Here is a 52881-nt window from a genome sequence, read left to right as displayed (position 1 = left end):
CCGGTCCGGCCTGGTACGTGTGAGGTAGAGGGGGAAGCGGCGAGGGCTTGTCGGCCGGTACCGGCAAGTCCTCGCTGGGCTTCGTCAGCCCGACCGGCCCACCAACGGGCGCTCAGGCCCTGCCGGCCGCCTGCAGCGGCCAGTGCAGCACCACCGCCGTGCCGCCCTCCACGCCCGGCTCCACACGCAACAGCGCCCCGATGCTGGTCGCACGCGATTGCATGTTGGACACCCCATGACCGGCCCCTTCGCGCTGCTCCGGCAGGCCCACGCCGTTGTCGGTCAGCGAGAGCTCGATCGCGGCGCCCTCCTCGGCCTCGACTAATTGCGCCTGCACCGCCACCTCGGTGGCGCGCGCATGCTTCAGCACATTCGTGAACCCTTCGAGCAGGATGCGCTGCACCTGCAGCACCGACTGCGGTGACAGCTGCGGCAGGGTCGGCAGTTGCGACACGTCCCAGCGCACCTGCACGCCCGCAGCGGCCAGGCGCGGTTGGAGGCGATAGCGCAAGGTCGCCAGCACCGCCACCAGGTCCCCATGCACCGGCTGGAGGGAGTCGACGGCCATGCGCATCTCGTCGAGCGCCTGCTTCACGTGCTCTTCCAGCACCTGCGGGTCGGTGTTTCGCTGGCCGACCATGCTCAAGAGGCCCACCAGCTGCGAGCCCACGCCATCGTGGATCTCGCGCATGATGCGCTGGCGCTCGGTGAGCACGGCTTGCTCCTGCTGCTGCTTCTGCAGGTCGCCGAAGGCCTGGTGCAGTTGCTGCTCGCGCTCGGCGACACGCTGCGCGAGGTTGGCATTGAGTGCACGGTAATCGGCCACCGAGCGGCTGTAGCGCTCGGCCACCAGCCCCGCCATGATCAGCACGAAGAGGAAGATCGCGTGCGGGGTGAGGTTGTTGCGCAGGCCGGTCGAGTGGCTGAAGCGCACGAAGCTCAGGTCGTAGATGCCGGCGCCCACCGCGATGACCGCCGCCACCACGAGCAGCCAGCCGAAGCGACCCCGCCCTTGGAAGGCCGCACGCACGATGATTGCGAGCGTGGTCAGGCCCACCGGCACCAGCAGGGCCAGCCCGGCGGTGTAGAGCATCGGCTTCGCGAGCGCAAACGAGGCGATCGACAGCACCGAGGCAAGCCCCATCACGAAGTAGATGGCACGCCCTGTCCACGCCGGCGCAGCGCCAAGCGCCAGCAGCGCGAAGCGGCAGATCAGCGCCAGGTGGCAGATGTACGCCACCCCCGCGATGCCCCCCCAGAGCGGCCACCACACCGGCACGTCGGGCCAGACCTGGTCGAGGTTGCGCACGACGCCGAGGAAGGCCGCCGCACTGAAGCAGCCATACAGCGGGTCACGCTGGCGCCACCACAGCACGCCGGCCAGCCCGCCCATCACGGTGAGGCTCACCGCAAAGATCACCGCCGAAAAATGGCGCCAGCGCCGCTGCTGGTCGTAGAGCGGTTCCACCGCCGCCTGCGTGCCGTAGAGCACCAGCGACAGGCCGCCCCAGCGCTGGCGCTGGATGGTCACGTCGACCCGCAACTCGTTGGGTCGGTCGGCGTGCAGCAGCGATGCGGGCACGCTGACGAGGTAGGGCGTCTTCGCCGCATTGAAGAGCGGATCGCCCAGCGTGCCCAGGCGCTGCACCGTCACCCCGTTGACCTGCACCAGCACCTGGTTGCCCACGCGCGAGAAGAGCAGCGCCATCGGCTCCTCGTGCGCGCGGGGCGGCAAGGCCAGCCGATAGGTGGCGCGGCCGTCGCGGCCCGGGAAGTCGATGTCCCAGCGGCGCGCGAGGTCGACCTCGCCATCGCGCGGCTTCAGGCCGTCGGGGTGCAGGCTGGCCTGGGCGCGGTCGAGCGTGATCACGGTGTCGGCCGCGGCAGCAGGTGCGGCGCACAGCGCCAGGCAGAGGCCCAGCCACACGAACAGGGCGCGCATCATCCCTTGCGCACCATCAACCGCGAAGAAGCCCCAGCTGCCGCGCCTCGAACACGGCCTCGGTCTTGTTGTGCACGTCGAGCTTGCCGTAGATGTTGCGCACGTGGGTCTGGATGGTGCTGACCGACAGGCCCATCTGCTGGGCGATCTCGGGGTAGATGAAGCCGCGGGCGATAAGGTCGAGCACTTCCGATTCGCGCTTCGACAGCGCCACCGGCACGCCCACGCGGGGCGCCGTCGGTGGTGCGCTGGCCTGCCAGCGCACGAGCAGCTGGCGGGCGATGATGGGCGACATCGGCGAGCCGCCGCCATGCAGGCTCAGCACGTGCGCCGCAAGGTCGGCCTCGGTACCGTCTTTCAGCAGGTAGCCACCGGCGCCGGCCTCGAAGGCCTGCAGCATGTTGGCCTCGTCGGCAAACATCGTGATCACCATCACCGCACAGGCCGGCTGCATGCGCCGCGCCTGGCGGATCACCTCCAGGCCGGGCGTGTCGGGCAGGCCCAGGTCGACGAGCAGCACGTCGACCGCGTTTTCGGCAAACCAGGTCAGCAGCTCCTGCGCGGTGCCGGCGGCATGCAGCAGGCGCAAGGTGGGCTCCGCGGCGATGACGCGCTGGAAGCGCTCGCGCACGCGGGCATCGTCTTCGACCAGGGCGACGGTGATGGGCTCCATGAGGCTCGGATGTTCTCATGGCGCCTCGTGCGGGAGCGCTCTTTCACCTCCTTAGAACAAGGGAGGATGGATCACTCACCCTCGGGAAAGCGCGCAGCACCGGCCTCGAGCGGCAGGCGCAGCGCGTTGGTCAGGTAGGCGACCGTGCGGTAGAAGCCACACAGCATCAAGAGCTCCAGGCACGCCGGCTCGCTGAACCGGGCGCGCAGCGAGGCCCACAGCGCATCGTCGACCTCGCAGCCGTGGTGCAGTGCGTCGCACAGGCGGATCAGCACGCGGTCCTCGTCGCTCCAGCAGGCGTCGTCGGCACTGCCATGCACGGTCGAGGCGAGCTGCGCACCGTCGAGCCCGGCCTTGGCGGCGAAGCCGCGCACGTGCACGCCCCACTCGTACTCCGAGCCGCACAGCGCCGTGGTGCGATGGATCACAAGCTCGCGCTGGCGCAGCGTGAGGTGGCCACGGTCGAGCAAGCCGCCGGCGAAGAACTTGCCGAAGAGCCGCGGATCGCGTGCCAGCGTGGTGAAGAGCACCAGCGGCGGCATGCCGGGCGGCATGATGCGGTCGATGGCGGCCTGGACCTCGGGCGGGAAGGGTGGCGCCGCGGGGGCGATGCGTGCTGTGGCGACCGTCATTGGAAGCTCCTTGCTTCTGTTTTCATAGCAGCCACTCTAGTGGCGCCGCTACGAAAAGTAAAGCAAGAAGTCCGGCCGCCCCAAACCTCAACTGCGGTTGATCGACACCCCACCGTCGGCCAGCAGCGCGGTGCCGGTGACGAACGACGATGCATCGCTCGCCAGGAACAGCGCCGCCTGCGCGATCTCCTCCGGCGCCGCGATGCGCTTGAGCGCGAAGAGGCTCGACAGTGCCGCGCGCGCCTCAGGCGTGCCGACGAGCGGTGCGGCCATGGGCGTGTCGGTGCCGCCGGGCAGCAACGCGTTGGCACGGATGCGCTGCGCGCCGAACTCGGCTGCCGTCACCTGCGCGAGCGCGATCAAGCCCGCCTTGGCCGCCGCATACGCCGCCAGGCCCGGGAAGCCGACGGTGTGGCCGACAAAGCTCGAGGTGAAGATCAGCGAGCCGCCGCCCCGCTTCACCATCGCCGGGACCTGGTGCCGCGCGCCGAGGAAGGCGCTCGTGAGGTTCGCTTCGAGCGTGTGCTGCCAGGCCTCGCGTGTGAGCTGCGGCATCGGCGCCACTTCACCCAAGGTGCCGGCATTGTTGAACGCGATGTCGAGGCCGCCGTAGCGCTGGGTCGCGAGCTCGACGAGCGCCTGCGCGTACGCCTCGTCTCGCACATCCCCCGCCAGTGCGACGGCGTCGCCACCCTCGGTGACGATGCGGTCGACCAGCGCGTTCAACTGCGCCTGCCGCCGCGCCGCCACCACCAGCTTCGCGCCTTCGCGTGCGAAGAGCCGCGCCGTCGCGAGCCCGATGCCCGAGCTCGCGCCGGTCACCAATGCCACCTTGTCTTGCAATGCCTTCATGTGTGCTCCCACGTGTGTTGAGGAGTCCGCAGTGTCGAAAGCTGCAAGCCTGCTGACATGCCATTTCCGGACCTGTACATCCGCACCCCGCCCACCACAGAATCGACGCATGCCCGCCACCCTCACCGTCGACGACCTTCGCCGCTACGCCGTCGCACGCACGCTCTTCACACCCACCACGCTCGCGCGTGCGATCCAGAAGCTGGGCTTCGTGCAGGCCGACCCGATCCGTGCGCCAGCACGCGCACAAGACCTCACCCTGCGCCACCGCGTGAAGGGCTACCTTGCCGGCGACCTCGAGCGCCGCTACGCACGCCTGCCGGTCGAGGAAGACTGCTTCGTCAACTACGGCTTCCTGCCGCGCGAGCACCTCGCCCTGATGCACCCCCGCGTGGCGGCGCACCCCTGGAAGCCCACCACCAAACGCCAGGCCAACGAGGTGCTCGCCTTCGTGCGCGAGCGCGGCCAGGTGCACCCGCGCGAGGTCGACGAACACTTCGCGCACGGGCGCGTCACCAACTACTGGGGCGGCTCGTCCAGCGCGAGCACCAAGCTGCTCGACGGCATGCACTACCGCGGCCTGCTGCGCGTGGCGCGGCGCGAGAACGGTACGCGCATCTACGAAGTGGCCGCGCATCCGCAAGGCGACGACAGCCCGGCCGGCCGCACGCTGCGTGCCGCCGCGCTGATCGAACTCATCGTCCGCAAATACGCGCCCTTGCCTGCATCGAGCCTCGTGTACCTCACGCGGTTGCTCGGCTACGGCGCACCGCACCTGAAGACGCAGACCCAGGCGGCGATGCGTCTCGCGCGCGAGCACCTCGCGAGCCTGCAGCTCGACGGCACCACCTGGTACTGGCCGGCCGACGAGAACCCGCGCGCCGCACGACACGCACCCGCCGAAGAAGTGCGCCTGCTCGCCCCCTTCGACCCCATCGTCTGGGACCGCCGCCGCTTCGAGCTGCTGTGGGGCTGGACGTACAAGTTCGAGGCCTACACACCCGCCGCGCAGCGCAAGCTCGGCTACTACGCGCTGCCGCTGCTGTGGCGCGACCAGGTGATCGGCTGGGCCAATCTCTCGACGGGCACCGGCACCCTCACGCGCGAGCTCGGCTTCGCCAGCGGCCGCGCGCCGCGAGACACGCTCTTTCGCCGCGAGCTCGACGCGGACCTCGCACGCCTGGCGACGTTTCTGGCGCTCGATTGAGGCTCAACCGGCCAGCAGCCGCTCGCCGTCCCAGCGCGCCGCACCACTGGCGACCAGCTCGCGCGCCAGCGCTTCGCCCCAGTCGGCCGGTGACGGGGCTTCGCCCTGCCCGGCACGCGTCCAGACGCTCGCAAAGTAGCGCGTGCGGGCCACCCACTCGCGCAGCTGCGCCAGCGTCTCGCCCTGCACTTCCATCAGGTGGTAGCTCACCAGCACCTTGGCCGCATAGCGCGAGTGGCGCTGCGGATCGTTGACGAACGCCGCCAGCCGCGCACGCGCGCGGGCGAGTGCCGCGGTGACGTCGGTGAACGGCCCGCCGTGGCCCGGCACGACCAGGCGCACGGGCAGGCGCTCGATCACGTCGAGCACACGGCCCACGTCGGCGAACGCGGCCTCGCCTTCGAGCTCGGGGAAGACGACACCGAAGCCGTTCTCCCACAGCGCATCGGCCGAGATCAAGAGGCCATTCGCCGCGTCGAAGAGGATGACCGATTCGGGGTCGTGCCCCGGCGCGGCCATCACCTCGAAGCGCCGCCCACCGGCCTGCAGCACCTCGCCGGGCGACAGCGTGCCGTGCAATGTGAAGCGTTCGCAGCGCTGGCCGGTCGGCGCATAGCTCAGCGCCTCTTCGTCCCAGCGCCGCACCGCCTCGGCCTGGCCGGGGGGCGTGATCACCCGCGCACCGAAGGCCCGCTGCAGCGTGGCATTGCCGCCGCAGTGGTCGGAGTGCAGGTGCGTGTTGACGATGCGCGCAAGCGGCCGGCCCTGCAGCGCGTGGCGCAGCAGCGCTTCGGTCTGCGCCGCGTGTGAGACGTGGCCGCTGTCGACGAGCACGGCGCCGGGCTCGTCGCCCTGCGCGTGGATCAGCACGTTGTTCGACGACAGCCAGCCGCGCTCGAAGACGGTGAGGCCGGACAAGGCGGGATCGTCACGCAGGTTGATGCTCATGGAGTCTGCTCCGTCATCGGCAAGGCACGCTGGCAGGAGGCCAGAAGTGCACCCAGGGCCAGCACCCCGGCCGACACGGCGAGGCCTGCGCGCAGGCCGCCCGCCCCGTCGGCCAGCCAGCCGACGAGGCTCGGGCCCACGATCTGCCCCGCCGCAAACACGATGGTGAACGCGGCGATGCCGGCCGGCCAGGCCGCCGCCGCGAGGTTGTGCCGCACCAGGGCCGTGGTCGACGCCACGACCGACAGGAACACGCCGCCGAAGAGCACGCCCGAGGCCAGCACGGCCAGCGGGTGCGTGCTCAGCACCGGCAGCACGGTCGCGACGGTGAGCACGCCGTTGAGCACCGCCATCGGCCGACCGCTGCGGTGCCGTTGCAGGAGCCCGGCCCAGACGAACGACGACGCGATCACGCCCGCCCCCAGCGCGCCGTAGAAGACGGTGATGAAGCCATGGCTCATCTGCTGCTCGCGCAGCAGCGTCACCACGAAGGTCATGTAGCCGATGTAGCCCAGGCCGAAGAGGAAGTACGACGCCAGGCCGAAGCCGAGGCGCGTCCACCCCGAGGGGCCGTGCGCCGCCGAAGCCGCCGCCGCAGCGCTGCCCACCCCGCGGGTCGCACGCGCCGCGACCAGCGTGGCCAGCAGCGCGACGGCACCGAGCGCGGCCCACGCCCAGCGCCAGCCGTGCCCATCGGGCAAGGCCACCAGCGGCGGCACGAGCAGAGCCGAGGCGATGATGCCGGCGCCCGTGCCGCCGTAGTAGATGCCGAGCACGAGGCCCGAGGGTGCGCCGGTGAGGCGCGCTGCAAGCAGGCCACCTGACACGAAGGTCGCGGCACTCGCCACGCCGGTGAGCAGTCGCAGCGCATAGAGCGTGTTGTCGGCGCGCGCCAGGCCGTGCGCCGCGAGCAGGCCCGCCGCCGAGACGCTGCCGGCGATCAGCAGGGGCCGCGCTCCCCAGTGCGCGAGCGCACGCGGCATCAGCAGCGCACCCAGCAGGTAGCCGGCGGCATTGGCGGTGTTCATCGCCCCGGCGGTGAGGTAGCTCCAGGCGAGGTCGGCCCGCATCGGCGGCAGCAGCAGCGCATACGAGAAACGTGCGAGCCCGAGCGACACCGCGGCGCCGAGCGCCAGCGCGGTGGCGATGGCAAGTGGTGGCAAGGGTCGTGTGCTGCCCATGCCTTCAGCGCGCGGCCAGCAGCGCCTGCGCCACCTGCGCGAAGCCCTGCCCGCGTTCGCCCACCGTGAGGTAGGTCGGCCAGGTGTGCAACTGCTCGCGGAAGTGCACGAGGTTGGCCACGCCCACGCTCAGGGGGAAGTGCCCGAACATCAGCTGGTCGTTGGTGGAGTCGCCCACGTAGACCCAGCGCTCGTGTTCGGCATCGAGCTCGCGCTTGAGGAGCCGCTGCACGATCCAGCGTGCGCCCGAGAGCTTGGTGTGGTCGCCGAACCAGCCGTTGATGTGGATCGAGCTGACGGTGGCCGTCATGCCCTCTTCACGCATCACCGCCACCACCTGGTCGATGCGGGCCTGGTCGAGCTGCACGAATTCGCTGTGGTCGACGGCGATGTCGGTGGCGCGGCCGGCGCTGTCTTGCGCGAGCGTCGCACCGGGCACTTCGCGCACCACCCGTGCCGCCACCTCGCGCAGGCGGCGCGCGTTGTGCTCGCGGGTGTGTGCGTCCTGCGCGTATTCGATGCGCAGCTCGCCACCTTCGCGAAAGAGTGCCACCGAGCCGTTCTCGGCCACGATGGCGGCGATCGGCCACTGGCGCGCGAAGGGCTCGCTCCAGCCCATCGGCCGGCCGGTGATCGCGATGACGGGGATGCCAGCCGCCTGCAGGTCGTGCAGGGCTTTCAGTGCGTCACCGGTGATCGCGCCGGTGGTGGTGAGCGTGTCGTCGATGTCGGTCAAGACGCCCAGCACCGAGCGCGCGTGTTCGATGGGCAGCTCGGGCCAGGGGCGGGAGGGAATGGGATTCATCGGGCCGAGTCTCGCGCATCGCGGCCGAGGGCAACGCCGGCATGGCGCAACAGCACGCAGGCCGCCTCGCGTGCCGACGCGGCCACCTGCGGGTCGCCGCCGCGCACCATCGACACCGCCACCGCCCCTTCGAACAGCACCATCAGCTGTTCGGCCAGCAGCGCCGGCTCCTCGACCTTCAGCTGCTGCAGCAAGGCCTGCACGTGCGCCAGCCGCCGCGCCTTGTGCTCCGACGCCACGCCCACCGCCGGGTGCTGCCGCTCGCCGCTCAGCTCGGCCACCGCGTTGACGAAGGCGCAGCCGCGAAAGCGCTTGCTGCCGAACCACTTCGCCAGGCCGTCGAAGAGCCCGAGGATCTGCTCGACCGGCGGGCCCTCGAAGGGAATCGCCTGGCCGGTGCGGCGCGCGAGGTAGGCCGCCACCAGCTCGTCCTTGCTCGGGTAGTGCTTGTAGAGCGTGCGTTTGCTGATGCCGGCCTGGGCCGCCACTGCATCCACCCCCACGGCCTGGATGCCCTGGCCATAGAAGAGCGCGTCGGCAGCTTCGAGGATGCGGTCCTTCATCGGCACCGCGGAGACGGCGCTCTTCATGCAGGCACCGGCACCGGCGTGCGGGGACCGGGCGGCTTCGCGACCGCCGCGGCGCACTGCACGAGGCCCGCGACCAGGCCCACGCCCACGCCGATCTGCCACGCGAGCGTGTACGAGCCGAGTGCGTCGTAGATGAGCCCGCCGCCATACGCGCCGACGAAGCTGCCGACCTGGTGGCTCATGAAGGCCACGCCGCCAAGCATGGCCTGCCAGCGCACGCCGAAGGTCTCGCTGATTGAGCCGGCCACGAGCGGCCCGACGCCCAGCCACAGGAATCCCATGATGGCGGCGAAGAGCAGCGTGCTGCCCGGCGTGGGGGCGGTGACGAAGTACCAGGCGATGCCGATCGAGCGCAGCACGTAGATGCCACCGAGCAGCAGGAGCTTGTTCCAGCGCCCGCCGGCCCAGCCGAAGAAGAGGCTGCCCAGCACGTTGAACCCTCCGATCACGCCGAGCGCCTGGGCCGAGAGCATGGGGTCCATGCCACACAGCGCCAGGTACGAGGGCAGGTGCGTGGTGAGGAAGATGAGCTGCATGCCGCAGACGAAATACGCCGCGGTCATCACGACGAAGGGCGCATGGCGCAGCGCCCCTTTCACCACGTCGCCGGCGCTCTTGTCATCGCCGCCCGGCGAGGGCGGCACGGGCATCGCGTCGGCCTTGCCCGCGTACCAGGCGGCCGGCAGGATGACGAGCGACAGCACGATGAAGCCATAGAGCCCGACACGCCAGCCCGAGGTCTGCGCGAGCGCCTGCCCGAGCGGCGCGGCCATCAGCGCGCCCAGCGAGCCGGCGGCCGACACGATGCCCAGCACCGAGCTGCGCACCGCCGCCGACACCGCCCGCGAGGCCACCGCCATCGCGAACGCCGGCCCGGTCAACGCCATCGAGGCACCGATCGCCACGCCCGCGCCGAGCAGCACGCTGATGAAACCCTGAGCCGTGGCCAGCAGCACCAGGCCCACGATGTAGAGCAGCGAGCCGGCGAGCATCAGCCGCTTGTAGCCCAGCCGCACCGCCACCGCGCCGGCCCACGGCTGCAGGAAGCCCCAGGCGAGGTTCTGCACCGCCACCGCGAGGGTGAAGTCGGAGACCGAGATGCCCACGTCCTTGGTGAGCGGCGGCATGAAGATGCCCAGGCTCTGCCGCAGGCCCATGCTGAGGCTGAGCATCAGCGAAGCGCCGATGAGGATGGGCAGGGCGGGCCCCAGGCCGCGCAGTTTCGACATCGGCGTCTCCTCGTGATGCGACCGGAAGGTACACCGATCGGTTTACCTCATCGTGCGCCCGCCGGAAAATCCCGTCAGTCTCTGGGGTGACAGTCGCGACTGCCAAAAACGACATGGCGCCGCGAAAAGCGCTGCACTACAATCCGCCCCACTTTCCGAGGAGCGTTGCAAGGCACCACCTCGTGCCCCAGGCTCGGAAATCGAATTGCAACCGCGCTCACCCGCACGATGGTTCCTCGTGGGTGAGTGGACAGATCCCTCTCTCATCGTCAGCCGTCTGCGGGTTCCTTGATCGACATGGAGCCCCACATGAACGCAGCCGTCCTCAAACCCACCACCGACCACGCCATCCGCGACCTCTCGCTTGCCGACTGGGGCCGCAAGGAAATCAAGATCGCCGAAGGCGAGATGCCGGCCCTGATGGCCATCCGCGCCGAGTACGCCAAGACCCAGCCGCTCAAGGGCGCGCGCGTCACCGGCTCGCTGCACATGACCATTCAGACCGCCGTGCTGGTCGAGACGCTGCAGGCGCTGGGTGCCGAAGTGCGCTGGGCCTCGTGCAACATCTTCTCGACGCAAGACCACGCCGCCGCCGCGCTGGTGGCCGCCGGCACCCCGGTGTTCGCGCACAAGGGCGAGACGCTCGCCGAGTACTGGGACTTCACCCACCGCATCTTCGAGTTCGGCCCCAAGGGCTCGGCCACCGAAGGCCCGAACATGATCCTCGACGACGGCGGTGACGCCACCTTGCTGATGATCCTCGGCAAGAAGGCCGAGAAGGACCCGTCGGTCATCGCCAACCCGACGAGCGAAGAAGAGACCTGCCTCTTCGCCTCGATCAAGGCCAAGCTGAAGGAAGACCCGAGCTGGTACACCCGCAAGTCGGCCCAGATCATCGGCGTGACCGAAGAGACCACCACCGGCGTGCACCGCCTGAAGGAAATGAGTGCCAAGGGCACGCTGCCCTTCCGCGCCATCAACGTCAACGACAGCGTCACCAAGAGCAAGTTCGACAACCTCTACGGCTGCCGCGAGTCGCTGGTCGACGGCATCAAGCGCGCGACCGACGTGATGATCGCCGGCAAGATCGCCGTGGTCGCCGGCTACGGCGACGTGGGCAAGGGCTCGGCGCAGGCGCTGCGCTCGCTGTCGGCGCAGGTGTGGGTGACCGAGATCGACCCGATCAACGCCCTGCAGGCCGCGATGGAAGGCTACCGCGTGGTCACGATGGACTGGGCTGCCGACAAGGCCGACATCTTCGTCACCACCACCGGCAACAAGGACGTCATCACGCACGACCACATGAAGGCGATGAAGAACAACGCCATCGTGTGCAACATCGGCCACTTCGACAACGAGATCCAGGTCGCGTCGCTCGAGAAGTACGAGTGGGAAGAGATCAAGCCGCAGGTGGACCATGTGATCTTCCCTGACGGCAAGCGCATCATCCTGCTCGCCAAGGGCCGCCTGGTGAACCTCGGCTGCGGCACGGGCCACCCCAGCTACGTGATGTCGTCGAGCTTCGCCAACCAGACCATCGCGCAGATCGAGCTCTTCACGCACCCCGACTCGTACGACATCGGCAAGGTCTACGTGCTGCCGAAGCACCTCGACGAGAAGGTCGCCCGCCTGCAGCTCACCACGCTGAACGCGCAGCTCACCGAGCTGACCGACGAGCAGGCCGCCTACATCGGCGTGCCGAAGCAGGGCCCGTACAAGCCCGACACGTACCGCTACTGATCCCGATGCGCGCCGACCAGTTGATCCTTCAACGGGGCCTCGTGCCCACCCGGTCGGCCGCGCAACGGTTGATCGAGCGCAACGCCGTGCGCTGGCTCGGCCCCAAGGGCTGGGCCGTGGTGAACAAGGCGGGCCTCGACGTGCCCGAAGACTGCGAGATGGAGATCACCGACGACGCGGAGCTGCGCTTCGTGTCGCGCGGCGGGCTCAAGCTCGAAGGGGCCTTGAAACACTGCAGCATCGATGTGACCGGCATGAGCTGCCTCGACCTCGGCCAGAGCACCGGTGGCTTCACCGATGCGCTGCTGCAGAGCGGTGCAGCGAAGGTAGTCGGCCTCGACGTGGGCCACGGGCAACTGCACCCGAAGCTCGCGGGCGATGCCCGCGTGACGAGCTACGAAGGCATCAATGCACGCGATGTCGCGGGCAGTGCCTTTGCAGCAGCGCATGCCGAGCACAGCTTCGACTTCGTGACCGCCGACCTGTCGTTCATCACCTCCACGCACGTGCTGCCGACGATGGTGACCTACCTGAAGCCGGGCGGCCACCTGCTGCTGCTGGTCAAGCCGCAGTTCGAGCTGCAGCCGGCGCAGATCGGCAAGGGCGGCATTGTGAAGGACCCGGCGCACTTCGTCGAAGTCGAGAACCGCCTGTGGCAGGCCTGCAAGGCGCAGGGCCTGAAGGTGCAGCAGTATTTCCAGAGCCCCATCCAGGGCGGCAACGGCAACACCGAATTCTTCGTGTGGGCGAAGCAGCCCGCCTGAGCAAGGACAGACGATGAAGAGACTTCCGATCAGCCTGGAATTCTTCCCTCCCAAGACACCCGAGGGCGTCGAGAAGCTGGCCGTCGTGCGCCAGAAGCTCTACGCGCTCAAGCCGGAGTTCTGCTCGGTGACCTACGGCGCCGGCGGCTCCACGCAAGACGGCACGCTGGCGGCCGTGCAGGCCATCCTCGCCGAGGGCGTGGACGCGGCCTCGCACTTCACCTGCATCGGTGCCAACCGCGAGTCGGTGCTGGCCAAGATCGAGCAGTTCAAGGCCGCCGGCATCAAGCGCATCGTCGCGCTGCGCGGCGACCTGCCGAGCGGCTACGGCGGCTTCGGTGAGTTCCGTTATGCCAGCGACCTGATCGCGTTCATCCGCGAAGCGACCGGCCACCACTTCCACATCGAAGTGGCCTCGTACCCCGAGATGCACCCGCAGGCACGTTCGCCGCAGGACGACCTCAACGCCTACCTCGCCAAGGTGCGCGCGGGCGCCAACTCGTCGATCACGCAGTTCTTCTTCAACGCCGACGCCTACTTCCGCTTCGTCGACGAGGCCCGCAAGGTTGGCGCCGACATCCCGGTCGTGCCCGGCATCATGCCGATCACCAACTCCGCCGGCATCATCCGCTTCGCCGACAACTCCGGCGCCGAGATCCCGCGCTGGATCCGGCTGCGCCTGCAGTCGTATGGCGACGACGTCGATTCCATCAAGGCCTTTGGCCTCGACGTGGTCACCGCGCTGTGCGAGAAGCTGATCGCCGGCGGTGTGCCGGCGCTGCACCTGTACACGATGAACCAGTCGGTGGCGCCGCTCGAGATCTGCCGCCGGCTCGGCCTGCACGCCTGAAGTCGAACGCCTCAGGACAGCCCGGCCTTGTCGAGCCCGAACGCCTTGTCGTGCGAGCCCGGCACGCCGCGGAAGCCAACGTTGAGCCGGTTCCAGCCGTTGATCGCCATCACGAGGAAGCTCAGGTCCGACAGCTCCTTCTCCGACAGCTGCGTGCGCACCTTGTCGTAGACGTCATCGCCGACACCGTGCGCACCCAGCGTGGTGAGTGCTTCGGTCCAGGCCAGCGCCGTCCGCTCGCGCGGCGAGAAGAGCGTCGACTCGCGCCAGATCGCGAGGTGGTGCAGGCGTAGCGGGCGCTCGCCGTGGATCGTGGCCTGCTTGACGTGCATGTCGACGCAGAAGCCGCAGCCGTTGATCTGCGAGGCGCGGATCTCGATCAGGTGCTGGATCGTCGCGTCGATCGCGCCGCCCTTGGCCGCGGTGCTGAACTCGAGGTACTTCTTGAAGAGCTCGGGCGATTGCTGCATGTAGTTGATGCGCTGGGTCATGTCGTTCACTCCTGTGGGTTGATGGAAACGGCTTCCATGCCCAACAAGACGTGCGAGCCCTTCAACCTGTGACAGCAGCGGCGATGCGGGCCAATTTGTCGGGATTGCGCTGCACGCGGATGCGCAGGATGCGCTCGCCATCGGTCTCGAAGGTCTGCGCCGATTCGAGTGCGCCATCGATGAAGCGCAGCAGGCCCCACTCGCCGTTGAGCCGCACAAGCTGCACGCGCTGGCGCTCGTGCAGCTTGCGGTGTGCCGCGTAGAAGAGCTGGGCGATGCGCTGCCCGCCCTGCAGGGGCTTCGGGAAGGCGAGCACCTTGCCGCCGCCATCGCCGATCAGCTCGGCCTCCTCGCTCAGCATGGCGCGCAGGGCGCCGAAGTCGCCTTGCGTCATCGCCTGTGCGAACTGGCTGAGCAGCCGATGGTGCGTGTCGGGCGTCACGCGGTAGCGCGGCCGCTCGTCGGCGAGCTGCTTCTTCGCGCGGCTGACGAGTTGCCGGCACGCCGGCTCGGCCTTGCCGACCATGCGGGCGACCTCGGGGTAGTCGACGTCGAACACCTCGCGCAGCAGGAAGGCCGCACGCGCCTCTGGCGAGAGCCGCTCCAAGAGCATCAGGAACGCGACCGAGAGGTCGTCGGCACGCTCCAGCAGGTCCTGCGGGCTGTCGGCCGACTCGGTCAGCACCGGTTCCGGCAACCACATGCCGGTGTAGTGCTCGCGCGCCACCCTGGTCGCCCGCAGCCGGTCGATCGCAAGCCGCGTGGTCACGGTGACGAGCCAGGCCTCGCCGTTGTCGGGCGGGTCGGCCTGCGCGTCGTGCCAGCGCAGCCACGCGTCCTGCACCACCTCTTCAGCCTCGGCCACGCTGCCGAGCATGCGGTAGGCGATGCCCTGCAGGCGCGGTCTCAGGCGGGCAAAGGCCTGGGTCGGGTCTTCGAGGCGGGTGGGTTCAGGGGCGTCCATGGGCAGGGCATTCGAGCAGTTTTCCAATAGACGTTCGAGCGGGCGGGTTTGTGACAGCCGCGGTCGCGTGGCGGACACTACGCCTTTCGATGTCGTTCTGCACCGTACCTTGAGCACCCCCCGCCTGCACACCCTTCCCAACGGCCTGCGCATCGTCGCCCTCCCCATGCCCTGGCGCCAGACGGCGAGCCTGAGCGTCTTCGTGCGCACCGGCAGCCTGCACGAGACCCGCGCGCAGAACGGCATCAGTCACGTGGTCGAGCACATGGCCTTCAAGGGCACGGCCACGCGCGACTGCCAGCGCATCAACCTCGATGCCGAGCGCCTGGGCGCAGAGGTCAACGCCCACACCGACAAGGACCACACCGCCTTCCACATCGAAGGCCTGCCGCACGACCTGCCGACCTTCGTGGCGCAGATCGCCGACATCGTGCGCCACAGCACCTTCCCCGCCGACGAACTGGAGCGTGAGCGCCAGGTGATCCAGCATGAGTTCACCGAGTTCGACGAAGACCCGGTGACCATCGCCTTCGACCTCTTCGACAAGGCGAGCTACGGCGACCAGCACCCCGCCGGCCGCCCGGTGATCGGCAACCGCGCCAACATCAAGCGCTTCACGCGCGACGACCTGCTGGCCTACGTGCAGCAGCAGTACACCGCCTGCAACGTGGTCGTGGCCGCCGCTGGGCCGGTGGACGAGGCCGCGCTCATCGCGGCCACCGAGCGCGCCTTCGGCGACATGCCGCGCGGCGAGCCCAACACCGTGCCGCCGCCCGAGTGGCACGGCGGCGTGAAGCTACGGCGCCTGTCGGGCAGCGCGCAGTGCCAGATCGTGCTCGGCTTCGCTGCGCCGCCGCTCGCCGATGACGCGCACCTGGCCGACGTGCTCGCCGCCGCGCTGCTGGGCGAAGGCATGAGCTCGCCGCTGCTCGATGAGATCCGCGAGCGGCGCGGCCTGGCCTACCAGGTGGGCTGCTCGGCCGACGTGTACCCGCTCGCCAGCCAGTTCGTGATCGACGGCGCGACCGAGCCGGCGCAGGCCGAAGCCTTCATCACCGAGGTGGCGCGCCTGCTGCGGCAACACGCCGAGCACATCGATGAGGAGGGCCTCACGCGCGCGCGCAACCAGATCAGCGTGCGGGCCCTGCGCGCGCTGGAGCAGCCGGCCAAGCGCATGGAAGTGGCGGCGCAGGAGCTCTTCACCTTCGGCCGCCTGCGCGAGCCGGGCGAGTGGCTCGCGCGGCTGAAGGCGGTGGATGCTGCCCAGGTGCAGCGGGTGTTCCAGCGCATGCTGGCCAGCCGCGCCGCGGTGGGCCTCGCGGGCAGCGTGCCGGCGAAGCTGAAGGACCGCGCCGCCGAGCTGTACGCGGTCTGAATCAGCCCGGCGTGAGCAGCGCCGTGCGCGCCGCGCGGTGCTCGGCCCGCGCCGTGCTCGGCGGGTGGCCGATGATGCGCTTGAAGGCGCGACTGAACGAGGCCTCGGAGTCGTAGCCCAGCCGCTCGGCCGCGGTCGCCACGCGCATGCCTTCCTGCGCGATCCAGCGCCGCGCCTGGAACATCTTCAGCTTCGCCACATAACGCGCCGGCGTTTCGCCGACCGTGGTGGTGAAGGCTTCGGCGAATCGTGAGCGGGACGCGCCCATCAGCGCCGCCAGTTCATGCACCGGCCAGTCGCGCTCGGGCTGCGCATGCACGGCGGCGAGCACCTTGCCGATCGACGGGCAGCGCACCGCGGCGATCCAGCCGGTGGCGTCGCTGCAGGCGCACTCGACCCACGCGCGGATGATGCTGGCGGCCAGCACGTCGGCCAGGCGCGCGAGGATGCCGCAGGCGCCGATGCGGTCCATCGCCACTTCGCGCTCCATCGCATCGAGAAGCGCGGGCACAGCCGGGTCACGCTGGGCCAATTCACCGGCGCGCATCACGGGCGGCATCATCGCCACGAGCGGGTGCAGCGGGTCGAGATTGAAGCGCAGCGCGCCGCAGAACATCACGTCGGGCTCGGCTGTCTCTTCACGCTCGTCGCGCACGAGGTAGAGGTTGTCGGCGACCTTGCGCCGGTTCATCGTGTCGATGTCGACCGGCGGCACCTCGGGCGAACTGGCGAGCACATGGGCACTGCCTCGCGGCAGCAGCACCGCGTCGCCCGGGTTCAGTTGCAGCCAGTCGGTGGTCGGCGTGCGCAGCCAGCAGCCGCCCCCGGCGACGAAATGGAAGCGCGCCGAGCCTTGCGGCGGGAAGCTGATGGCCCACGGACCGTGCAGCACGCAGCGCCCGTACTCCACGCCTTCGAGGCGCAGGTTCAAGAGGATCTCGGTCAGTGCGTCGGGCACACCTTGTGGCTCGGGAAGCCTGGACGAATGAGCAAGCATTTCGGCATTTCTGGCATGGAAACGCCGAAATGCTACGCCTAAGCTGGCCGCTCGTCTTCCCAACTGTCGTTTGCCAATGTCCGCCACCTGCCCCGATTGCGTCGCCATTGCCGGCGATTCCCCTGCTTCCGCCACGCCTTCCGACACCCACTGGCCCGCCATCGGCGCCTTGGGCCTGGGCGTCTTCGGCCTCGTCACCGCCGAGTTCCTGCCGGCCAGCCTGCTCACCGCGATGGCCGCCGACCTGCAGGTGAGCGACGGCGCCGCCGGCCAGGCGGTCACCGCCACCGCACTGGTAGGTGCGGTCGCTGCTCCGTCGATCCCGCTGCTCACGCGCCGCTTCGACCGCAAGCACGTGATGCTCGCGCTGACCGTGCTGCTGGTGCTGTCGAACCTGATCGCGGCCACCGCGAGCAGCCTCGCCACCTTACTCGTCGCCCGCGTGATGCTGGGCGTGGCGCTCGGCGGCTTCTGGTCGATGGCGGCGGCGCTCGCGATGCGGCTCGTGCCCGAGCCGCTCTTCGCCCGCGCGATGTCGGTCATCCTCACCGGCGTGTCGGTCGCGACCGTCTGTGCCGCGCCCATCGGCGCGTGGATGGGCGACCTCTGGGGCTGGCGCAGCGCCTTCGTCGCCGCCGGCGCGGTGAGCGTGATCACGCTCCTGGCGCAGTTCTTCACGATGCCCGCCCTGCCCCCACGCGACAACCCGAGCCTGCGCGTGCTCGGCGAGCTGCTCACACGCCCCAGCGTGCGCGTGGCGCTGCTCGCGGTGGTGCTCGTGATCTCGGGCCACTTCGCCGGCTTCACCTACATCCGCCCGCTGATGGAGCAGGTGACGCACCTGCCCGTGAGCGCGATCACCGCCATCCTGCTTGGTTATGGCGTGGGCGGCTTCTTCGGCAACTTCGCCGGCGGCTACCTCGCCGGGCGCAGCGAGCGCCACGCCATCGTGGCCGGTGGCGCGCTGATCGTGGTGCTGGCGGCCAGCCTGCTGATCGCCGGCCACTCGGCCACGGTGACGGCGATCGCGGTGGCGCTGTGGGGCTTCGCGTTCGGCGCCTTCCCGGTCGGCTTCCAGACCTGGATCGTGCGCGCCGCGCCCGACCAGGCCGAAGGCGCCGGCGGCCTGCTCGTCGCGGCCTTCCAGATCGCCATCGCCAGCGGTGCGATTGGCGGGGGCCTGCTGGTCGACCACGTCGGCGCGCTCGGTGCGCCCGGTTTTGCGGTCGCGGCGATCACGCTTGGCACGCTGCTCACGCTGCGCCACGGCCCTCGCCGGGTGCGCATCTGAGGAAGACACGATGACCACCCTCAACCGCCGCATCGTGCTCGCATCCCGGCCCAAGGGCCGGCCGCAGCCGGGCGACTTCCGACTCGAAACTCAGCCCGTTCCCACGCCTGCCGAAGGCCAGGTGCTGCTGCGCACGCTGTGGCTCTCGCTCGACCCGTACATGCGCAACCTGATGGACGAGGTCGGCCCCGGCTACGCGCCCCCGATCGAGATCGGCGCGCCCCTCGTCGGCGGCACGGTGAGCCGCGTCGTGGCCTCGCGCCACCCGCAGTTCGTTGAAGGGCAACTCGTGCTCGCCAACGCCGGCTGGCAGGACCACGCCCTCAGCGACGGCAGCGACCTGCAAGTGATCGACGATCTCGCCCAGCCTTCACACGCCCTCGGCGGCCTGGGCATGCCGGGCTTCACCGCCCACGTGGGCCTGCTCGACATCGGCCAGCCACACCCCGGCGAGACCGTGGTCGTGGCGGCCGCCACCGGCGCCGTCGGCGCGATGGTCGGCCAGATCGCCAAGCTGAAAGGCGCGCGTGTCGTCGGCATCGCGGGCGGTGCCGAGAAGGTGCGCCATGCGGTGGAGGTGCTCGGCTTCGACGCCTGCCTCGACCGCCACGACCCGCGCCTCGCGGCACACCTGGCCGAGGCCTGCCCGGGCGGCATCGACGTCTATTTCGAAAACGTCGGCGGCGAGGTGCTCGACGCCGTGCTGCCGCTGCTCAACCTGAACGCGCGCATCCCGGTCTGTGGCTTCATCGCGCACTACAACGACGACGGCACATCGACCGCGCCCGACCGCCGCGCGCAGCTGCTCGCCACCGTGCTGCAGAAGCGTGTGCGCATGCAGGGCTTCATTATCCTCGACCACTACGGCGAGCGTTTCGACGCCTTCCAGCGCGAGATGCGCGAATGGGTCTCAAGCGGCCGCGTCAAGCTGCACGAAGCGCGTGTCGTCGGCCTGGAAAACGCACCCGCCGCCCTGGTCGGCCTGCTCGACGGGCACCACCTCGGCAAGGTGGTGGTGCAAGTGGCCGATTGACGTGGCCGATCGACCAGACGGCCGAGGCCTGGGCTCAGATCCGCGTCTCGCCGCCCAGCTGCTGGCGCAGGCGCTCTTCCTGCGCCTGCAGTTCGGGCGTGAAGGCCTCGCCGAAATCGGCGGCCTCGAAGAAGGGGCGGATCTCGATCTCGGAGTCACTCTCCATCGGGTTGGGGCAGCGCTTGACCCAGGCGACCGCCTCGTCCATGTCCTTCACCTCCCAGACCCAGTAGCCGGCGATCAGCTCCTTGGTCTCGGCGAAGGGGCCGTCGATCACCGTGCGGTTCTGGCCCGAGAAGGCGACACGCTTGCCGCGCGAACTGGGGTGCAGGCCGTCGCCGCCTTTCATGATGCCGGCCTTCACCAGCTCTTCGTTGTAGTTGCCCATTGCGGCCATCAGCTCGGTGCTGGGCATCTTGCCGGCTTCGGATTCGGGGCTGGCCTTCACGATCACCATCACGCGCATGTCGTTCTCCTGGAGGGTTGAGCGAGCCGGGTTGGAAAAATGGGTGGCTCTGATGACACGACGGGCAGGCCCTCCCCAAATCGACACGCCGGCCGGAATATTTTCACGTGGCGATCTCGTCGTAGCCCCGGCCCACGAATTCGATCAGGCAGAACCCGTTGCCGTACGGGTCGGAGAACATCGCGAGCTTGCCCCAGCTCGCCAGCTGCACCGGCTTTTCCTGGATGGCTCCGGCCGTCAGTGCCTGCCGCACCGCGACGGTGATGTCGGGCACTACGATGTCGAGGTGCACCGGGCACCAATGCCGGCTGTAGCTGCGCACCTGCGTGCCGCCGGGCACGGGCGAGCTGCCCGCCGGCTTTTGCAGCAGGTAGATCGGCACCGGCCCGCCGAGCAGCTCCACCACCTCGCCGCCGAAGCGGCGGCCGGGCCGCAGGCCGAACGCGTTGCAATAGAAGGCTTCGGCGCGCGGCAGGTCGGGCACGTCGATGTTGACCAGCATGTCCATGGGCACCTCCGGTCGGAGTGGAGCACGCCGCGTTCCGCCGGTGGTGGAGCGCCGCCGCCCTTCAGTTCAGGTGCCGGGGCGCTGCCACATCACGCCTTCCTCGGTCAGCATCACGTCGACCGTGAGGTCGTCGGGCTCCGCGCGCAGCATCGGCAGGAACCCATGCGCATAGCCCACGCCGATGGTGAGCGGCCGCGGGTTCAGGCTTTCGATGGTGCGGTCGTAGAAGCCGCCGCCGTAGCCGAGCCGCACGCCGCCCGGCCCGTAGCCCACGCAGGGCAGCACCAGGAGGCCGGGCTTGAACTGGTCGGTGCCCTTGGGCTTGGGGATGTCGTGGGCGTCGAGTTCCATCTCGCAGCCCGGGTACCACACGTGGAAACGCAGCTCGCCGGTGAGCTTGTCGGTCACCGGCAGGCCGATGCGGCGCGGCGAGCCTTCGGGGCCGCCCTCGCTCCAGCGGAAGAGCGCCGGCAGCGGGTCGAACTCGCCCTTGATCGGCCAGTAGGCGCCGATGGTCGATTCCTTGCGGCTCACGAGCCAGGCCCGCAGCACCTGCTGCAGTTGCACGGCGCGCTCCAGGCGGTCAGGCAAGGCCTGGCGGGCGGCGATGAGCTTGGCGCGCAGGGCGCGGCGTTCTTCGGGGGTCATGCGCTCGGTCCTTGTCGGTCCTGGTAGGTGGCGCGAGATTGTGCAGGACGAGGCCCGCCTCGCCTCCAGCGCCCACCGGCCTCAGGCCCCGAACTGACGCTGCACAAACTGCCACGCCATGCGCGAGGCATCGGGGCCGCGCGGGTCGCTGTAGGGCTTGCGTGCGGCACCGCCGCTCCAGGCGTGGCCCAGCGTGTCGACCTCCACCAGCCGCGCCACGGTGCGGCCGCGGTGCGCGTAGTCGGTGACCGTCATCGCATGGCGCTGGCCGCGCTGCATGCGTTTCGCCTCCGCTGCGGTGGCCCCGGCCGCATCGGCCCACAGGCTCGCGGTGGCCTGCGCATTGCGCGTGGCGACCACGCGGTCGTGCGCGCCATGGATCACCATCAAGGGCGGCAGCCGCTGCGTGCTGGCAAGAGGCGTGAGCAGCTGGCGGCCGCGCATGGCGCGCACGGCCGCCGCACCGCTGTCGGCCGAGCCTGGTGCCACGCCCGAGTGCATCACCACCGCCTTGAAGCGCGCCGGGTGACGGGTGGCCAGCAGCGCGGCCATGCTCGCGCCGGCCGAGAGCCCGATCAAGGCCACGCGGGTCGCGTCGGCCGGGTAGAACAGCACCACCTGGTCGATCGCCTTGAGGATCAGCGAGGCCTCGTGGTGCGCACGGCCGGAGCGGGTGTCAAACCAGTTCCAGCAGCCTTGCGGGTTGGCCACGCGGTCCTGCTCGGGGTAGACCACGAGGAAGCGCTCCTTGTCGGCCAGGCGGTTCATGCGGGTGCTGAGCGCGAAGCTGCGGGCGTCCTGCCCGCAGCCGTGCAGCATCACCATCACCGGCACCCGCTCGGCGTAGTGCAGGCCGGCCGGGCGGTAAACATGAAAGCGCAGCAGGCCGGTGAGGCCCATCGCCACGCCGGGCAGCCAGTCGCCCGGCCCCGGTGGCGGCTGGCGCTTGGCCGCTGCCGCCTTCGTCACCTGGCCGAGCTGCTGCCGGCCGTGCTGCAGGCTCGCGCGCGTCCACGCCGAGACGCTGCGCTCGAACGACTTGGCCCAGGCGCTCGCGAGCGTGCGTCGGGCCATGGGCCTCACTCACGCGATCGATGCGGCTGGGCGTGCCGGTGCGTCAGTCAGTTGACGGTGTCCTTGGCCGCGTCCTTGGCGTTCTCGCCGTGTCGCTTGGCCTTGGCCTTGTGGCCCTTCGCCTTGGCCTTGTGCAAGGTCTTCTCCGGCTGGTCGGACACGGCGGCCTTGGCGTTCTCGGCGCCTTGCTTGGCGGTCTCGGCGGTGGCCTTGGCCGATTCCTTCACGGCCGTGCCGGCCTGTGCGAAGGCGGTGCCCGCGACGAACAGCGCAGCCAGGGCGACGGTGAGTTGCTTCTTCATGGGATTCTCCTGAGGGCTTGCGGGCGCGGCCACCATGGCCTGCGCTTCCACGGGTGTGGATGCTGCCTGCTGCACTGCGTCAAAGCCGTCAGCCGACCCAGGCGCGCGCTGTAGGACGTTGCCGCGAGCGGCTCCGCCGATTGAAGGAAGCCAGGTCGCCCGGAAAGCGCGACGATTGGCCGCACCGTCACGGAGCGCGCCATGTCCAAGGAAGACCAGGAAATCTTTTACAAGCTCGTGAAAGCGGGCGCCAAGCAATCGGTCAAGCATGGCGCCGCCAAGCTCGACCTGTCGGATGAAGTGGCCGCCTTCCTCGCGGAGCAGCTGTCGTTCACCTTCGACCTGGTGAAGAAGGGCGCCAGCCTCAGCGCCGGCGAGCTGACGGTGCGGCTGCTGCAGAAGAACCTGAGCATTGCGCGCATCGCGGCCGACAAACGTTTCGACTGCGCCATCGCCTTCACCGTGCTCGGCCTCTCGCTCACCAAGGCCGTGGCCTACACGACCTTCACCGGCCCGGCCCACTTCGCCGTCACGGCGGTGGAGCTCCTGGCCGAGTGCTACAGCGTCGACAAGTCGTGCGGCATCTCCGACGCCGCCTACCAGGCCGCCGAAAAGGTGGCCCTGCCGGCCGCGATGTGGCTCGAGCAGGGCATCGTGCAGTGGATGTCGCGCGGCGGTTATTGACGGCGGCGGCTTTCAGCCGGGGCGCCCGCACCTCACGCCCGGGCCTCGCGGCCTACACTCGGCGGCATGAACCTCAACATCGTCGTCTACTCCAAGTCGGCCTGCCCACAATGCGACCAGGCCAAGATGCTGCTCAAGACCAAGTCGATCGACTTCACGGAAGTGAAGATCGATGACGAAGCCGAGCGCCTGGCCTTCTTCGAGAAGTGCGGCCCCTCGGTGAGGCAGATGCCGCAGATCTTCATCAACGAGCAGCGTGTGGGCGGCCTCGCCGGCCTGCAGGCGGCGCTCACGCAGCTGGGGCGCTGAAAGGCCCTCGCGGTCGAGCGCTCACACGATGCGGCTCGACCCTTATCTCTCGTTTGCCGGCTATGCGTTTTCGCTGCAGCGCGACGACGTGCTCAAGCAGCGGGGCACGCCCCTTCGCGCGCAGCGCAACGAGATCGGCCTGAACGAGCTGGACTACGGCGACGTCGTGCTGCGCTTCCAGGACAGCGGCCGCCTGGAGGAGATCACCGTCGCGGCCCCGGTGCTGCACCTCGGCACGGTGGCCATTCCGTTCGAGAACCTCGAGCCCTTCGTGACGGAGCAGGACGCACAGGCGTTCTGGCGCTTCCGCTTTCTCGTGAGCCCGGCGCTCGGCCTGGCGTTCGACCCGAGCCAGCCCGCCTGGGTGACGGCGCTGGCCCGGCATTGCCTGCCGCAGTGGGAAGCGCTGTGACGCGCTCCCCTTGCGGCCTCAGCGCGGCTGAGGCGCTTTGGTGAACACGCCTCAGCGCGGCTGAGGCGTGGTGCGCAGGTAGGGCTTGATGGTCTTGAAGCCGGGGAAGGATTTCTCGGCCTCCTCGTTGCTGACGGCGGCGGTGATGATCACGTCCTCGCCCTGCTTCCAGTTCGCCGGCGTGGCCACCTTGTGCTTGGCGGTGAGCTGCATCGAGTCGAGCACGCGCAGGATCTCGTCGAAGTTGCGGCCGGTGGTCATCGGATAGGTCAGCATCAGCTTGATCTTCTTGTCGGGGCCGATGATGAAGACCGAGCGCACCGTGGCGTTGGTGGCGGGGGTGCGGCCCTCCGACGTGCCGGGCTCGTCGGCCGGCAGCATGTTGTAGAGCTTGGCGACCGCGAGGTCGGTGTCGCCGATCATCGGGTACTTGACCTTGGCGCCCTGCGTTTCCTCGATGTCGGCGACCCACTTCTCGTGGTTCTCGACCGGGTCGACCGACAGGCCGATCAGCTTGCAGTTGCGCTTGGTGAACTCGGGCTCGATGCGGGCCATATAGCCGAGCTCGGTGGTGCACACCGGGGTGAAGTCCTTCGGGTGCGAGAAGAGGCAGGCCCAGCTGTCGCCGATCCAGGTGTGGAAATCGATGCGGCCCTGGGTGGTCTGGGCCGTGAAGTTGGGGGCGGTGTCGTTGATGCGCAAAGACATGGCGGGCTCCTGTCGGTGAGAGGGTGACAGAAGAGTTTAGGCGTGCCTCAATCCCTTGGCGACACCTCGAAATGCAGCGCCACGATTTCGGAGCCGGGCAAGTGACGCTGACCGAGCAAGCTGATGCGCTGCGTGACACCTGGCGCGAAGAGCGGCACGCCGGCCCCCAGCACCACGTTGCCCACGAGCAGGTGCAGTTCGTCGACGAGGCCGGCGGCGAAAAGGTCCTGCCACACCATCGTGCCGCCGTACATCAACAGGTCGCGGCCGGCGCCAGCCTTGAGCTGCGCGACGCGGGCGCGCGACGCGGCGCGGCGCACCACCTCGGCATCGGGCCAGGCGGCATCGGGGCCGCGCACCAGGGTGTCGCTGACGACGAGCTTGCCCACCGAGCGGACGAGCGACGCGATCTCGCGCTGCACCGGCTCGGCGCTCGCATCGCGCTCCACCTGCGGCCAGTAGCCCTCGAACATGCCGAAGGTCGTGCGGCCGAACACCAGCGTGCCGGCCCGGCGCAGCAACTCCAGGTTGTGCTGGTCGAAGGCCGCGCCCATGGGCAGGCCGCTGAGGTCGCCTCCCGGGCCGGCGAGGTGACCATCGAGGGACATGAGTTGGCTGACGATGAGCTTGGCCATGATGAGCGATCACCTTTCCGTGGTCTGCAGGGATGCACCGCCCGGCCGATCCGGGGGCGTCAACCACTGAGAGACACGGCGAAGCGAAAACTCATCGGTCGCGTCAGGAAAGCTCTTCGTCAAGCCCGAAGCGGCGATAGAGCGCAGGGTCGAGGAAGCTGTGCAAGCCAGCGATGCGGCCCCCACGCACGCTCAGCAGGGTGATGGCGCCAAGCCGGAAACGGTCGTCGCCCTCGGCCTTCATGTAGCAGGCATAGCCCGGCTGGCCGTTGGCCCACAGCGGCCGCATGCGCCACGGTGTGGCGAACACCCGCTCGGCGATGAACTTCTCCACGTCTGCCACCCCGTCGAACCACGAGGGCAGCGGCGGCATGGTGAAGCGCACGTCGTCGGTGAAGAGGCGCACCAGCGCCTGCACGTTGCGCGCATCCCAGGCGCTGAGGAAGTCGCCCAGCAGCCGCTGCAGGCCGTCTTCACCGAGCGACAGCAGCTCGGCCGGCTGCGACACCGCGGGCAGCCGCTCCCTCACCGTCTTCTGCGCGCGCTGCAGCGCACTGTTGACCGACGCGACCGAGGTGTCGAGCATGTCGGCGACCTCCGCTGCCGAGTACTCCAGCACCTCGCGCAGCAGCAGCACCGCGCGCTGCGTCCCTGGCAGATGCTGCAAGGCGGCGACGAAGGCGAGCGCCACGCTCTCGCGGCGTGCGAGCGTGGCCGCCGGGTCTTCATGCGCCTCGCCCCGCCACGGGGCGTCGTCGTCCGGCAGGGGCTCCAGCCAGATCGGCCCGGTGACCATCTCGCCCAGCTCGGCCGTCGTGTGCAGCGGCGGCGCGTGGTCGGGCGACTCGCGCCGCCACGGCCGCTGCGAGATCAGACGCAGGCAGACGTGGGTGCTGATCTGGTACAGCCAGGTGCCGAGCGCACTGCGCCCCTCGAACGACGCGAGCCCGCGCCAGGCGGCGAGCAGCGTCTCCTGCAACGCGTCGTCGGCATCGTGCGGCGAGCCGAGCATGCGGTAGCAGTGGCGATGCAGCCGGTGGCGGTGCGGGGCGACGAGGCGGTCGAAGGCGGCGGTGTCGCCGGCACGTGCACGAAAGAGCTCATCAGGCTCGGCAGGAGACGGGGAGAGCGACATCGGCGCATTCTGACGGGCGTGGAAGAATCCGGCCGAGCTTGTCAGGGAGGCATGCCAGATGGTTGAAAAAAACCGAGACACAGAGGTCGACATGCCCGTGTTCGACCGCTCGGCCTACCCGCGGCGCTACCGGCTGGAGTCGACGTGGCGCGCGCTGCTGGGGTTGTTCTCGCTGGCATTGCTGGCGGCCGCTGCAGGACTGATCGCCTTCCAGCACCTCGGCCCCGGGCTCAAGTCCTTGCCGCCAGAGGTCGGCACCGTGCTCACCATCGGTTGCGCCGCGCTCGCCCTCTTCGGCCTGAAAGGGCTGGTCGGGGTGGCCACGCACGAGGTCGTCCTGACCGCCGACGCGATCGACGTGCGCGGCCTGTGGGCGACGCGCAGCATCGAGTGCACGCAGATCGCCGGCTGGCGCCGCACCCACAGCGGCCTCAAGCTGGTGCTGCAGGCCGGACGCAGCGTGCCGCTGAGCAGCCGACTGGAGCGCGACGACGCCTTCGATGCCTGGCTGCTGCGGTTCCCTGACCTGGACCTGCAAGACCGCATGGCCGCCCGGAAAGTCGTGCAGCACGATCGCGCATGGGGCGCCACCCCCGATGAGCGTCTCACGCGCGCGGCGCGTCATGCGACGGCGACCCGTGTCGCGGTGTTCGTGCTCTCGGCCTTGACCATGGCCTCGCTCCTCAGTCACCGCCACCTCGACTGGCCGCTGTTTGCCGTGGCCGCCGTACCGCTGCTCGTGCTGCTGGTCGCCACGCTGTCACGCCGGCGAATTCGCATCGACGTCTCACCGCACGACCTGCGCCCGAGCCTCTACCCGTTGCTGGCGGTGGCCAGCGTGGTACTCGCCGCGCGGCAGGGCATGGAGGTCGAGATGCAGCAGTGGATCGAGGTGGTGCTGCCCGCCCTTGCAGCCGGCGCCGTGCTGGGCGCCTGGGCCTGGTCCGCCGCAGCCGATGGCACACCGGGTGCGCAGCGGTGGGCCGCCCTCCCCTTCGTGTGCCTCTACGCGGGCGCGCTGCTCGTGATGCTCAATGTGCACCTGGACCACGCACCCGCGACCGCATCCGAACCCTCGGTGGTGACCTTCAAGCGCTGGAGCGGCGAACGCTGGCGCACCTTCACGCTGAAGCTCGACCCGGTCACTGCCAAGGGGAAAGCGCGTCAGGTCCACGTCCCGCTCACCGCCTTCAACAACGTGAGCCCGGGTGAAACGGTCTGCGTGCTCGAACGCAGCGGCCGCCTGGGCTGGGCCTGGACCGAGGTGCGCCCCTGTGCCTTGAGCCCCACGGATGCCATTCGCAGAGCGCTCGCACTCGCCGCCTACGCCCCCGAACGCCGGGGGCCGCTGCTGCAGTTGCTGATCGCGCAGCGCTACGACGAGCTTGATGCCCACCTCGGCCGCCTGCAGCAACGCTTCGAGCAGCGCGAGATCGACTCGGTCGAACTCCTGGCCGCCTATCGCAACTTCTATGACCCCAACCCGGAGCTCGATGCGCTGTTCGACGCGTGGATCGCGAGTTTCCCCTCGTCGTACCCCGCCTACCTCGCGCGCGGCGTGCATCGCAGGTTCCAGGCCGAGCGCCTGCATGGCGCGGGCTTCGAGCAATGGGTTTCGCCGCGCGACAACGTCGAGCAGGTGACCGACCAGCAGATCGCCGACCTGGAGCACTCGACCCGGCTCACGGCCAAGCCCTTGCTGTCTTTCCTGCACATGATGGACGCCGCCCGCTACAGACAGCAGCGCGAGGAACTGCGACGGTTGCTGGACCGGGGCCTGAAGGTGGACCCCGGCAGCCTCGCGCTGACGCGCAAATACCTCGCGATGCTCGGGAACGATCTCCCGGCCATCGCCGCCTTCGTCGACGAATGCGAGAAGGCCGGCATGCCGGACAACACGCTTCGCACCTTGCGCGCCATCCAACTCACGCGGCGTGCGTGGGCCCTTCAGCGTCAGAAGGACCAGGACGGTGCGCTGGCGCTCTTCCGCGAGGCCGAGTCGCTCAAGCCCTATGCCGAAGACATGGCCCTGGCCCAGCTTGAAGCGGCGCGCATCCACACGCAGCGCAAGCAGTTCGACATCGCCCTGCCCTTGCTGGAAAGCTCGGCGGTGGCCGCTCCGGACAACAGCTCGGTGCATGCCCACATGGCGCACGTGCTGTGGCAAGTCGGGCGCCAGAAAGAGTCACTCATCGCCACGCGGCAGGCGGCCGAACTGGGGGCCGTGCGATCGCAGGCCTACCTGGGTGAGCAGTTGCTCAAGGGCGAATTGATGCCGCGTGACGAAGCGGAAGCCGCGCGCTGGCTACAACGCGCGGCTTCCGGCGGTGACCAGGGTGCGAGAACCTTGCTGCGCGACAACCCGCAGTTGCGCGACGCGCGTTCGCAGCCCTGATGAGCCCCCTTTACCAAGCCATGCGCAGGCCGAGCTGGAACACCCGGTTCTCGCTGATGTGGTCCTTCAGGTCCCCGGTCGAGAACGACAGGCCCGAGTACAGGAAGGTGCTCTTCGACAGCGCATACCAGCCCATCACCGCGGCCTTGCCCAGGGTGGCGTTGCTGCCGGCGGCGTTCTCGTACTTCACGCCGGTGTAGTTGGCGCCCAGCGTGAGCTGGCCGACCGGCACCTGCACGCCGAGGGTGTAGCCGTTGATCTCGTCGGCGGTGAAGCTGCCGCCGGGGCCGGTGACGATGAGGTTGCTGCCGATGAAGGCACCGTTGCCGGCCCCGAGCGCGAGGTCGGTGTTCATCTGGATGCCGCCGAGCAGCTTCAGCACGCCGAAGTTGTAGTTGGCGCCGACCGTGAGCGACTTGTTGGTGTCGGCGCCCGTGGCGCGCGATTCGTTCCACTCGTAGGACGCGGCGATGTTGAACGCGCCCGCGCCATAGCCGGCCCGCACGCCGTGGAAGCGATCGGCGGTGCCTTCGCCCGGCGCCACCTGCAGCGTGCCGACGAAGCCGCCGAGGTTGGGCGTGGCGAGCTGGATCACGTTGTTGGCGCGTGGCGCGTTCAGCCAGAAGGGCAGGTTGCGGCCGACGTTGGTGCTGGCCGTGCCGGGGTTGGCCACCGAGGCGTTGCCGTAGGGGTTGGTCATGCCCATCACCGAGTCGGAGAGGATGTACTGGCGGCCCAGGCGCAGCTCGCCGAGCGACGCCTGCGACAGGCCGACGAACACCTGGCGGCCGAAGGCGAGACCCCCCTGCCCCAAGGCGCCGGTGTCGGCGTTGAGGCCGCTCTCGGCCACGGCGTTGGCCTTCAGGCCGCCGCCCAGGTCTTCGCTGACGCGGATGCCCCAGCGCGAGCCGTTGAGGCCGTTGACCACGCCATCGTTGAGGCGCCACACGCTCGCGCCGCCCGAGGCGCTGCCGGGCTTGTAGTGGTTGAGGCCGAGGTCGAGCAGGCCGTAGAGCGTGACGCTCGATTGCGCGTGGGCACCGCCCGAGGCGAGCATTGCCGCGGCCAGCGCCACGGGTTTGAGGAAACGTGCGTTCATGAAGGATCTCCTGGTCTTGGAATGGGGTGGTCCGTTGAAAAGCGCCGGGCAAAAGAACGCCCTGCCCGGGCGCTGGAGCCATGTCGCCCGGGGTGGTGAAAGGGGTGTGGGTCGGGGTCTAGCCTTGCCGCTGCGCCTGCCGCAAACGGAGTTGGTTGGGCTGCGGCGCGGCACGCCTCAGCACGTCATCGGCCAGCCACTGCGCGGAGCGCCAGGCGCGTTCGCACACCATCGGCAGCGGCATCTGCACGTAGTCGTCGTTGAACACCTCAAAGCTGTAGTCGCCCGCGTAGCCGAGCGCATCGAGCCGCCGCACCATCTCCACCACCGTGGCGGTGTGCACGCCCTCGCCCGGGAACACGCGGAAGGTGCGCGCGGTGGCCATGCGCTCCTCGAAGGTTCGCGTCTCCTGCCACATGAAGTCGGACAGCTGCACGAGGAAGATCTTCTCGGGGTCGATCTCGTCGATGGCGTCGAGCGGCGTCTTCGCGGCCAGCGCGTGGAAGGAGTCGAAGCACAGGCCGAGGTTGGGGCAGTCGGCGCGGCTCACCACGTCCCACGCGGTGGTGTACTCGTTGACCGTGCGGCCCCACGACAGGCCTTCGTAGGCGATGCGGATGCCGTGCGGGATGGCGAGCATCGCGAGCTTGCGCAGGTCGCGCGCGATGTGGTCGAGGTCGGTGCTCGCGTGTGTCGACGTGGACGAACAGGCGAGCAGCACGTCGCAGCCGAGCGCGGCGCACATCTCGAGCATGGTCTTCGCGATGTCGAGCTTGTAGTGGTGCAGGTGGCCACTCAGGCCCTCGAAGTCGCGCAGCACCTGGAAGCCGGTGCCGCGCATGCCGCTCGCCTTCACCGCCGCCACCGCGGCACGCCAGCCTTGCGGATGGCCGACGAGGTCGTTGGCCTTCAGCATCACCTGGTCGAAGCCGGCGGCACACATGGCCTCGAGCTTGGCCTCCAGCGGCCCGGCCAGGCTGATGGTGTCCATGCCGAAGCCGAAGACCGGTGTCATGGCGCGGCCCCGCTTTGCACGAGCTCGAAGGCCACGCCACCGAGGTAGGTCTTCGTGAGCGCACCGCGCCGCTCGGTGTGCGCGGCGTCGGTCTCCACGAACTCCATGCCGAGGGCGCGCAGCGTGCGCACCGCGGCCAGCACGTCGGGCACGCCGAGGCCGATGCGCTGGAACTGCTCGGCCGGCGACACCGCATCGAGCGGCGGCTCCACCAGTTGCAGCATGAAGCCGTTGGCCGGCTCGGTGGCCGGTGCCTGCAGCAGCTTGCCCGCCGGCAGGATGCCGAAGCGCTGCTCGTCAGGGATCAGCGTGGTGCCCAGCAGCTCGGCGTAGAACTCGATCCAGTCGGCGCTGCGCCCGAAGCCGATGTACTGCACGACGCCGAAGAAGTGCAGGCCCGGGATGCCGGCCGGCTTCGACTCGACCGACGGGATGGGCACGAAGTCCACGTCGTAGATCGAGAACTCGCGGTAGCGGTCGACGAAGTGTATGCGGCTGCCGCCCACGCCGTGGATGGCGGGAATGTTGAGCTCCATCGCGCGCGGATGGGTGGGCGCGTCCCAGCCGCCGCGCTCGAGCACGTGGCGGTGCACCTCGTTGGCATTGCGCACGCGCAGGGCGATGGCGCTGATGGTGGGCGTGGCCGGTGCGGTGGAAGGTGCCTCGGTGCCGGCCACCGGGTGCGCGTTGACGATGAGGTTGAGGCCGCCCTGGCGGTACAGCATCACCTCGCGCGAGCGGTGGCGTGCCACCGGGCGGAAGCCCATCATCTCCAGCACCTGGCCCAGGGCCTGCGGCGCGGAGGTGGCGTATTCGACGAACTCGATGCCGTTCAGCCCGAGCGGATTGTGCTCGTCGCTGAACGAGGCCTGCACGGGCTCGCGTGCACGAACGGGGTCCAGAAGCAGGTCGCTCATGACAACCTCCTAGTACTGCAGACGCGCGAGCGACCTGAGGTGCTCAGGCGTCGTCGTCGGAAAGCCGAAGAACTCCAGGTACGGCGGGATCATCTCGAACAGCATGTCGCTGCCCACCTGCACCCGGCAGCCGCGTGCCTGCGCGGCCTGGAGAAACGCGGTCATCTCGGTCCTCATCACCACCTCGCCGACGAAGGTGCCGGGCGCGAGGCGCGACGCATCCACGGGCAACGGATCACCCGCGTTCATGCCCAGCGGCGTGGCGTTGACGACCAGGTCGAAGCCCTCCGGGTCGTGGCGGCCGGTGCTCACCTCGACCGCGCCGAAGTGCGCGTGCAGGCGTTGTGCCAGCTCGTCGGCCGAGGCGGGGTTGAGGTCGAACAGCGCGATGTGCGCCACCTTCGCCGCCGCAAGCGAGGCCGCGATGGCCGAGCCCACGCCACCGCATCCCACCACCAGCGCCCGTGCGCCAGCGAGACGCAGTCCCTTGCGCTCGATGCCGCGCACGAAGCCCGTGCCGTCGAACTGGTCGCCGATGAGACGGCCATCGGCCCCGCGCTTGACCGCATTGCACGCACCGGCCACGCGCACGCTGGCGGTCGCCTCGTCGAGCAGCTCGACCACGCTGACCTTGTGCGGCATCGTGATCAGCGCGCCGCGCAGGTTCTCCAACTGGAAGAGGCCCTTGAGCGTGGACGCGAAGGCTTCGGGCCGGCACCCCATCGGCACGACCACCGCGTTGATGCCGGCCGATTCGAAATAGGGGTTGTAGACGAGCGGCGCCTTGAAGGCGTGGGTGGGGTAGCCGAGGTGCGCGATGACCTCGGTGCTGCCGTCGATCACGATGAACTGCTCCGTGGAGGACTGGTTACTTCCGCGCCGCCTCGATGTCGGCCAGCACGGCCTTCACCGTCGCTTCGCCCACGCTCGCGGTGTGCTTGGCGATCACGGGCTTCATCTTGTCGCGCAGCTTGGCCATCTCGGCGGGCGGCAGCTCGCTCACCTGCATGCCGGCTTTCTTCAGCGCGTCGAGGATGCCGGCCGCGGCCGATCGCGACTGCTCACGCTGGAACCTGGCCGACTCGGTCGCCGCATCGCGCACGATCTTCTGTTCGGCCGCCGAGAGCGAGTCCCAGAACTTCTTGCTCACCACCACCGACTGCGGGTTGTACTGGTGGTTGGTGAGCGTCATGTACTTCTGCACCTCGAAGAACTTGCCGCCCTGGATGGTGGCGACCGGGTTCTCCTGCCCGTCGACCGCCTTCTGCTCGAGTGCGGCATAGAGCTCGGGGAACGGCAGCGGCGTGGGGTTGGCGCCGAGCGCGGTCACCCAGTCGATGTTGATCGGGTTGGGGATCACGCGCAGCTTCAGGCCCGCGATGTCGTCGACCTTGGTGACCGGGCGCTTGCTGTTGGTGAGCTGGCGGAAGCCCAGTTCGTAGTACGCAAGCCCGACCAGGCCTTTCTCTTCCAGCTTGGCGTGCAGCTGCTGGCCCACCGCGCCGTCGACGACGGCCGCCACTTCCTTCGGGTTCGAGAAGAGGAAGGGGAAGTCGTAGACCGCAAAGTCCTTGACGATGCTTGCGAAGATGCCCGAGTTCATCGAGGCCATCTCCAGCGTGCCGCCTTGCAGGGCGGAAACGTTGGCCTGGTCGCTGCCGAGTGCGCCGCCGGGGAAGATGTTGACCTTGAGCTTGCCGGCCGATTTCGCTTCCACGAGCTCGGCGAACTTCTCCATGCCGAGCACGATGGGATGGCCCTTCGCGTTCTGGTTGGCGAACTTGATGGTGCGCGTCTGCGCGTGGGCAGCACCGAGGCTCGCCACGGCGGCGAGGGCGACGAGGCTTTGGAGGAAGAGGCGTTTCATGGTGAGTTGTCTCCGTTGGGGATGTGGGGTCAGCCGTAGAACCAGCGCGCCGGCACGGTCACGAGTGCGGGGAAGAAGACCATCAGGAACATCACGCCGAACTGCGCCAGCATGAACGGCCACACGCCGCGCGTGACCGCGTCCATGCTGACCTTGCCGACACCGGCCACGGTGCTGAGCACCGTGCCCACCGGCGGCGTGATGAGGCCGATGGCGTTGTTGATGACGAAGAGCACGCCGAAGTACACCGGGTCGATGCCGGCGGCCTTCACGAGCGGCATGAAGACCGGCGTGAGGATCAGGATGGTGGGCGTCATGTCCATCGCCGTGCCCACGAGCATGGTGATGATCATGAGCATCATCAGCAGCAGCGTGGGGTTGTCGAGCAGCGGCTTGAGCAGGCTCGTCAGCTCGGCCGGCAGGTTGGCCACCGTGATCATCCAGGCCGACACCATGGCCGCCGCCACCAGGAACATGATCACCGCGGTGGTCTGCGCGGCCGAGAGGAAGAGGCCGTAGAGCTGTGAGAGCTTGAGCTCGCGGTAGACCACCGTGGACACGAAGAGGGCGTACACCGCGGCCACCACGGCGGCCTCGGTGGGCGTGAAGACGCCGAACTTGAGGCCCACCACCACGATGGCCGGCAGCACGAGCGCGAAGGTCGCGTCGCGCAGCGCCTTCAGCACCTCGCCGCGGCTCGCGCGGGGCGCGGGCTCGATCTTTTCCTGGCGCACCAGCACCCACCAGGTGACCCAGAGCGCCGCGCCCAGCATCAGGCCGGGCACGATGCCGGCCATGAAGAGCTTGGAGATCGACACGTTGGCCGCCACGCCGAAGACGACGAAGGCAATGCTCGGCGGGATGACGGGCGCGATGATGCTGGCCGAGGAGAGCAGCCCCGCCGAGCGCGCGGTGTCGTAGCCGGCGCGCTTCATCATCGGCAGCAGCAGCGCGGAGAGCGCCGCCGCGTCGGCCACCGCCGAGCCCGACAGCGCCGCCATGATGATCGCGGCCATGATGCCCACGTAGCCCAGGCCGCCGCGCACGTGGCCCACGAGCGTCATCGCGAAGTTGACGATGCGCCGCGACAGGCCGCCCGCGTTCATGATCTCGCCGGCCAGCATGAAGAAGGGCACGGCCAGCAGCGGGAAGCTGTTGGCGCCCTCGATGGTGTTCTGCGCCAGGATCTGCGCGTCGAACATGTCGAGGTGCCACATCAGCGCGGCGCCACACACCAGCAGCGAGAAGGCAATCGGCACACCCAGCGCCATGGCGCCCAGCAGCGCCGTGAGGAAGATGGCGATGGTCATGGCCGGCCTCGCTCTTCGGCGTGGGGCTTGTCTTCGGTGTCGGTCACGCCGATCAGCTCGGCATCGGAGAGGCGGCCGCTGAACAGACGCATCAGCTCGATCACGATGAAGAGGCCAGCCAACACCGCGAACAGCACCCCGCTCGCATAGAGCCAGGCCATCGAGACCTGCATCACCGCGCTGGTGGTTTCAAGGTTGATCACCGCCTGCTGCCATGCGCCCCGCCCCATCAGGAAGCAGACGTAGAGCATCAGACCGTGTGCCGCCACGAAGCAGGCCTTGCGGCCGGCGAGCGGCAGGCGCGACACCAGCGCATCGGTGCCCAGGTGCGCGTGCTTGCGCACCGCGACGATGGCACCGAGGAAGGTCATCCACACGAAGAGCCAGCGCGAGAGCTCCTCGGACGCCGTGATGCCCGAGTTGAAGCCGTAGCGCAGCACCACGTTGCCGAACACCATCAGCACCATCAGCGCGAGGCAGGCCACCATCAGCACGCCGAAGAGGCGGCACAGTCCATCGATCGTTCTGTCGAGCATTCCTTGTCTCCGGCCTGAAGTTTTGTACGAACTGGTTAGTTTTCCATCGGGTGGAAACACCTAGCCCGCTTCCGCCTGCGCGGAAGGCGCACGAAACCGGACGAAGCTCAGCCTTTGCGGACGAAGCGCACGATCATCTCGACCACGTTTTCGCGGCGCTCGGCAATGTAGGCCGGCGACGTCATGTCGAGCTTGAAGATCAGGCCGAAGGTGTGGCGATTGGAGACGTTGAAGAAGCTCAGGGCGGAGATCGACGCATGGATGTCGATCGGGTTCAGGCCGCGGCGGAAGATGCCGGCCTTCACCCCGCGCTCGTAGAGGTTCTTGATGGCGGCGATGGCCGGCACGTTGAGCTCCTGGATGCGCGGGCTCTGGGCGAGGTACTCGCCGCGGTGGATGTTCTCCGACATCACGAGGCGGATGTAGCTCTCGTGGTGCAGGTGGTGGTCGAAGGTGAAGGCGACCAGGCGGCGCAAGGCTTCCTCGGGCTCGAGGTCCTGCAGGTGCAACTCGGCCTCGACATCGCGCACGCGGCGGTAGGCCTCTTCGAGCACGGCGAGGTAGAGGCCCTCCTTGCTGCCGAAGTAGTAATAGATCATGCGCTTCGACGTGTTGGTCGCCGCGGCGATCTCGTCGATGCGTGCACCGGCCAGGCCCTTCTCGCCGAACTCGGCCTCGGCCACTTCCAGGATGTTGGCCTGGGTGCGTTCGGGGTCGTTGGTGCGCGTGGGCTCCTTGCGCGCCGCCGACCCCGCACGCTTTGCCACAGGACGCGCACGCTGTACTGGTTCGTTCATTCCGGCAGTTTAAGGGCCGGAATGCCACCCCGACCATCAGGCCGCCTTCGCTTCCTTTGCCCACTCCACGAGGGTGCGGAAGGCCGCGGTGTACGAGCGCCAACCCAGCCCCTGCACCGTGCCCCTGACCGCGGGCGAGATGATCGAGTGCGCTCGCCAGGCCTCGCGTGCCGCGATGTTCGACATGTGCACCTCGATCACCGGGAAGGGCATGGCCTTGATCGCATCGTGCAGCGGCACGCCGTGCTGCGTGAGGCCGGCGGGGTTGACCAGCGCGCCGGCGGCGAGGTCGATGTGCTCGTGGAACTTGTCGATGAGCGCGCCTTCGTGGTTCGACTGGAAGGTCTCGACGTCGACCTCCAGCTCGCGCGCCAGCGCCACCAGCTTCTCGTTGATCTCGGCCAGCGTGGTGGTGCCGTAGATGTGCGGCTCGCGGCGGCCGAAGAGGTTGAGGTTGGGGCCGTGCAGCACCAGGATCTTCGGGCGCGCGCTCATGGCTTCACTGCCTTCGCGAGCTCGGCCTGGTAGAGCTTGACGATGGCCGGGTCGTAGGTCGCGGCGAAGCGCTCGGTCACCGGCTTGGCGATGTCGCTCATGCGGGCACGCTGCTCTGCGCTCACTTCGTTGTACTGCATGCCCTTCGCCTGCAGCTCGCTCACCGCCTTCTGTGCCGCCGCGCGGCTCGCCTGGCGCTGGTAACCGCGCGCTTCGTTGGCGGCGTCGTGCAGGATCTTCTGCTCGGTGGGCGAGAGCCTGTCCCAGAACTTCTTGCTGACCAGGATGATGTTGGCCGCGTAGACGTGCTGCGTGGCGCTCACGTACTTGTTCACCTCGAAGAACTTGTTTGACAGGATCACCGCGAACGGGTTCTCCTGCCCATCGACCGCCTTCGATTCCAGCGCCCCATAGAGCTCGGCAAACGGCATGGGCACCGGGTTGGCCTTGAAGGCCTTGAAGGTCTCGAGGAACACCGGGTTGGGGATCACGCGCAGCTTCAGGCCGTCGAGGTCTTCGGCTTTCTGGATCGGCCGCCTGCTGTTGGTCACGTTGCGAAAGCCCAGGTCCCAATAGCCCAGGCTCACGAGGCCCTTCTCCGGTAGCTTGGCGAGCAGCGCTTGGCCGAACGGCCCGTCAAGCAGCGCATCAGCCTGCGCGTAGGTGCCCACGGCAAAGGGGAAGTCGATGAGCCCGAACTCCTTCACGATGCCCGCCAGCGAGGTGGTCGCCGGGGCCGACATCTCCTGCACACCACCTTGCAGCGCCGACTGTTGCTGCAGCTCGTTGCCGAGCTGCGACGACGGGAACTCCTGCACCTTGAGCTTGCCGCCGCTCTTGGCGGCGACGAGCTCGGCGAAGCGCTTGGTGCCCAGGCTCACCGGGTGGTCGGGGTTGTTGAGGTGGCCGAACTTGAGGGTGCGGTCCTGGATGTCTTGCGCCAACGCGCCAGCAAAGGCCAGCGCGAGTGCGGTGAAGGTGATGAGGCGTTTCACGGTCGGTGTCTCCTGTCGATGCAGCCCTCGTCGGGGCGGTGCGCGGCATGATGGAGGCCCAGGCTGAACACCGTTCCACACTGGAACTTCTTTCCGGATCATGAGAAGCACCGAGCCCCTCGCCCCACCCTCCGGCACGCTGGAGCGGGCCTTCCGCATCCTCGAACTGCTGGCGCAGCAGCCGCAGGGCCAGGCGCTCGCGGCCATCGCCGATGAGCTTGCGCTGCCGCGCAGTGCGTGCCACCGGCTGCTGACCGACATGGTGCGCTGCGGCTATGTGCGGCAGGTGAGCGAGCGCGGCGATTACGCCCTCACCACCAAGCTGCCCGCGATGGGCCTCAGTTTTCTCGGCGGCGCCGGGGTGGTCGACATCGCGCAGCCCATCATCGACCGGCTCGCCGAAGCGAGCGGCGAGCTGGTGCGGCTCGCGCTGGTCGACGGCGACCGCCTCACCTTCGTCGCCAAGGCGCAAGGCGCGCGCACCGGCCTGCGCTACGACCCCGACATGGGCATCGACGTGCGCCTGTCCTGCAGCGCCGGCGGCCATGCGTGGCTGATGACGCTGAGCGAGGAGCGCGCTGCGCAGCTCGTGTCGCTGCAGGGCTTCGGCTCGCCCAAGGAGTTCGGCCCCAAGGCACCGACCACCTTCAAGGCGTTGTGGAAAGTGCTCGACGACGATCGCAAGCGCGGCTTCAGCACCATCGTCGAGATGTACGCCCCGGGCATGACGGCGATGGCCGCGCCGGTGCGCCGGCGTGGGCAGGAGGCCATCGGCGTGATCACGATCGCCGGGCCGCTGCTGCGGCTCACGCCTGCGCGCATGGAGCAGCTCGGCCGCACGCTGATGGACGCCGCCGGCGAGCTCGCAATGGCCAGCGCGAGCTCGCCGCTCTTCAGCCAGAAGGGCCGGATGGCCTGAGCTACTTCTTCGCCGCGGCCTTGTTGACCTCGGCCGCCGCCTTGAAGAGCGCCTTCAGCGCCTTCTTGTCGAGCGTGTCGCCTTCGCGGAAGTCGATCGCGCGGCGCACGTTGCCGTCGAGGCTGGAATTGAAGAGCCCGGCCGGGTCGGGCACCGAGGCGCCTTTCGCGAAGGTCGTCTTCACCGCGGCCTTGTAGCTCTCGCCGGTGCAGAGGATGCCGTTGGACGACCACACCGGGTTGTTCCACTTCCACTCTTCCACCACGTCGGGCACCGCCTCCTTGATGAGCGCGCGGATCTGAGACAGTGTCTCGCCGCGCCAGCCGCCCAGCTCGGCGATGCGCCGGTCGATGTGGTGCTCGGCGTCATCGTGGCTCATCGCCGCTGCGCTCTTCTTCACGGTGGCCATGCCTGCATCTCCATGTAGACCCGGGAAACACATGTCGCCCTCAGCGACGCGACTGGATCATCTTCCAGCCGTTGCCGGACGGGTCGCGAAACCCTGCGTCGACCGTGCCGAAGCGCTCGATCGGCTCCTGCGTGAACTCCACGCCCCGGCCCAGCAGGCGGTCGACCATTGCGCGGCAGTTGTCGACCTCCAACACCAGCGGCGGCATCGCGCCCTTGGCCACCACCTCGCGCAAGGTCCGCGCCGTGGCCTCGTCATGCACCGGCGGGCCGGGCACGAAAAGGCCGAGCTGGAACGCCGGCTGGTCGGGGTGCTGCACCGTCAGCCAGCGGTAGGGGCCGTTGCGCACGTCGGTGTGCACCTGGAAGCCGAGCTTGTCGACGTAGAAGGCAAGCGCCTCGTCCTGGTCATGCACATACAAACCGACCACTTGAACTTGCGTCATGGAAGCTCCTTGTTGTTGAGGGTTCCCGTTATAGGTCCGCCCTCGCGGCGGCGCTTCTCCGAAACTGCTGTCGTGAGGTGCGGCCGTTGTGCGGCGCTCACCACGCAGTGAGGCACCTGACTCAAGTCCTGCACCTCGGCCCGGGCACGCTCCCGCACGAGGCTCGGCCTCTCGCCGGTGATGTCGCGGAAGGTGCGGCCGAAGGTGCCCAGGCTTTCCCAGCCGGTCTGGAAGGCGATGTCGATGATGGGCTGGTCGGTGTCGCGCAGCAACGCGGTCGCCCGCTCGATGCGCCGCGTGAGCAGGTAGCGGTGTGGCGGCACGCCGAAGGCCTGCTTGAACTGGCGCGCGAAGTGGGCTGTCGAGACGCCGCTCACCTCGGCCAGCCGCTCCACCGGCCAGGCTTCGTGCGAGGCCGCGTCCATGCGGTCTTTCGCGCGCAGCAGGCGGCGCAGCAGTTGCGGATCCTGCGGCGTCACATCGCCACTCCGCCATTCTTGGGGGAGCCGCCGTCCCAGCCGGGAATGGCGGCCGCCTGTTCGATCCACGACGCAAGCTGTGGCTCATCGGGGATGCCGTCTTCGCGAATGTCGAGGTAGCGTGTTTCCGCGGTCTTCGATTCGCCCGGCGGCATGGGCTCGAGCGAGGTGCCGCGGAAGAAGGTCACCTTCACGTACTTCGTGAAGCAGTGGTAGCTGACGAACCAGCCCTGCCCCTCGACGCCGTAGAACGGCGAGTTCCACTTCACCGCCTTGCGCACGCCGGGCACCGTGCGCTCGATCAGCGCGTCAAGCCGGCGGCCGATGTCGCGCTTCCAGCCGGGCATGGCCTCGATGTAGGCCTGCACCGGCGCATCGCCCTCACCCTTGGCGATCTGCGGGTTGCCACCGGACAGCAGCGTCGGCTGTTTCTTGGACGTGGACATCTCGGCTCCAAAGCGTGTCGGGCCGGCCATCGTACTGGCGGCGCCAGGCCTTCAGCCGCGATCGGGAGGCAGTTCAGAAGCTGAAGGCGAGCGAGACCGCCTGGCCCTCGCGCAAGCGCGCGCCGCGCCTGCCTTGGCCATACACACCGAAGCACACCGGCTCGCCCGGGAAACGCTGCGCCGAGAGCTGCGCCAGCGCGGCGAGCACACGCTCGTCAGCCTCGCCGCTCGACGGGCTCACGTTGGGCACGACGCAGCGCACGCAACGGCGGCCCACCTCCAGCGCGCCGTCGCCCGAGGCCTCGTCGTGCCACTGCATGGAGAGGAGGAAGTCTTCCGCAAACGGCTGAAGGGCCGACACAGGCCCGTCGAGCACGATGTTGGGCCGGTAGCGCAGCAGCTCTGTTGCCGCGCCGCCTGCGCGATGCACCTGTGCCTGCGCTTCGTCACACGACGCACGGCTCACGATGTGCAGCCGGTTCGCAGCGCCGCGACCCACGGCCTCGTCGCCCATGCGCACCAGGCGCAGCGGTGCACCCACCACCGCAGAGAGCCAGGCGCCGGCCGCGTCGCCGGCATCGTGCCCGTCGAAACGGTCGAGCTTCGCCGCGGGCTCGTTCCAGATCTGGAAGGTGCAAGGCTGGAGCCCGCCCTCGTCAACGACAAAGCGGGCGTGGCCGGGCGCTTCGAGCTGCAGTGCACCGTCCACCGCCCGTGGCTGCACCAGCGCCAGCCGCGGAAAGGCGCCCTGCCACGTCACCTCGCCCTCGGCGTTGACGACCGCCCAGCGGCGATCTCCCTCGGCGCCGCCCCAGCGGTCGAGGCTCAGCTCCGGCACGCGCACCGCCCCGCAGCCCTTGACGGGATAGAGGTACAGCGCCGCCACATGCACGCCATCGGAAGAAAGGTTCTGCATGTCAGGAGCGTATCGCCTGGCGGACAGCGCCGGAATGGCCGCGCTCTTACCATGCCCCGATGAACCCTGAGACCCCGAGCGCCCGCTTCGGCCCCGTGACCGTCTACTTCGGCGAGAAGTCCGGCAAGTACCCCGATGGCAACCAGGTGATCGTGCACGGCGGCGACACCGTCGTCGCCTTTGACACGCCGAAGGTCGCCAACCGCCTGAGCGCCGAGGTCTTCGACGACGCGGTCGACATGGCCATCCTCGGCCACGTGCACGAAGACCACATGTGCGGCCTGCACCGGCTGCGCGGCAAGCCCCTGCATGTGCACGAGCGCGACGTCGAGGCCGCGCGCAGCTGGGACGGGCTGCGCCGCCACTTCGGCTACCCGGACGCCGCGCTCGACGCCTTCCGACCCAAGCTCGAGGCCGAGTTCAGCTACGCGCCGCGGCCCGATGCGCAGGCCTATGCCGACGGCGCCGAGTGGGACCTCGGCGGCGGCATCCGCGTGCGCGCGGTGCACCTGCCCGGCCACACCGCGGGCCACTGCGCGCTGGTGGTCGAGCCGCACGGCATCGCCTTCATCGGCGACATCGACCTCTCGACCTTCGGGCCCTACTACGGCGATGCGACCTCGAACCTCGGCGACTTCCGCCGCTCGCTCGCGCGCCTGCCCGAGCTGGACGCGAAGGTGTGGATCACCTCCCACCACAAGGGCGTGTACACCGAGCGCGCGCCGTTCGAAGACGCCTTGCGCGCCTACACCGCACGCCTCGACGACCGCGAAGCGGTGCTGCTCGATCGCCTGCGCGCCGGGCCGCAGAGCGTGGAGGCGCTGGCGGCCGATGGGCTGCTCTACCCGGCCGGTTACGGCACCGAGTCCACGCGCGCGATCGAGCGCTGGACGATCACGCAGCACCTCGACGAACTCGTCGCCAGCGGCCGCGTCGTCGCGTCGGACGAAGGGCGGTACAGGCTGCGCGCCTGAGCCCCGCGATTGGGGCAACGATCCAAAACTCAACGCCGGGATTCTTGCGAAAACTGAGATGACCTGTTGCGCTGCAGCAGCTTGGTCAGCCTCAGGGATCTCCCTAGCATGCCGCCCAAGACGCAGCCGCCGGTTGGCGACTGCCGCGTGACGGGCCGGGGCTGATCAAGCCTGCCGGCCGTGCGCACGCGCCCGCCTGGCGAGGGGGTCTGCCCACTGATTGGAGAAGTTTTCGCATGCGATCCAAATTCCAACACTTCGCGCTCACCACCATCGCGCTCGCGGCCAGCGCCGCCGCTTCGGCCCAGACCACCGCCCCGGCCGCGCCCACCAGCACGGTCACCATCTACGGCGTGGCCGATTCCTTCGTGCAGTTCGCCGACGGTGCCAGCCGCCTGACCCGCCTGCAAAGCGGCGGCCTCGCCGGCTCGCGCATCGGCTTCCGCGGCAATGAGGACCTGGGTGGCGGCCTGCGCGCCCTCTTCAACATCGAGAGCGGCATCAACCTTGACGACGGCACCAACGGCCAGGGCGCCTTCTGGGGCCGCCAGGCCTTCGTCGGCCTGAGCTCCGCCGGTGTCGGCCAGCTCACGCTTGGCCGCCAGTACGGCAGCCTCTATGCGCTGACGGGTGACTTCAGCGAGTTCTCGAACGGCGTCTACGGCCCGAGCACCGCGGTGATCGGCGGCTTCGGCGGCTACGAGCCGGTGCGCGGCAGCGCCAACTCGGCCACGGCCAACGGCGGCCCGGCGCGCGTCAACAACTCGGCGCGACTGGAAAGTGCCTCGTTCGGCGGCGTGAAGGTCGGTGCCCTGTGGGGCTTCGGCGAAGCCGCCGGCAGCACCACCGGCACGCGCGTGGCCGACGCCTGGGTGCGCTACACCGGCGGCCCGCTCGACGCGATGCTCTCGTTCGTCGACGACAAGGTCAACGCCACCGGCTTCAGCGTGCGCAGCATCTCGGGCGCCGCGGCCTACTCCTTCGGTCCGGCACGGCTGACCGGCGGCTACGTGTCGGTCGACGACCGCAGCACGGCCAACGCCGATGGGCAGGGCTACTGGATCGGCGGCGACTACCGCGTCGGCCCGCACCTGGTGAAGGCGCAGTTCGTCGAGAACAAGGCCGAGAACGTCAACGCCGGCAAGACGCAGGCGCTCGGCGCCGGCTACCAGTACGACCTGTCGCGCCGCACCACCCTCTACACCTCGCTCACGCACTTCAAGAACGAAGGCACGACCTACGCCAACCGCTGGGCCTCGGCCCTGCCGGCCGGCCTGACGAACGCCGACGAACGTGACGTCACCGAGTTCGCGCTCGGCGTGCGCCACACGTTCTGATCTGCCGATGTCAGCGATCGACGATTGAACAAGAGGTCTCCTCGACCTTTTTGGCCCGCGGCGCGACAGCGCAGCGGGCTTTTTTACGTGCATGCGGGCGTGAAGGCGTGTGGCATGCTCGGTGACGTCAGCGCCGTCCCGCTCCAGGCTCACATGACCATCCGCTCCCGCGCCATCCTGATCCTTTTGCTCGTGCTGTATGTCCTGGTGATCCGGCGCATCTTCGGCTGGCTGGCCGGAGGCGACGCATTCCCGATCACCGCGCGCATGCCGCATGACATCGTCGGTGCCATCCCGTTCGTCGTCGCCATCGTGTGCGTCATCGGCCTGGCCCTGAGAAAGCGCTGGGCCTGGTGGCTCACGCTCGCGGCCTTGCTGTACGAGCTCATCACCTTCGGCCAGGCCGTGCCCCGCTTCCTCGAGCTCAGCGCCTTCGCAGCCCTTGGCGTCTTCAAGCTGCTGTGGCTGGTCGGCATGCTGGTGATGCTCGTCACGCTGCGCGGGAAGTAAGACGCGGCAGCTCAGTAGTGCACCACCGAGCGGATCGACTTGCCTTCGTGCATCAGGTCGAAGGCCTCGTTGATGCCGGCGAGCGGCATGGTGTGGGTGACGAAGGGGGCGAGCTGGATGGTGCCGGCCATCGCGTCTTCCACCATGCCGGGCAGCTGGCTGCGGCCCTTCACGCCACCGAACGCGGTGCCCAGCCAGCGCCGGCCGGTGACGAGCTGGAACGGGCGGGTGGCAATCTCCTGCCCGGCACCCGCCACGCCGATGATGACCGACTGGCCCCAGCCGCGGTGCGCACACTCGAGCGCGGCCCGCATCACGTTGACGTTGCCGATGCATTCGAAGGAATGGTCGACGCCCCAGCCCGTCATCTCGACGATCACCTGCTGGATCGGCTTGTCGTGGTCCTTCGGGTTCACGCAGTCGGTGGCGCCGAAGGTCCGCGCGAGATCGAACTTCGAGGGATTGGTGTCGATCGCGATGATGCGGCCGGCCTTGGCCATCCGGGCGCCCTGCACCACCGCGAGGCCGATGCCGCCGAGGCCGAAGACGGCCACCGTGTCGCCGGCCTGCACCTTGGCCGTGTTCTTCACCGCGCCGAGGCCGGTGGTCACGCCGCAGCCCAGCAGGCACACCTGCTCGGGGTTGGCCTGGGGGTTGATCTTGGCGAGCGAGACCTCGGCCACCACCGTGTACTCGCTGAAGGTCGAGCAGCCCATGTAGTGGTACAGCGGCTGGCCGTTGTAGGAGAAGCGCGAGGTGCCGTCGGGCATCACGCCCTTGCCCTGCGTGGCGCGCACCGAGACGCACAGGTTCGTCTTGCCGCTCTTGCAGAAAAGGCACTGGCCGCACTCGGCGGTGTAGAGCGGGATCACGTGGTCGCCCGGCTTCACGCTCGTCACACCCTCGCCCACCTCGACCACGATGCCCGCGCCTTCGTGGCCCAGCACGACGGGGAACAGGCCCTCGGGGTCGTCGCCCGAGAGCGTGAACGCATCGGTGTGGCACACGCCGGTGTGCGTGATGCGGACCAGCACCTCGCCCTGCTGGGGCGGGGCGACGTCGATCTCGACGACTTGCAGGGGCTGGCCTGCGGCAAAGGCGACGGCGGCGCGTGACTTCATGGTGGCGGGTCTCCTGAAAGATTCATCTTAGCCAGCGAATCCCAACCCCCGCATGCCCGCAGGGCCGGTCCGCAATCCCCTTCCGGGAACTGCGGTCAGGGCGTGGCCGAGAATCGCCCGCACCCGAACCCGCAGGAGACCCGGATGGTCAGCAAGAACACGATCTGTCTCTGGTACGACCGCGACGCGCTGGACGCCGCACGCTTCTATGCCGAGACGTTTCCCGACAGCAAGGTGGGCGCGGTGTTCCACGCGCCTGGCGACTTTCCCGATGGCAAGAAGGGCGACGTGCTCACGGTCGAGTTCACCGTCGTGGGCATCCCGTGCATCGGCCTGAACGGTGGCCCGGCCTTCAAGCAGAGCGAAGCCTTCTCCTTCCAGATCGCAACCGACGACCAGGCCGAGACCGATCGCCTGTGGAATGCAATCGTCGACAACGGCGGCCAGGAGAGCGCCTGCGGCTGGTGCAAGGACAAGTGGGGCCTGTCGTGGCAGATCACGCCGCGCGCGCTGACCGATGCCATCGCCGATCCCGACCCCAAGGCCGCGAAGCGCGCCTTCGACGCGATGATGACGATGCGCAAGATCGACATCGCCACGATCGAAGCGGCGCGCAGGGGCTGAGCGGCACACGCGCAAAGCCTCCACCTTCGTGAACGAAGGCGCGCAAGAGCGGGCATTTCCCCGGGAGAAACGGGCCGTGACTTGGCTAGACTGCGCCCCGTAACTTCCACTTACATCGCTCATGGCGATCCGCTGTCCGCTGCCGCTGTCACTGCCAACCAGCGCATGGGCAGCCCTGCTGGAGACCAGCCCCGAAGGGCTGGCCTTGCTGGACCGCCGCGGCATGCTGCTCTGGGCCAACCCGGCCCTGCTGAGCGCGGTGGGCACGCTGGAAGCTGCGGCCGAACAGCCGCTCGCCGACGCACTCGGCCTGCGCGAGCCGCAGGCCCAGCGACTGGCCGAGGCCTTGCTCGCGGGCGCGGCGTCGCAGCTCGACGAGCTCGCATGGCGCGATGACGCGGGCGAAGCCCGCACCGCCGTGGGCCACCTGAGGCCGCTGCGCGACATCGAGCGTGTGCAGACCGCGCACTGGCTCTTCACCTTGCGCGACACGACCGAGCTCACCCGCTCGAAGGCCGAGACCACGCGCGTCGCCGAGCGGCTGGAGCGTGCGCAGGCCTTCGGCCGCCTCGGCCTCTATGAGCGCCAGCTGCCCATGGGCAAGGGCCACTGGGACGCCAACATGTTCCGCATGTGGAACTTCGACCCGGCCGACGGCGCGCCCGACTTCAAGACCTTCGTCTCGCGCATCCACCCGGACGACCGCCCGGGCATGGACTACCGCGATTCGGCGCGCACGCCGGGCAAGTACTCCAAGCGCTACCGTATCAGCTCGCCGAGCGGGCAGTGGCGGCATGTGCATGCACAGTGGGAGGTGAAGGCCGGCCCCGATGGCGAGCCCAACATCATCATCGGCGCGATGGTCGACGACACCGAGGTCTACGAACTTGCCGAGTCGTTCAACACCACCAGCGCCCAGCTCAGGCTGGCGGTCGACCTCGGCAATATCGCCATCTGGCGCCACGACCTGCGGCTCAACCGCATCTTCTACAACGACAAGGCCTTCGAGGTGATCGGCATCGTGCCGCGGCCCGAGGGGCTGGCACTCGACGAGGTGCGCGCGCTGATCCACCCCGACGACATCCCGCGCGTGGTGGCCACCGCGGCGGAGTCGCTCAACACCGACCGCCCCGTCGACATGGAAGCGCGCTACCGGCGCTCCGACGGCACCTACCGCTACGTGCTGACGCGCCGCGTGGTGCGGCGCAATGCCGACGGCGACCCGATCGAGTTCGTCGGCGTGGCGCTCGACGTGACCGAGCAGGTGCAGGAGACGCGGCGCGCCCAGGAGCTGGCGCGCCGGCTTGAAGTGGCCGCCTCGGCCGCGGGCCTGGGCATCTGGAGCCGGGAGCCGGGCCGCGAGCGCGGGGAGTGGAACGCGCAGATGTTCGAGATCATCGGCCGGCCCATCTCGATGGGCGTGCCGCGGCGCGCGGAATGGCTCGAGGAGGTGGTGCACCCCGATGACCGCGAACGCATGCGCACCGCGCACGCCGAGCTGCGCGCCACCGAAGACGTGACCGTCGAACACGAATACCGCATCGTGCGGCCCGATGGCGAGGTGCGCTGGGTGGTGAGCCGTGCGCGCCACGAGAAGCGCGACGGCAGCTCGGTGCAGTTCGGCATCGCGATCGACGTGACCGACCGGCAGGAGAAGCTGGTGGCGCAGCGCGAGAGCCAGGCCAAGTCGGAGTTCCTCGCGCGCATGAGCCATGAGCTGCGCACGCCGCTCAATGCCGTGCTGGGCTTCGCGCAGCTGCTGCGTCTCGACCCGGCGCTGGCCAGCGCCGACGCGCTCGCGAAAGTGCGCCACATCCAGTCGGCCGGCGAGCACCTGCTGTCGCTCATCAACGACGTGCTCGACCTGTCGAGCCTGGAAAGCGGCGAGGTGCGGCTCGACCTGCGCGCCGTGCGCCTGGCCGATGTGCTGAAGGAGGCGCAGGCCCTCGTCGAGCCGGCCGCGCGCGAGGCCGGCGTGAGCATCACGATCGATCCGACGCCGGCGGTCGTGCGGGCCGACCACATCCGCGCGCGCCAGGTGGTCATCAACCTGCTGAGCAATGCCGTCAAGTACAACACCACGCGCGGCAGGGTGCAGGTGAGCGTGCGCGAGACCGGCGCCGAGGTGGTGCTCGCAGTGGCCGACACCGGGCGCGGCATGACGCGCCAGCAGGTGGCGCACCTCTTCGAGCCGTTCAACCGGCTGGGCATGGAGCGCGAGGGCATCGAAGGCGCGGGCGTCGGCCTGTCGGTCGTGAAGGCGCTGGTCGAGCGCATGGGCGGCTCGGTGCAGGTGGAGAGCACGCCAGGGGTGGGCTCGCGCTTCGAGGTGCACCTGCCGCGGCACGAAGGTACCGTCGACAGCGACGACGCGCCGGCCGCGGCCCCACCCGAGGCGGCGCCGGAACCGGCCGCCGCGCCGCGCCGCCGGCGCCACGGGCGCCTGCTCTACATCGAGGACAACCCGGTCAATGCGCTGCTGGTGGAAGAGATGGTGCGCCAGCATGCCGGCCTGCAGATCGAATCGGTGGCGAGCGGCCTCGGCGGCGTGGCGCGGGCGCACGAGGTGCAACCCGACCTGATCCTGATCGACATGCAGCTGCCCGATGTCGATGGCTACGACGTGCTCAGCCGCCTGCGCGCGCAGCCCTCGACGGCCGGCATCCGCTGCATCGCGCTCTCGGCCAATGCGATGCCGGAAGACATCGCGCGTGCCGCGGCGGCCGGTTTTGCCGACTACTGGACGAAGCCGATCCACCTGCCCACCTTCCTCGCGGCGCTGGACCGGCTCTTCCCTGCCTGAGCCGGGCGCGGCTCGACAATCGCGCCATGCCCCGCCTGTCGATCCTCACGCCACCGGCGCCAGCGTCACCGCCGGCGCCAGCGCCACGCCCCCGCGGCGTGCCCGCCGATCCGCAGAAGTTCGCGCTGACGGTGGCGCCGAGCACGATCGATGGCCAGGGCGTGATTGCAGCCCAGGCCATCCCGGCCCGCCGCAAGATCGGCGAAGTGCGCGGCGAATCGGTGAGCCTGCAGGAGGCGCAACGCCGCAGCCGCGGGCAGGCCCGCATCATGATGATCGCGGTGTCGGCCCGGCGGGCCATCGACGCCTCGCAGTCGACCGATGCGCTGCGCTTCATCAACCACTCGTGCCGGCCCAATGCCTCGCTCAAGCTCAGCCAGGGTCGGGTGGAGTTCTACGCGATGCGCGACATCGCGGTCGGCGAGGAGCTCACCGTGAACTACGGCGAGACGCATCACCAGGGGCGCCTGCGCTGCCGGTGTGGCGTCGAAGGATGTGCTCGCCGCTTGTGACCCGGGGGTCAGCGCGCGGTCGGCCCGCGGCGCGGCGTCGCGCTCGGCGACGGTGCCGGGCCGCGGCGGTCGAGGTGGCGGAAGGTGATGCGGCCCTTGCTCAGGTCGTAGGGCGACATTTCCAGCGACACGCTGTCGCCCGCGAGGATGCGGATGTGATGCTTGCGCATCTTGCCGCCGGTGTAGGCGATGAGCTGGTGCCCGTTTTCGAGGGTCACGCGGAACCGCGAGTCCGGGAGGATCTCGTCAACGGTGCCGTTCATTTCAATCAGTTCTTCCTTGGGCATGGTCAGGGGGAGGACAAGGGACAGCGGGGGCTCCGTGCGGCGGGCCGGCGAGTGTAGTCCGCACCCAACGGAAAGCTCGTTTCGCACCGGTCGAAGCCACAATCACCTCCCCACTTCCTCCTTCGAGGCCGCGCATGCCGATCAACACCCTCTCCACCTGGCACGAGCTCGTGTCGACCCGCAATGCCAAGGGCCTCGACGCGCTGCTCGCCGACGAGGTCGTCTTCCACTCGCCGGTGGTGCACACCCCGCAGGTCGGCAAGGCGATCACGACGCAGTACCTCGCCGCGGCCTTCAACGTCTTCTTCAACGAGACCTTCGCCTACGTGCGCGAGATCGCCGGCCCGCGCGATGCCGTGCTCGAGTTCCAGGTCGAGATCGACGGCATCGCGGTGAATGGCGTCGACATGATCAAGTGGAACGACGAGGGGCGCATCGTCGAGTTCAAGGTGATGATCCGGCCGCTGAAGGCGATCAACCTCATCCACCAGCAGATGGGCGCGATGCTGAAGAAGTAGCGCGCAGTCACGAGATTTCCATCGTGCCGAAACACCACCTCGTTCAACTGCTCCTGCCCCTTTTCGACGGCACGGGAGCCGCGGTGCCCAAGGCCGCATTCGACGACGTGCGCGAGACGCTTGTCGCGCGCTTCGGCGGCCTCACCGCCTACAGCCAGTCGCCCGCGCGGGGCCTCTGGAAGGACGAAGACCGCAGCACCGACGAGCCGGTGAAAGACGTGATCGTGGTCTACGAGGTGATGGTGGAAGACCTCGACCCCCAGTGGTGGGCGGCATACCGCCAGGCGCTCGCCCAGTCGTTCGGCCAGAAGGAGCTGGTGGTGCGGGCGCTGGGCATCCAGCCGCTGTGACGCCGCGCGGGCTCAATCTCGCCGCCCCGTTGCCGATATCCCTTGCGAGCCCCGCGGGCCCTTGGCCTGCGACGGGTGCGTGCAGCTTGCAAGGCGATGTCCATGGACCTGCGGTCATTCCCGAATTCACCCACCCGCCCCACCCCGCGTGACGCGGCCGTCGACATCGACCACCTGCTCACGCTCACCAACACCCGGCTGGTCCGCCTCACCGGGAACGCCGACGTCATCGAGACCCGCCTCGGCCTGCGCCACCTCAAGCGCCTCGGCATGAGGGCGCTCGTCGTGGGCATGCCCACGGCCGGGGTGCCCGCGCACTGGCTGGACTGCGCGAACGCCACGCCCTGAGCGTGCCGCCAAGGTGCGGCTTGGGGCCTGCCTGACCGAAACGGTGAAACGTTTCAATAGGGGCATGTCCCTTGGCGACGATCGCGCCGCGGCTGGCTACGCTGCAGGCTCCGCAGTAGCGCCACGGGCCACGCCCTCCACACGGTGACCGCTTCCTTTCCGTCGTTCGACACGCCCCACGCCGCGCCTGCGAGCAGCAGTCTCGCGGGCCGCGTGGCCATCGTCACCGGCGCCGGCTCGCGCGGCGCGGAGATCGGCAACGGGCGCGCCGCCGCCATCCTTCTGGCCCGCCGCGGCGCCCAGGTGCTGCTGCTGGACACGAACCTGGAGGCCGCGCGCGACACAGAGCGCCTCATCACCGCCGATGGCGGCACGGCAATGGCCCTGGCGGCCGACGTGTCGGAGGCAGCGCAGTGCCAGCGTGCCGTCGCGGCCGCCGTCGAGGCCTGGAAGCGCGTCGACATCCTGGTCAACAACGTCGGCATCGGCGGGCCCACCGGCGACGCGGTGGCCGTCGACCTCGAGGAATGGGACCGCGCGCTGCGCGTCAACGTGACCTCGATGATGCTGATGGCCAAGTACGCGATCCCCGAGATGCGCCAGCGCGGCGCGGGCGCGATCGTCAACATCGCGTCCGTGGCCGGCCTCATCGGCGGCACGCCGTCGCTGCTGTACCCGACCTCCAAGGGCGCGGTCGTCAACATGACGCGAGCGATGGCCGCGCACCACGGACCGGAAGGCATCCGCGTCAACTGCGTGGCGCCGGGCATGGTCTACACCCCGATGGTGGCCGGGCGCATGACACCCGAGGTGCGCGAGCAGCGCCGCAAGCGCTCGCTGCTGCAGGTCGAAGGCTCGGGCTGGGACGTGGGCCAGGCCGTGGCCTATCTGGCGAGCGACGAGGCGCGCTGGGTCACCGGCGTGATCCTGCCCGTGGATGCCGGCGCGACGGCGGGCAGTGCGCCTTCGCCGGGCCTCCGGCCCGATGCCCAACCGACCCGATCGACTCAGGAGAACATATGAAGACTTGTTTGCCGTCGCAACTGCGTCGCCGCGCGGTGCTGCTGGGTCTTGCGGCGCTCGGCACGTCAAGTGCGCTGCCTGCCCGTGCTGCAGACGACTACCCGGCGCGCACGATCAAGATCGTCGTGCCCTACGCACCCGGCGGCTCGACCGATGTCGTGGCGCGCCTGCTCGCCGACAAGCTGGCCCTCTCGCTCAAGCAGGCGGTGGTGGTCGAGAACAAGCCCGGCGCCAACGGCATGATCGGCGCCGAGATGGTGGCCCGTGCCGCGCCCGATGGGTACACGCTGTTCTTCCCGGCCGGCAGCGTGCTCGGGCTCACGCCGCTGCTCTACAAGGCCAACTACGACCCGGTGAAGAGCTTCGCCCCCATCGGCATGGTGGCCTCGTGGTCGCTGCTGCTGGTGGCCAACGCGAGCCTGCCCACGCCGACGCTGAAGGACTTCGTCGAGCTGGTGCACAGCGGGAAGCGGCCGGTGAATTTCGCCGCGGGCACCAGCGGCTACAGCCTCATGTGCGAGCAGCTCAAGCTCCACATCAACGCACCGCAGCTGCTCAACGTGCCCTACAACGGCTCGGGCCCGCAGCTGCAATCGGTGGTCAGCGGCCAGACGGACGTGATGATCGACACCTTCAACTCGGTGCAGATGATCCGCAACGGCAAGCTGCGCGCGCTGGGCATCTTCTCGGAGAAACGCTCGCCGACGCTGCCCGACGTGCCCACCATGAAGGAGCAGGGCATCGACATGGTGACCAAGGGCTATGCCGCACTGCTCGCCCCGGCGAACACGCCACCGGCCATCGTGCAGCGGCTGCAGACCGAGATGGCGAAGGTGGTGGCCTTGCCCGAGGTGCGCGACCAGTTCGCGCGCGTCGACTACGAGCCGGTGGGCAGCACCTCGAAGGAGCTGGCCGCGGCCATCCAGGACGACATCGCGCGGTATCGAAAGATGGTCAAGGACACCGGGTTCAAGATCAACCCGTGACGC

60 protein-coding genes and 1 riboswitch are annotated in these 52881 nt (G+C 69.1%); of the genes, 23 read left to right on the top strand and 37 right to left on the bottom strand.

Annotated features, from left to right (window positions below; all coding sequences use genetic code 11):
- Positions 1-112 precede the first annotated feature (112 nt).
- The 4 genes from JI745_RS19295 to JI745_RS19280 form a co-directional block, all read right to left on the bottom strand.
- Positions 113-1945, bottom strand: coding sequence for an ATP-binding protein (locus tag JI745_RS19295; RefSeq protein WP_201810743.1), 1833 nt, complete (start codon positions 1943-1945; stop codon positions 113-115).
- Between the two features lie 13 nt (positions 1946-1958).
- On the bottom strand, positions 1959-2615 hold the full coding sequence (locus JI745_RS19290; protein ID WP_201810741.1) for a response regulator transcription factor: 657 nt from the start codon (positions 2613-2615) through the stop codon (positions 1959-1961).
- Positions 2616-2686: 71 nt separating this feature from the next.
- Positions 2687-3247 carry a carboxymuconolactone decarboxylase family protein gene (locus JI745_RS19285; RefSeq protein ID WP_201810738.1) on the bottom strand — a complete coding sequence of 187 codons (561 nt, stop codon included), beginning with the start codon at positions 3245-3247 and terminating at the stop codon, positions 2687-2689.
- Between the two features lie 87 nt (positions 3248-3334).
- Positions 3335-4099: an SDR family oxidoreductase gene (locus JI745_RS19280; RefSeq protein WP_201810735.1), complete on the bottom strand. Its 765-nt coding sequence runs from the start codon at positions 4097-4099 to the stop codon at positions 3335-3337.
- 109 nt (positions 4100-4208) lie between these two features.
- Between JI745_RS19280 and JI745_RS19275 the strand changes: the two genes are divergently transcribed.
- The gene (locus JI745_RS19275; protein ID WP_201810733.1) at positions 4209-5306 is read left to right on the top strand and encodes a DNA glycosylase AlkZ-like family protein; all 1098 of its coding nucleotides are present in this window, start codon (positions 4209-4211) and stop codon (positions 5304-5306) included.
- A 3-nt stretch (positions 5307-5309) separates the two neighbouring features.
- Here the strand turns inward: JI745_RS19275 and JI745_RS19270 are convergent, their stop codons facing one another.
- Genes JI745_RS19270 through JI745_RS19250 form a run of 5 tightly spaced genes read right to left on the bottom strand, consistent with a single transcriptional unit; the run spans position 5310 to position 10059 of the window.
- On the bottom strand, positions 5310-6254 hold the full coding sequence (locus JI745_RS19270; protein WP_201810731.1) for an MBL fold metallo-hydrolase: 945 nt from the start codon (positions 6252-6254) through the stop codon (positions 5310-5312).
- Positions 6251-7435 (bottom strand): YbfB/YjiJ family MFS transporter, encoded by a 1185-nt coding sequence (locus tag JI745_RS19265; RefSeq protein WP_201810729.1) that lies wholly within the window; start codon positions 7433-7435, stop codon positions 6251-6253. Before JI745_RS19265 ends, JI745_RS19270 begins: the two co-directional genes overlap by 4 nt.
- 4 nt (positions 7436-7439) lie before the next feature.
- Positions 7440-8240 (bottom strand): HAD-IIB family hydrolase, encoded by an 801-nt coding sequence (locus tag JI745_RS19260; protein ID WP_201810727.1) that lies wholly within the window; start codon positions 8238-8240, stop codon positions 7440-7442.
- On the bottom strand, positions 8237-8830 hold the full coding sequence (locus JI745_RS19255) for a TetR/AcrR family transcriptional regulator (RefSeq protein WP_201810725.1): 594 nt from the start codon (positions 8828-8830) through the stop codon (positions 8237-8239). Before JI745_RS19255 ends, JI745_RS19260 begins: the two co-directional genes overlap by 4 nt.
- Positions 8827-10059: an MFS transporter gene (locus JI745_RS19250; protein ID WP_236675052.1), complete on the bottom strand. Its 1233-nt coding sequence runs from the start codon at positions 10057-10059 to the stop codon at positions 8827-8829. The genes JI745_RS19255 and JI745_RS19250 overlap by 4 nt, the downstream gene beginning before the upstream one ends.
- A gap of 151 nt (positions 10060-10210) precedes the next feature.
- Positions 10211-10285: riboswitch (S-adenosyl-L-homocysteine riboswitch) on the top strand.
- A gap of 83 nt (positions 10286-10368) precedes the next feature.
- Here JI745_RS19250 and ahcY point away from each other — a divergent pair.
- Genes ahcY through metF form a run of 3 tightly spaced genes read left to right on the top strand, consistent with a single transcriptional unit; the run spans position 10369 to position 13413 of the window.
- Positions 10369-11799: an adenosylhomocysteinase gene (gene ahcY, locus JI745_RS19245; RefSeq protein WP_201810723.1), complete on the top strand. Its 1431-nt coding sequence runs from the start codon at positions 10369-10371 to the stop codon at positions 11797-11799.
- 5 nt (positions 11800-11804) lie between these two features.
- The gene (locus JI745_RS19240; protein WP_201810721.1) at positions 11805-12563 is read left to right on the top strand and encodes a TlyA family RNA methyltransferase; all 759 of its coding nucleotides are present in this window, start codon (positions 11805-11807) and stop codon (positions 12561-12563) included.
- Positions 12564-12576: 13 nt separating this feature from the next.
- Positions 12577-13413, top strand: a complete 837-nt coding sequence (metF, locus tag JI745_RS19235) for a methylenetetrahydrofolate reductase [NAD(P)H] (protein WP_201810717.1) — start codon at positions 12577-12579, stop codon at positions 13411-13413.
- An 11-nt stretch (positions 13414-13424) separates the two neighbouring features.
- On the opposite strand, the gene JI745_RS19230 is transcribed toward metF, so the two are convergent.
- Positions 13425-13904, bottom strand: a complete 480-nt coding sequence (locus tag JI745_RS19230; protein WP_201810714.1) for a carboxymuconolactone decarboxylase family protein — start codon at positions 13902-13904, stop codon at positions 13425-13427.
- A gap of 61 nt (positions 13905-13965) precedes the next feature.
- Positions 13966-14868, bottom strand: a complete 903-nt coding sequence (locus JI745_RS19225) for an RNA polymerase sigma-70 factor (protein ID WP_201810711.1) — start codon at positions 14866-14868, stop codon at positions 13966-13968.
- 109 nt (positions 14869-14977) lie between these two features.
- On the opposite strand from JI745_RS19225, the gene JI745_RS19220 reads away from it, so the two are divergent.
- Positions 14978-16243 carry a pitrilysin family protein gene (locus tag JI745_RS19220; protein WP_236675051.1) on the top strand — a complete coding sequence of 422 codons (1266 nt, stop codon included), beginning with the start codon at positions 14978-14980 and terminating at the stop codon, positions 16241-16243.
- A 1-nt stretch (position 16244) separates the two neighbouring features.
- Here JI745_RS19220 and JI745_RS19215 read toward each other — a convergent pair whose 3' ends face one another.
- Positions 16245-17201 carry an AraC family transcriptional regulator gene (locus tag JI745_RS19215; RefSeq protein ID WP_404932821.1) on the bottom strand — a complete coding sequence of 319 codons (957 nt, stop codon included), beginning with the start codon at positions 17199-17201 and terminating at the stop codon, positions 16245-16247.
- A gap of 115 nt (positions 17202-17316) precedes the next feature.
- On the opposite strand from JI745_RS19215, the gene JI745_RS19210 reads away from it, so the two are divergent.
- Together JI745_RS19210 and JI745_RS19205 are read left to right on the top strand one after the other, a co-directional pair.
- Positions 17317-18531, top strand: a complete 1215-nt coding sequence (locus JI745_RS19210; protein ID WP_201810702.1) for an MFS transporter — start codon at positions 17317-17319, stop codon at positions 18529-18531.
- A gap of 10 nt (positions 18532-18541) precedes the next feature.
- The gene (locus tag JI745_RS19205; protein WP_201810699.1) at positions 18542-19564 is read left to right on the top strand and encodes an NADP-dependent oxidoreductase; all 1023 of its coding nucleotides are present in this window, start codon (positions 18542-18544) and stop codon (positions 19562-19564) included.
- Positions 19565-19598: 34 nt separating this feature from the next.
- On the opposite strand, the gene JI745_RS19200 is transcribed toward JI745_RS19205, so the two are convergent.
- From JI745_RS19200 to JI745_RS19180, 5 genes are all read right to left on the bottom strand, one after another.
- Positions 19599-20030, bottom strand: coding sequence for a YciI family protein (locus JI745_RS19200; RefSeq protein ID WP_201810696.1), 432 nt, complete (start codon positions 20028-20030; stop codon positions 19599-19601).
- A gap of 103 nt (positions 20031-20133) precedes the next feature.
- Entirely contained in the window at positions 20134-20538 is a 405-nt protein-coding gene (locus JI745_RS19195; protein WP_236675050.1) for a VOC family protein, read from the bottom strand.
- A gap of 66 nt (positions 20539-20604) precedes the next feature.
- The gene (locus JI745_RS19190) at positions 20605-21186 is read right to left on the bottom strand and encodes a 5-formyltetrahydrofolate cyclo-ligase (RefSeq protein ID WP_201810691.1); all 582 of its coding nucleotides are present in this window, start codon (positions 21184-21186) and stop codon (positions 20605-20607) included.
- 81 nt (positions 21187-21267) lie between these two features.
- On the bottom strand, positions 21268-22260 hold the full coding sequence (locus JI745_RS19185; protein WP_201810688.1) for a PHB depolymerase family esterase: 993 nt from the start codon (positions 22258-22260) through the stop codon (positions 21268-21270).
- 47 nt (positions 22261-22307) lie between these two features.
- On the bottom strand, positions 22308-22562 hold the full coding sequence (locus tag JI745_RS19180) for a hypothetical protein (protein ID WP_201810686.1): 255 nt from the start codon (positions 22560-22562) through the stop codon (positions 22308-22310).
- 201 nt (positions 22563-22763) lie between these two features.
- Here JI745_RS19180 and JI745_RS19175 point away from each other — a divergent pair, with 201 nt between their 5' ends.
- From JI745_RS19175 to JI745_RS19165, 3 genes are all read left to right on the top strand, one after another.
- Positions 22764-23246, top strand: coding sequence for a hypothetical protein (locus JI745_RS19175; protein ID WP_201810682.1), 483 nt, complete (start codon positions 22764-22766; stop codon positions 23244-23246).
- Between the two features lie 66 nt (positions 23247-23312).
- The gene (locus JI745_RS19170; RefSeq protein WP_201810679.1) at positions 23313-23555 is read left to right on the top strand and encodes a glutaredoxin domain-containing protein; all 243 of its coding nucleotides are present in this window, start codon (positions 23313-23315) and stop codon (positions 23553-23555) included.
- Positions 23556-23583: 28 nt separating this feature from the next.
- Complete coding sequence (locus JI745_RS19165) at positions 23584-23967, top strand: hypothetical protein (protein ID WP_201810676.1); 384 nt, start codon at positions 23584-23586, stop codon at positions 23965-23967.
- A 51-nt stretch (positions 23968-24018) separates the two neighbouring features.
- On the opposite strand, the gene JI745_RS19160 is transcribed toward JI745_RS19165, so the two are convergent.
- The 3 genes from JI745_RS19160 to JI745_RS19150 all read right to left on the bottom strand — a co-directional run bounded on the left by JI745_RS19160 (position 24019) and on the right by JI745_RS19150 (position 26445).
- Positions 24019-24675, bottom strand: coding sequence for a peroxiredoxin (locus JI745_RS19160; RefSeq protein WP_201810673.1), 657 nt, complete (start codon positions 24673-24675; stop codon positions 24019-24021).
- Positions 24676-24722: 47 nt separating this feature from the next.
- A complete protein-coding gene (locus JI745_RS19155; RefSeq protein ID WP_201810670.1) occupies positions 24723-25310 on the bottom strand; it encodes a dihydrofolate reductase family protein in 588 nt (195 codons plus the stop codon).
- Between the two features lie 103 nt (positions 25311-25413).
- On the bottom strand, positions 25414-26445 hold the full coding sequence (locus tag JI745_RS19150) for an RNA polymerase subunit sigma-70 (RefSeq protein WP_201810667.1): 1032 nt from the start codon (positions 26443-26445) through the stop codon (positions 25414-25416).
- A 91-nt stretch (positions 26446-26536) separates the two neighbouring features.
- Between JI745_RS19150 and JI745_RS19145 the strand changes: the two genes are divergently transcribed.
- Positions 26537-28840, top strand: a complete 2304-nt coding sequence (locus JI745_RS19145; RefSeq protein WP_201810664.1) for a DUF4034 domain-containing protein — start codon at positions 26537-26539, stop codon at positions 28838-28840.
- A gap of 10 nt (positions 28841-28850) precedes the next feature.
- Here JI745_RS19145 and JI745_RS19140 read toward each other — a convergent pair whose 3' ends face one another.
- The 10 genes from JI745_RS19140 to JI745_RS19095 form a co-directional block, all read right to left on the bottom strand.
- Positions 28851-29939 carry a porin gene (locus JI745_RS19140; RefSeq protein ID WP_201810661.1) on the bottom strand — a complete coding sequence of 363 codons (1089 nt, stop codon included), beginning with the start codon at positions 29937-29939 and terminating at the stop codon, positions 28851-28853.
- A gap of 118 nt (positions 29940-30057) precedes the next feature.
- A complete protein-coding gene (locus JI745_RS19135; protein ID WP_201810658.1) occupies positions 30058-30954 on the bottom strand; it encodes a sugar phosphate isomerase/epimerase in 897 nt (298 codons plus the stop codon).
- Entirely contained in the window at positions 30951-31871 is a 921-nt protein-coding gene (locus JI745_RS19130; RefSeq protein ID WP_201810656.1) for a VOC family protein, read from the bottom strand. Before JI745_RS19130 ends, JI745_RS19135 begins: the two co-directional genes overlap by 4 nt.
- A 9-nt stretch (positions 31872-31880) precedes the next feature.
- Entirely contained in the window at positions 31881-32714 is an 834-nt protein-coding gene (locus tag JI745_RS19125) for a shikimate dehydrogenase (protein ID WP_201810653.1), read from the bottom strand.
- A 25-nt stretch (positions 32715-32739) separates the two neighbouring features.
- Positions 32740-33738 carry a TRAP transporter substrate-binding protein gene (locus tag JI745_RS19120; RefSeq protein ID WP_201810650.1) on the bottom strand — a complete coding sequence of 333 codons (999 nt, stop codon included), beginning with the start codon at positions 33736-33738 and terminating at the stop codon, positions 32740-32742.
- Between the two features lie 29 nt (positions 33739-33767).
- Positions 33768-35048: a TRAP transporter large permease subunit gene (locus tag JI745_RS19115; RefSeq protein ID WP_201810648.1), complete on the bottom strand. Its 1281-nt coding sequence runs from the start codon at positions 35046-35048 to the stop codon at positions 33768-33770.
- Positions 35045-35584 (bottom strand): TRAP transporter small permease, encoded by a 540-nt coding sequence (locus JI745_RS19110; RefSeq protein WP_201810645.1) that lies wholly within the window; start codon positions 35582-35584, stop codon positions 35045-35047. The genes JI745_RS19115 and JI745_RS19110 overlap by 4 nt, the downstream gene beginning before the upstream one ends.
- 107 nt (positions 35585-35691) lie before the next feature.
- Positions 35692-36381 carry a TetR/AcrR family transcriptional regulator gene (locus tag JI745_RS19105; protein ID WP_201810642.1) on the bottom strand — a complete coding sequence of 230 codons (690 nt, stop codon included), beginning with the start codon at positions 36379-36381 and terminating at the stop codon, positions 35692-35694.
- Positions 36382-36417: 36 nt separating this feature from the next.
- A complete protein-coding gene (locus JI745_RS19100; RefSeq protein WP_201810639.1) occupies positions 36418-36876 on the bottom strand; it encodes a type II 3-dehydroquinate dehydratase in 459 nt (152 codons plus the stop codon).
- Positions 36873-37871 carry a TRAP transporter substrate-binding protein gene (locus JI745_RS19095; RefSeq protein ID WP_404932820.1) on the bottom strand — a complete coding sequence of 333 codons (999 nt, stop codon included), beginning with the start codon at positions 37869-37871 and terminating at the stop codon, positions 36873-36875. The genes JI745_RS19100 and JI745_RS19095 overlap by 4 nt, the downstream gene beginning before the upstream one ends.
- A gap of 100 nt (positions 37872-37971) precedes the next feature.
- Here JI745_RS19095 and JI745_RS19090 point away from each other — a divergent pair, with 100 nt between their 5' ends.
- Positions 37972-38790, top strand: a complete 819-nt coding sequence (locus tag JI745_RS19090; protein WP_201810635.1) for an IclR family transcriptional regulator — start codon at positions 37972-37974, stop codon at positions 38788-38790.
- A 1-nt stretch (position 38791) separates the two neighbouring features.
- Here the strand turns inward: JI745_RS19090 and JI745_RS19085 are convergent, their stop codons facing one another.
- The 5 genes from JI745_RS19085 to JI745_RS19065 form a co-directional block, all read right to left on the bottom strand.
- Positions 38792-39199 (bottom strand): DUF1801 domain-containing protein, encoded by a 408-nt coding sequence (locus tag JI745_RS19085; RefSeq protein WP_236675049.1) that lies wholly within the window; start codon positions 39197-39199, stop codon positions 38792-38794.
- 40 nt (positions 39200-39239) lie between these two features.
- Positions 39240-39644, bottom strand: a complete 405-nt coding sequence (locus tag JI745_RS19080) for a VOC family protein (RefSeq protein ID WP_201810633.1) — start codon at positions 39642-39644, stop codon at positions 39240-39242.
- Complete coding sequence (locus tag JI745_RS19075) at positions 39641-40069, bottom strand: helix-turn-helix transcriptional regulator (RefSeq protein ID WP_201812662.1); 429 nt, start codon at positions 40067-40069, stop codon at positions 39641-39643. Before JI745_RS19075 ends, JI745_RS19080 begins: the two co-directional genes overlap by 4 nt.
- A gap of 50 nt (positions 40070-40119) precedes the next feature.
- Positions 40120-40569, bottom strand: coding sequence for a DUF1801 domain-containing protein (locus JI745_RS19070; RefSeq protein WP_236675048.1), 450 nt, complete (start codon positions 40567-40569; stop codon positions 40120-40122).
- A 73-nt stretch (positions 40570-40642) separates the two neighbouring features.
- Positions 40643-41485: an MOSC domain-containing protein gene (locus JI745_RS19065; RefSeq protein WP_201810627.1), complete on the bottom strand. Its 843-nt coding sequence runs from the start codon at positions 41483-41485 to the stop codon at positions 40643-40645.
- 59 nt (positions 41486-41544) lie between these two features.
- On the opposite strand from JI745_RS19065, the gene JI745_RS19060 reads away from it, so the two are divergent.
- From JI745_RS19060 to JI745_RS19050, 3 genes are all read left to right on the top strand, one after another.
- Positions 41545-42459 (top strand): MBL fold metallo-hydrolase, encoded by a 915-nt coding sequence (locus JI745_RS19060; RefSeq protein WP_201810624.1) that lies wholly within the window; start codon positions 41545-41547, stop codon positions 42457-42459.
- 236 nt (positions 42460-42695) lie between these two features.
- Positions 42696-43796 (top strand): porin, encoded by a 1101-nt coding sequence (locus JI745_RS19055; protein ID WP_201810621.1) that lies wholly within the window; start codon positions 42696-42698, stop codon positions 43794-43796.
- 153 nt (positions 43797-43949) lie between these two features.
- On the top strand, positions 43950-44306 hold the full coding sequence (locus tag JI745_RS19050) for a hypothetical protein (protein ID WP_201810618.1): 357 nt from the start codon (positions 43950-43952) through the stop codon (positions 44304-44306).
- An 11-nt stretch (positions 44307-44317) separates the two neighbouring features.
- On the opposite strand, the gene JI745_RS19045 is transcribed toward JI745_RS19050, so the two are convergent.
- Entirely contained in the window at positions 44318-45427 is a 1110-nt protein-coding gene (locus JI745_RS19045) for an S-(hydroxymethyl)glutathione dehydrogenase/class III alcohol dehydrogenase (RefSeq protein WP_201810615.1), read from the bottom strand.
- 144 nt (positions 45428-45571) lie between these two features.
- On the opposite strand from JI745_RS19045, the gene JI745_RS19040 reads away from it, so the two are divergent.
- The 3 genes from JI745_RS19040 (at position 45572) to JI745_RS19030 (ending at position 49366) form a co-directional block, all read left to right on the top strand.
- A complete protein-coding gene (locus JI745_RS19040) occupies positions 45572-46051 on the top strand; it encodes a VOC family protein (RefSeq protein WP_201810612.1) in 480 nt (159 codons plus the stop codon).
- Between the two features lie 121 nt (positions 46052-46172).
- Complete coding sequence (locus tag JI745_RS19035; protein WP_201810608.1) at positions 46173-48854, top strand: PAS domain-containing protein; 2682 nt, start codon at positions 46173-46175, stop codon at positions 48852-48854.
- Between the two features lie 26 nt (positions 48855-48880).
- Positions 48881-49366, top strand: coding sequence for an SET domain-containing protein (locus JI745_RS19030; RefSeq protein WP_201810605.1), 486 nt, complete (start codon positions 48881-48883; stop codon positions 49364-49366).
- Positions 49367-49374: 8 nt separating this feature from the next.
- On the opposite strand, the gene infA is transcribed toward JI745_RS19030, so the two are convergent.
- Positions 49375-49653 (bottom strand): translation initiation factor IF-1, encoded by a 279-nt coding sequence (gene infA, locus JI745_RS19025; protein WP_201810602.1) that lies wholly within the window; start codon positions 49651-49653, stop codon positions 49375-49377.
- A 134-nt stretch (positions 49654-49787) separates the two neighbouring features.
- On the opposite strand from infA, the gene JI745_RS19020 reads away from it, so the two are divergent.
- The 5 genes from JI745_RS19020 (at position 49788) to JI745_RS19000 (ending at position 52878) form a co-directional block, all read left to right on the top strand.
- Positions 49788-50171, top strand: a complete 384-nt coding sequence (locus tag JI745_RS19020; protein WP_201810599.1) for a nuclear transport factor 2 family protein — start codon at positions 49788-49790, stop codon at positions 50169-50171.
- A 23-nt stretch (positions 50172-50194) separates the two neighbouring features.
- Positions 50195-50521, top strand: coding sequence for a hypothetical protein (locus JI745_RS19015; RefSeq protein WP_201810596.1), 327 nt, complete (start codon positions 50195-50197; stop codon positions 50519-50521).
- Between the two features lie 102 nt (positions 50522-50623).
- Positions 50624-50869 (top strand): hypothetical protein, encoded by a 246-nt coding sequence (locus tag JI745_RS19010; RefSeq protein WP_201810594.1) that lies wholly within the window; start codon positions 50624-50626, stop codon positions 50867-50869.
- A gap of 144 nt (positions 50870-51013) precedes the next feature.
- Positions 51014-51892, top strand: a complete 879-nt coding sequence (locus tag JI745_RS19005) for an SDR family NAD(P)-dependent oxidoreductase (protein ID WP_201810592.1) — start codon at positions 51014-51016, stop codon at positions 51890-51892.
- Entirely contained in the window at positions 51889-52878 is a 990-nt protein-coding gene (locus JI745_RS19000) for a tripartite tricarboxylate transporter substrate binding protein (RefSeq protein WP_236675047.1), read from the top strand. The genes JI745_RS19005 and JI745_RS19000 overlap by 4 nt, the downstream gene beginning before the upstream one ends.
- The last annotated feature ends 3 nt before the right edge of the window (positions 52879-52881 follow it).

This window comes from Piscinibacter sp. HJYY11 (genome assembly GCF_016735515.1).
GTDB lineage: Bacteria > Pseudomonadota > Gammaproteobacteria > Burkholderiales > Burkholderiaceae_C > Rhizobacter.
The sequence above is the reverse complement of the archived record's forward strand: the minus strand, read 5'-3'. Positions and strand labels throughout refer to the sequence as shown.

Excerpts from the sequence above, each read along its gene's own strand:
- JI745_RS19075 (WP_201812662.1), bottom strand. The coding sequence starts at position 40,069 with ATGGACGCGGCCTCGCACGAAGCCTGGCCGGTGGAGCGGCTGGCCGAG.
- JI745_RS19100 (WP_201810639.1), bottom strand. The coding sequence starts at position 36,876 with ATGAGCGCGCGCCCGAAGATCCTGGTGCTGCACGGCCCCAACCTCAAC.
- JI745_RS19030 (WP_201810605.1), top strand. The coding sequence starts at position 48,881 with ATGCCCCGCCTGTCGATCCTCACGCCACCGGCGCCAGCGTCACCGCCG.
- JI745_RS19020 (WP_201810599.1), top strand. The coding sequence starts at position 49,788 with ATGCCGATCAACACCCTCTCCACCTGGCACGAGCTCGTGTCGACCCGC.
- JI745_RS19060 (WP_201810624.1), top strand. The coding sequence starts at position 41,545 with ATGAACCCTGAGACCCCGAGCGCCCGCTTCGGCCCCGTGACCGTCTAC.
- JI745_RS19000 (WP_236675047.1), top strand. The coding sequence starts at position 51,889 with ATGAAGACTTGTTTGCCGTCGCAACTGCGTCGCCGCGCGGTGCTGCTG.
- JI745_RS19085 (WP_236675049.1), bottom strand. The coding sequence starts at position 39,199 with ATGGCCACCGTGAAGAAGAGCGCAGCGGCGATGAGCCACGATGACGCC.
- JI745_RS19285 (WP_201810738.1), bottom strand. The coding sequence starts at position 3,247 with ATGACGGTCGCCACAGCACGCATCGCCCCCGCGGCGCCACCCTTCCCG.
- JI745_RS19160 (WP_201810673.1), bottom strand. The coding sequence starts at position 24,675 with ATGTCTTTGCGCATCAACGACACCGCCCCCAACTTCACGGCCCAGACC.
- JI745_RS19175 (WP_201810682.1), top strand. The coding sequence starts at position 22,764 with ATGTCCAAGGAAGACCAGGAAATCTTTTACAAGCTCGTGAAAGCGGGC.
- JI745_RS19040 (WP_201810612.1), top strand. The coding sequence starts at position 45,572 with ATGGTCAGCAAGAACACGATCTGTCTCTGGTACGACCGCGACGCGCTG.
- JI745_RS19070 (WP_236675048.1), bottom strand. The coding sequence starts at position 40,569 with ATGTCCACGTCCAAGAAACAGCCGACGCTGCTGTCCGGTGGCAACCCG.
- JI745_RS19250 (WP_236675052.1), bottom strand. The coding sequence starts at position 10,059 with ATGTCGAAACTGCGCGGCCTGGGGCCCGCCCTGCCCATCCTCATCGGC.
- JI745_RS19050 (WP_201810618.1), top strand. The coding sequence starts at position 43,950 with ATGACCATCCGCTCCCGCGCCATCCTGATCCTTTTGCTCGTGCTGTAT.
- JI745_RS19065 (WP_201810627.1), bottom strand. The coding sequence starts at position 41,485 with ATGCAGAACCTTTCTTCCGATGGCGTGCATGTGGCGGCGCTGTACCTC.
- JI745_RS19110 (WP_201810645.1), bottom strand. The coding sequence starts at position 35,584 with ATGCTCGACAGAACGATCGATGGACTGTGCCGCCTCTTCGGCGTGCTG.
- JI745_RS19280 (WP_201810735.1), bottom strand. The coding sequence starts at position 4,099 with ATGAAGGCATTGCAAGACAAGGTGGCATTGGTGACCGGCGCGAGCTCG.
- JI745_RS19135 (WP_201810658.1), bottom strand. The coding sequence starts at position 30,954 with ATGACACCGGTCTTCGGCTTCGGCATGGACACCATCAGCCTGGCCGGG.
- ahcY (WP_201810723.1), top strand. The coding sequence starts at position 10,369 with ATGAACGCAGCCGTCCTCAAACCCACCACCGACCACGCCATCCGCGAC.
- JI745_RS19080 (WP_201810633.1), bottom strand. The coding sequence starts at position 39,644 with ATGACGCAAGTTCAAGTGGTCGGTTTGTATGTGCATGACCAGGACGAG.
- JI745_RS19230 (WP_201810714.1), bottom strand. The coding sequence starts at position 13,904 with ATGACCCAGCGCATCAACTACATGCAGCAATCGCCCGAGCTCTTCAAG.
- JI745_RS19115 (WP_201810648.1), bottom strand. The coding sequence starts at position 35,048 with ATGACCATCGCCATCTTCCTCACGGCGCTGCTGGGCGCCATGGCGCTG.
- JI745_RS19045 (WP_201810615.1), bottom strand. The coding sequence starts at position 45,427 with ATGAAGTCACGCGCCGCCGTCGCCTTTGCCGCAGGCCAGCCCCTGCAA.
- infA (WP_201810602.1), bottom strand. The coding sequence starts at position 49,653 with ATGCCCAAGGAAGAACTGATTGAAATGAACGGCACCGTTGACGAGATC.
- JI745_RS19290 (WP_201810741.1), bottom strand. The coding sequence starts at position 2,615 with ATGGAGCCCATCACCGTCGCCCTGGTCGAAGACGATGCCCGCGTGCGC.
- JI745_RS19200 (WP_201810696.1), bottom strand. The coding sequence starts at position 20,030 with ATGCGCGTGATGGTGATCGTGAAGGCCAGCCCCGAATCCGAAGCCGGC.
- JI745_RS19150 (WP_201810667.1), bottom strand. The coding sequence starts at position 26,445 with ATGTCGCTCTCCCCGTCTCCTGCCGAGCCTGATGAGCTCTTTCGTGCA.
- JI745_RS19240 (WP_201810721.1), top strand. The coding sequence starts at position 11,805 with ATGCGCGCCGACCAGTTGATCCTTCAACGGGGCCTCGTGCCCACCCGG.
- JI745_RS19255 (WP_201810725.1), bottom strand. The coding sequence starts at position 8,830 with ATGAAGAGCGCCGTCTCCGCGGTGCCGATGAAGGACCGCATCCTCGAA.
- JI745_RS19210 (WP_201810702.1), top strand. The coding sequence starts at position 17,317 with ATGTCCGCCACCTGCCCCGATTGCGTCGCCATTGCCGGCGATTCCCCT.
- JI745_RS19180 (WP_201810686.1), bottom strand. The coding sequence starts at position 22,562 with ATGAAGAAGCAACTCACCGTCGCCCTGGCTGCGCTGTTCGTCGCGGGC.
- JI745_RS19270 (WP_201810731.1), bottom strand. The coding sequence starts at position 6,254 with ATGAGCATCAACCTGCGTGACGATCCCGCCTTGTCCGGCCTCACCGTC.
- JI745_RS19010 (WP_201810594.1), top strand. The coding sequence starts at position 50,624 with ATGGACCTGCGGTCATTCCCGAATTCACCCACCCGCCCCACCCCGCGT.
- JI745_RS19090 (WP_201810635.1), top strand. The coding sequence starts at position 37,972 with ATGAGAAGCACCGAGCCCCTCGCCCCACCCTCCGGCACGCTGGAGCGG.
- JI745_RS19205 (WP_201810699.1), top strand. The coding sequence starts at position 18,542 with ATGACCACCCTCAACCGCCGCATCGTGCTCGCATCCCGGCCCAAGGGC.
- JI745_RS19170 (WP_201810679.1), top strand. The coding sequence starts at position 23,313 with ATGAACCTCAACATCGTCGTCTACTCCAAGTCGGCCTGCCCACAATGC.
- JI745_RS19295 (WP_201810743.1), bottom strand. The coding sequence starts at position 1,945 with ATGATGCGCGCCCTGTTCGTGTGGCTGGGCCTCTGCCTGGCGCTGTGC.
- JI745_RS19155 (WP_201810670.1), bottom strand. The coding sequence starts at position 25,310 with ATGGCCAAGCTCATCGTCAGCCAACTCATGTCCCTCGATGGTCACCTC.
- JI745_RS19275 (WP_201810733.1), top strand. The coding sequence starts at position 4,209 with ATGCCCGCCACCCTCACCGTCGACGACCTTCGCCGCTACGCCGTCGCA.
- JI745_RS19145 (WP_201810664.1), top strand. The coding sequence starts at position 26,537 with ATGCCCGTGTTCGACCGCTCGGCCTACCCGCGGCGCTACCGGCTGGAG.
- JI745_RS19165 (WP_201810676.1), top strand. The coding sequence starts at position 23,584 with ATGCGGCTCGACCCTTATCTCTCGTTTGCCGGCTATGCGTTTTCGCTG.
- JI745_RS19190 (WP_201810691.1), bottom strand. The coding sequence starts at position 21,186 with ATGACCCCCGAAGAACGCCGCGCCCTGCGCGCCAAGCTCATCGCCGCC.
- JI745_RS19265 (WP_201810729.1), bottom strand. The coding sequence starts at position 7,435 with ATGGGCAGCACACGACCCTTGCCACCACTTGCCATCGCCACCGCGCTG.
- JI745_RS19035 (WP_201810608.1), top strand. The coding sequence starts at position 46,173 with ATGGCGATCCGCTGTCCGCTGCCGCTGTCACTGCCAACCAGCGCATGG.
- JI745_RS19130 (WP_201810656.1), bottom strand. The coding sequence starts at position 31,871 with ATGAGCGACCTGCTTCTGGACCCCGTTCGTGCACGCGAGCCCGTGCAG.
- JI745_RS19260 (WP_201810727.1), bottom strand. The coding sequence starts at position 8,240 with ATGAATCCCATTCCCTCCCGCCCCTGGCCCGAGCTGCCCATCGAACAC.
- JI745_RS19120 (WP_201810650.1), bottom strand. The coding sequence starts at position 33,738 with ATGAAACGCCTCTTCCTCCAAAGCCTCGTCGCCCTCGCCGCCGTGGCG.
- JI745_RS19225 (WP_201810711.1), bottom strand. The coding sequence starts at position 14,868 with ATGGACGCCCCTGAACCCACCCGCCTCGAAGACCCGACCCAGGCCTTT.
- JI745_RS19140 (WP_201810661.1), bottom strand. The coding sequence starts at position 29,939 with ATGAACGCACGTTTCCTCAAACCCGTGGCGCTGGCCGCGGCAATGCTC.
- JI745_RS19195 (WP_236675050.1), bottom strand. The coding sequence starts at position 20,538 with ATGGACATGCTGGTCAACATCGACGTGCCCGACCTGCCGCGCGCCGAA.
- JI745_RS19055 (WP_201810621.1), top strand. The coding sequence starts at position 42,696 with ATGCGATCCAAATTCCAACACTTCGCGCTCACCACCATCGCGCTCGCG.
- JI745_RS19105 (WP_201810642.1), bottom strand. The coding sequence starts at position 36,381 with ATGAACGAACCAGTACAGCGTGCGCGTCCTGTGGCAAAGCGTGCGGGG.
- JI745_RS19185 (WP_201810688.1), bottom strand. The coding sequence starts at position 22,260 with ATGGCCCGACGCACGCTCGCGAGCGCCTGGGCCAAGTCGTTCGAGCGC.
- metF (WP_201810717.1), top strand. The coding sequence starts at position 12,577 with ATGAAGAGACTTCCGATCAGCCTGGAATTCTTCCCTCCCAAGACACCC.